43 protein-coding genes, 8 tRNA genes, 9 pseudogenes and 1 riboswitch are annotated in these 57,671 nt (G+C 61.1%); of the genes and pseudogenes, 22 read left to right on the forward strand and 38 right to left on the reverse strand.

Going from position 1 to position 57,671, the window contains the following annotated elements; genetic code table 11:
• Positions 1–62: 62 nt before the first annotated feature.
• The 3 genes from ACFQDL_RS02920 to ACFQDL_RS02930 are packed head-to-tail and all read right to left on the reverse strand — an operon-like array spanning position 63 to position 1,956.
• Positions 63–494, reverse strand: a complete 432-nt coding sequence (locus tag ACFQDL_RS02920) for a nuclear transport factor 2 family protein (protein WP_379907755.1) — start codon at positions 492–494, stop codon at positions 63–65.
• Positions 491–1,264, reverse strand: a complete 774-nt coding sequence (locus ACFQDL_RS02925; protein ID WP_379907756.1) for an SDR family NAD(P)-dependent oxidoreductase — start codon at positions 1,262–1,264, stop codon at positions 491–493. Before ACFQDL_RS02925 ends, ACFQDL_RS02920 begins: the two co-directional genes overlap by 4 nt.
• Complete coding sequence (locus ACFQDL_RS02930; protein ID WP_379907757.1) at positions 1,231–1,956, reverse strand: DUF6134 family protein; 726 nt, start codon at positions 1,954–1,956, stop codon at positions 1,231–1,233. The genes ACFQDL_RS02925 and ACFQDL_RS02930 overlap by 34 nt, the downstream gene beginning before the upstream one ends.
• Positions 1,957–2,165: 209 nt before the next feature.
• On the opposite strand from ACFQDL_RS02930, the gene ACFQDL_RS02935 reads away from it, so the two are divergent.
• The 12 genes and pseudogenes from ACFQDL_RS02935 to ACFQDL_RS02990 all read left to right on the forward strand — a co-directional run bounded on the left by ACFQDL_RS02935 (position 2,166) and on the right by ACFQDL_RS02990 (position 12,785).
• Positions 2,166–2,750: a peptidylprolyl isomerase gene (locus tag ACFQDL_RS02935; protein ID WP_379907758.1), complete on the forward strand. Its 585-nt coding sequence runs from the start codon at positions 2,166–2,168 to the stop codon at positions 2,748–2,750.
• Positions 2,751–3,063: 313 nt separating this feature from the next.
• A pseudogene (locus ACFQDL_RS02940) lies at positions 3,064–3,189 on the forward strand (transposase family protein); the annotation flags it as partial.
• 230 nt (positions 3,190–3,419) lie between these two features.
• A complete protein-coding gene (locus ACFQDL_RS02945) occupies positions 3,420–5,573 on the forward strand; it encodes a PHA/PHB synthase family protein (RefSeq protein WP_379907759.1) in 2,154 nt (717 codons plus the stop codon).
• Positions 5,458–6,212, forward strand: a pseudogene (locus tag ACFQDL_RS02950) (V-type ATP synthase subunit B); the annotation flags it as partial. The gene ACFQDL_RS02945 and the pseudogene ACFQDL_RS02950, both read left to right, overlap by 116 nt.
• Before the next feature lie 165 nt (positions 6,213–6,377).
• Positions 6,378–6,647: pseudogene (locus ACFQDL_RS02955) on the forward strand (ATP synthase beta subunit C-terminal domain-containing protein); the annotation flags it as partial.
• A complete protein-coding gene (locus tag ACFQDL_RS02960) occupies positions 6,648–7,265 on the forward strand; it encodes a V-type ATP synthase subunit D (protein ID WP_379907760.1) in 618 nt (205 codons plus the stop codon). It begins immediately after the preceding pseudogene.
• On the forward strand, positions 7,262–8,698 hold the full coding sequence (locus tag ACFQDL_RS02965; protein ID WP_379907761.1) for a V-type ATP synthase subunit I: 1,437 nt from the start codon (positions 7,262–7,264) through the stop codon (positions 8,696–8,698). The genes ACFQDL_RS02960 and ACFQDL_RS02965 overlap by 4 nt, the downstream gene beginning before the upstream one ends.
• Positions 8,602–9,105, forward strand: a complete 504-nt coding sequence (locus ACFQDL_RS02970; RefSeq protein WP_379907762.1) for a V-type ATPase 116kDa subunit family protein — start codon at positions 8,602–8,604, stop codon at positions 9,103–9,105. Before ACFQDL_RS02965 ends, ACFQDL_RS02970 begins: the two co-directional genes overlap by 97 nt.
• A gap of 78 nt (positions 9,106–9,183) precedes the next feature.
• Positions 9,184–9,564: an ATP synthase subunit C gene (locus ACFQDL_RS02975; RefSeq protein WP_379912831.1), complete on the forward strand. Its 381-nt coding sequence runs from the start codon at positions 9,184–9,186 to the stop codon at positions 9,562–9,564.
• On the forward strand, positions 9,554–10,270 hold the full coding sequence (locus tag ACFQDL_RS02980; RefSeq protein WP_379907763.1) for an ATPase: 717 nt from the start codon (positions 9,554–9,556) through the stop codon (positions 10,268–10,270). The genes ACFQDL_RS02975 and ACFQDL_RS02980 overlap by 11 nt, the downstream gene beginning before the upstream one ends.
• A gap of 345 nt (positions 10,271–10,615) precedes the next feature.
• A complete protein-coding gene (locus ACFQDL_RS02985) occupies positions 10,616–10,981 on the forward strand; it encodes a hypothetical protein (RefSeq protein ID WP_379907764.1) in 366 nt (121 codons plus the stop codon).
• A gap of 112 nt (positions 10,982–11,093) precedes the next feature.
• A complete protein-coding gene (locus ACFQDL_RS02990) occupies positions 11,094–12,785 on the forward strand; it encodes a V-type ATP synthase subunit A (protein WP_379907765.1) in 1,692 nt (563 codons plus the stop codon).
• A 204-nt stretch (positions 12,786–12,989) separates the two neighbouring features.
• Here the strand turns inward: ACFQDL_RS02990 and ACFQDL_RS02995 are convergent, their stop codons facing one another.
• The 5 genes and pseudogenes from ACFQDL_RS02995 to ACFQDL_RS03015 form a co-directional block, all read right to left on the reverse strand.
• Positions 12,990–13,448, reverse strand: coding sequence for a YiiD C-terminal domain-containing protein (locus ACFQDL_RS02995; RefSeq protein ID WP_379907766.1), 459 nt, complete (start codon positions 13,446–13,448; stop codon positions 12,990–12,992).
• Position 13,449: 1 nt separating this feature from the next.
• On the reverse strand, positions 13,450–14,010 hold the full coding sequence (locus ACFQDL_RS03000) for a nitroreductase family protein (RefSeq protein ID WP_379907767.1): 561 nt from the start codon (positions 14,008–14,010) through the stop codon (positions 13,450–13,452).
• Positions 14,011–14,064: 54 nt separating this feature from the next.
• Positions 14,065–14,891: pseudogene (gene queF / locus ACFQDL_RS03005) on the reverse strand (NADPH-dependent 7-cyano-7-deazaguanine reductase QueF).
• Positions 14,888–15,661 (reverse strand): ABC transporter permease, encoded by a 774-nt coding sequence (locus tag ACFQDL_RS03010; RefSeq protein WP_379907769.1) that lies wholly within the window; start codon positions 15,659–15,661, stop codon positions 14,888–14,890. The pseudogene queF and the gene ACFQDL_RS03010 overlap by 4 nt, the downstream one beginning before the upstream one ends.
• Before the next feature lie 76 nt (positions 15,662–15,737).
• Positions 15,738–16,689, reverse strand: a pseudogene (locus ACFQDL_RS03015) (ABC transporter ATP-binding protein).
• Positions 16,690–16,946: 257 nt separating this feature from the next.
• Between ACFQDL_RS03015 and ACFQDL_RS03020 the strand changes: the two are divergent.
• Positions 16,947–17,345, forward strand: a complete 399-nt coding sequence (locus tag ACFQDL_RS03020; RefSeq protein ID WP_379907770.1) for a PA2817 family protein — start codon at positions 16,947–16,949, stop codon at positions 17,343–17,345.
• Positions 17,346–17,466: 121 nt separating this feature from the next.
• Here the strand turns inward: ACFQDL_RS03020 and ACFQDL_RS03025 are convergent, their stop codons facing one another.
• The 10 genes from ACFQDL_RS03025 to ACFQDL_RS03070 form a co-directional block, all read right to left on the reverse strand.
• Positions 17,467–20,268 carry a bifunctional diguanylate cyclase/phosphodiesterase gene (locus ACFQDL_RS03025; protein WP_379907771.1) on the reverse strand — a complete coding sequence of 934 codons (2,802 nt, stop codon included), beginning with the start codon at positions 20,266–20,268 and terminating at the stop codon, positions 17,467–17,469.
• 51 nt (positions 20,269–20,319) lie between these two features.
• Positions 20,320–21,537 carry a porin family protein gene (locus tag ACFQDL_RS03030; RefSeq protein WP_379907772.1) on the reverse strand — a complete coding sequence of 406 codons (1,218 nt, stop codon included), beginning with the start codon at positions 21,535–21,537 and terminating at the stop codon, positions 20,320–20,322.
• A complete protein-coding gene (locus ACFQDL_RS03035; RefSeq protein WP_379907773.1) occupies positions 21,518–21,946 on the reverse strand; it encodes a hypothetical protein in 429 nt (142 codons plus the stop codon). The genes ACFQDL_RS03030 and ACFQDL_RS03035 overlap by 20 nt, the downstream gene beginning before the upstream one ends.
• Before the next feature lie 90 nt (positions 21,947–22,036).
• Positions 22,037–22,112: transfer RNA gene (locus ACFQDL_RS03040), tRNA-Glu, on the reverse strand.
• 128 nt (positions 22,113–22,240) lie between these two features.
• Positions 22,241–22,316 (reverse strand) — tRNA-Gly (locus ACFQDL_RS03045).
• A gap of 3 nt (positions 22,317–22,319) precedes the next feature.
• A tRNA-Glu gene (locus tag ACFQDL_RS03050) sits at positions 22,320–22,395 on the reverse strand.
• Between the two features lie 618 nt (positions 22,396–23,013).
• Positions 23,014–23,089: transfer RNA gene (locus ACFQDL_RS03055), tRNA-Gly, on the reverse strand.
• Positions 23,090–23,125: 36 nt separating this feature from the next.
• A tRNA-Glu gene (locus tag ACFQDL_RS03060) sits at positions 23,126–23,201 on the reverse strand.
• Positions 23,202–23,240: 39 nt separating this feature from the next.
• Positions 23,241–23,316: transfer RNA gene (locus ACFQDL_RS03065), tRNA-Gly, on the reverse strand.
• A 3-nt stretch (positions 23,317–23,319) separates the two neighbouring features.
• Positions 23,320–23,395 (reverse strand) — tRNA-Glu (locus ACFQDL_RS03070).
• A gap of 135 nt (positions 23,396–23,530) precedes the next feature.
• Between ACFQDL_RS03070 and ACFQDL_RS03075 the strand changes: the two genes are divergently transcribed.
• Positions 23,531–24,226 (forward strand): hypothetical protein, encoded by a 696-nt coding sequence (locus ACFQDL_RS03075; protein WP_379907774.1) that lies wholly within the window; start codon positions 23,531–23,533, stop codon positions 24,224–24,226.
• Positions 24,227–24,238: 12 nt separating this feature from the next.
• Here ACFQDL_RS03075 and ACFQDL_RS03080 read toward each other — a convergent pair whose 3' ends face one another.
• The 7 genes and pseudogenes from ACFQDL_RS03080 to ACFQDL_RS03110 all read right to left on the reverse strand — a co-directional run bounded on the left by ACFQDL_RS03080 (position 24,239) and on the right by ACFQDL_RS03110 (position 31,653).
• Positions 24,239–24,796 carry an acyl-CoA thioesterase gene (locus tag ACFQDL_RS03080; RefSeq protein ID WP_379907775.1) on the reverse strand — a complete coding sequence of 186 codons (558 nt, stop codon included), beginning with the start codon at positions 24,794–24,796 and terminating at the stop codon, positions 24,239–24,241.
• Between the two features lie 359 nt (positions 24,797–25,155).
• Positions 25,156–26,785: pseudogene (locus tag ACFQDL_RS03085) on the reverse strand (acyl-CoA synthetase).
• A gap of 104 nt (positions 26,786–26,889) precedes the next feature.
• Positions 26,890–27,816, reverse strand: a complete 927-nt coding sequence (locus tag ACFQDL_RS03090; protein ID WP_379907776.1) for a branched-chain amino acid ABC transporter permease — start codon at positions 27,814–27,816, stop codon at positions 26,890–26,892.
• 21 nt (positions 27,817–27,837) lie between these two features.
• Positions 27,838–28,725, reverse strand: a complete 888-nt coding sequence (locus ACFQDL_RS03095) for a branched-chain amino acid ABC transporter permease (protein ID WP_379907777.1) — start codon at positions 28,723–28,725, stop codon at positions 27,838–27,840.
• Positions 28,726–28,779: 54 nt separating this feature from the next.
• Positions 28,780–29,994: an ABC transporter substrate-binding protein gene (locus ACFQDL_RS03100; protein WP_379907778.1), complete on the reverse strand. Its 1,215-nt coding sequence runs from the start codon at positions 29,992–29,994 to the stop codon at positions 28,780–28,782.
• Between the two features lie 118 nt (positions 29,995–30,112).
• Entirely contained in the window at positions 30,113–30,832 is a 720-nt protein-coding gene (locus tag ACFQDL_RS03105; RefSeq protein WP_379907779.1) for an ABC transporter ATP-binding protein, read from the reverse strand.
• The gene (locus ACFQDL_RS03110) at positions 30,829–31,653 is read right to left on the reverse strand and encodes an ABC transporter ATP-binding protein (RefSeq protein ID WP_379907780.1); all 825 of its coding nucleotides are present in this window, start codon (positions 31,651–31,653) and stop codon (positions 30,829–30,831) included. Before ACFQDL_RS03110 ends, ACFQDL_RS03105 begins: the two co-directional genes overlap by 4 nt.
• A gap of 201 nt (positions 31,654–31,854) precedes the next feature.
• Between ACFQDL_RS03110 and ACFQDL_RS03115 the strand changes: the two genes are divergently transcribed.
• The 3 genes from ACFQDL_RS03115 to ACFQDL_RS03125 all read left to right on the forward strand — a co-directional run bounded on the left by ACFQDL_RS03115 (position 31,855) and on the right by ACFQDL_RS03125 (position 35,877).
• A complete protein-coding gene (locus ACFQDL_RS03115) occupies positions 31,855–34,704 on the forward strand; it encodes a cache domain-containing protein (RefSeq protein WP_379907781.1) in 2,850 nt (949 codons plus the stop codon).
• Positions 34,705–34,778: 74 nt separating this feature from the next.
• Positions 34,779–35,489, forward strand: a complete 711-nt coding sequence (locus tag ACFQDL_RS03120) for a response regulator transcription factor (protein ID WP_379907782.1) — start codon at positions 34,779–34,781, stop codon at positions 35,487–35,489.
• A gap of 67 nt (positions 35,490–35,556) precedes the next feature.
• Positions 35,557–35,877, forward strand: a complete 321-nt coding sequence (locus tag ACFQDL_RS03125) for a hypothetical protein (RefSeq protein WP_379907783.1) — start codon at positions 35,557–35,559, stop codon at positions 35,875–35,877.
• Between the two features lie 7 nt (positions 35,878–35,884).
• On the opposite strand, the gene ACFQDL_RS03130 is transcribed toward ACFQDL_RS03125, so the two are convergent.
• The 3 genes and pseudogenes from ACFQDL_RS03130 to ACFQDL_RS03140 all read right to left on the reverse strand — a co-directional run bounded on the left by ACFQDL_RS03130 (position 35,885) and on the right by ACFQDL_RS03140 (position 38,009).
• Complete coding sequence (locus tag ACFQDL_RS03130; RefSeq protein ID WP_379907784.1) at positions 35,885–36,319, reverse strand: DUF3775 domain-containing protein; 435 nt, start codon at positions 36,317–36,319, stop codon at positions 35,885–35,887.
• A 264-nt stretch (positions 36,320–36,583) separates the two neighbouring features.
• Positions 36,584–37,240 (reverse strand): CoA transferase subunit B, encoded by a 657-nt coding sequence (locus tag ACFQDL_RS03135; RefSeq protein WP_379907785.1) that lies wholly within the window; start codon positions 37,238–37,240, stop codon positions 36,584–36,586.
• 68 nt (positions 37,241–37,308) lie between these two features.
• Positions 37,309–38,009: pseudogene (locus ACFQDL_RS03140) on the reverse strand (CoA transferase subunit A).
• A 197-nt stretch (positions 38,010–38,206) separates the two neighbouring features.
• Here ACFQDL_RS03140 and ACFQDL_RS03145 point away from each other — a divergent pair.
• Positions 38,207–39,091 (forward strand): LysR family transcriptional regulator, encoded by an 885-nt coding sequence (locus ACFQDL_RS03145; protein ID WP_379907786.1) that lies wholly within the window; start codon positions 38,207–38,209, stop codon positions 39,089–39,091.
• A gap of 169 nt (positions 39,092–39,260) precedes the next feature.
• Here the strand turns inward: ACFQDL_RS03145 and ACFQDL_RS03150 are convergent.
• From ACFQDL_RS03150 to ACFQDL_RS03160, 3 genes are all read right to left on the reverse strand, one after another.
• A tRNA-Thr gene (locus ACFQDL_RS03150) sits at positions 39,261–39,336 on the reverse strand.
• Positions 39,337–39,407: 71 nt separating this feature from the next.
• The gene (locus tag ACFQDL_RS03155; protein ID WP_379907787.1) at positions 39,408–39,635 is read right to left on the reverse strand and encodes a general secretion pathway protein GspB; all 228 of its coding nucleotides are present in this window, start codon (positions 39,633–39,635) and stop codon (positions 39,408–39,410) included.
• Between the two features lie 685 nt (positions 39,636–40,320).
• Positions 40,321–42,174 (reverse strand): ExeA family protein, encoded by a 1,854-nt coding sequence (locus ACFQDL_RS03160; protein ID WP_379907788.1) that lies wholly within the window; start codon positions 42,172–42,174, stop codon positions 40,321–40,323.
• A 433-nt stretch (positions 42,175–42,607) separates the two neighbouring features.
• Between ACFQDL_RS03160 and ACFQDL_RS03165 the strand changes: the two genes are divergently transcribed.
• Together ACFQDL_RS03165 and ACFQDL_RS03170 are read left to right on the forward strand one after the other, a co-directional pair.
• The gene (locus ACFQDL_RS03165; RefSeq protein ID WP_379907789.1) at positions 42,608–43,948 is read left to right on the forward strand and encodes a sigma-54 dependent transcriptional regulator; all 1,341 of its coding nucleotides are present in this window, start codon (positions 42,608–42,610) and stop codon (positions 43,946–43,948) included.
• A gap of 394 nt (positions 43,949–44,342) precedes the next feature.
• Positions 44,343–44,630 carry a hypothetical protein gene (locus ACFQDL_RS03170; RefSeq protein WP_379907790.1) on the forward strand — a complete coding sequence of 96 codons (288 nt, stop codon included), beginning with the start codon at positions 44,343–44,345 and terminating at the stop codon, positions 44,628–44,630.
• Between the two features lie 320 nt (positions 44,631–44,950).
• Here the strand turns inward: ACFQDL_RS03170 and ACFQDL_RS03175 are convergent.
• From ACFQDL_RS03175 to ACFQDL_RS03190, 4 genes and pseudogenes are all read right to left on the reverse strand, one after another.
• Positions 44,951–45,750 (reverse strand): annotated as a pseudogene (locus tag ACFQDL_RS03175) (IS30 family transposase); the annotation flags it as partial.
• A gap of 332 nt (positions 45,751–46,082) precedes the next feature.
• Complete coding sequence (locus tag ACFQDL_RS03180) at positions 46,083–47,393, reverse strand: MSCRAMM family protein (protein WP_379907791.1); 1,311 nt, start codon at positions 47,391–47,393, stop codon at positions 46,083–46,085.
• 44 nt (positions 47,394–47,437) lie between these two features.
• Positions 47,438–48,112, reverse strand: coding sequence for a prealbumin-like fold domain-containing protein (locus tag ACFQDL_RS03185; RefSeq protein WP_379907792.1), 675 nt, complete (start codon positions 48,110–48,112; stop codon positions 47,438–47,440).
• A 343-nt stretch (positions 48,113–48,455) separates the two neighbouring features.
• Positions 48,456–48,758 carry a hypothetical protein gene (locus ACFQDL_RS03190; RefSeq protein ID WP_379907793.1) on the reverse strand — a complete coding sequence of 101 codons (303 nt, stop codon included), beginning with the start codon at positions 48,756–48,758 and terminating at the stop codon, positions 48,456–48,458.
• 875 nt (positions 48,759–49,633) lie between these two features.
• Positions 49,634–49,729: riboswitch (cyclic di-GMP riboswitch) on the forward strand.
• Between the two features lie 70 nt (positions 49,730–49,799).
• On the opposite strand from ACFQDL_RS03190, the gene ACFQDL_RS03195 reads away from it, so the two are divergent.
• Positions 49,800–51,161 carry a dockerin type I domain-containing protein gene (locus tag ACFQDL_RS03195; protein WP_379907794.1) on the forward strand — a complete coding sequence of 454 codons (1,362 nt, stop codon included), beginning with the start codon at positions 49,800–49,802 and terminating at the stop codon, positions 51,159–51,161.
• 152 nt (positions 51,162–51,313) lie between these two features.
• Here ACFQDL_RS03195 and ACFQDL_RS03200 read toward each other — a convergent pair whose 3' ends face one another.
• A complete protein-coding gene (locus ACFQDL_RS03200) occupies positions 51,314–53,275 on the reverse strand; it encodes an MSCRAMM family protein (protein WP_379907795.1) in 1,962 nt (653 codons plus the stop codon).
• 210 nt (positions 53,276–53,485) lie between these two features.
• The gene (locus ACFQDL_RS03205; protein WP_379907796.1) at positions 53,486–54,859 is read right to left on the reverse strand and encodes a hypothetical protein; all 1,374 of its coding nucleotides are present in this window, start codon (positions 54,857–54,859) and stop codon (positions 53,486–53,488) included.
• Positions 54,860–55,359: 500 nt separating this feature from the next.
• On the opposite strand from ACFQDL_RS03205, the pseudogene ACFQDL_RS03210 reads away from it, so the two are divergent.
• Positions 55,360–56,273, forward strand: a pseudogene (locus ACFQDL_RS03210) (transposase).
• A 26-nt stretch (positions 56,274–56,299) separates the two neighbouring features.
• On the opposite strand, the gene ACFQDL_RS03215 reads toward ACFQDL_RS03210, so the two are convergent.
• A complete protein-coding gene (locus ACFQDL_RS03215) occupies positions 56,300–56,650 on the reverse strand; it encodes a hypothetical protein (RefSeq protein ID WP_379907797.1) in 351 nt (116 codons plus the stop codon).
• Positions 56,651–57,671 lie beyond the last annotated feature (1,021 nt).

Below are 57,671 nucleotides of genomic sequence, written 5' to 3' on the forward strand. Positions count from 1 at the left end.
CCGCCCAGGTGCTGTTGCCTACAACCATAGCCGCTTTTGATCACCGGGTCGCGAATGGGCGCTCATCCGCCGGCAGCGAGCCGCCGGCGGATGAGCCGGATCAAACGCCCGAACAGCGGCACGCGTTCGTACAGAGGCCCGGAATCCCAGTAGTCGAGATGTTCGGTGATGCGCCCGTCCGGGGCGAACAGCAGCCGTGACAGACCCTCGACGTCCCAGTCGCCGAGCAGCGGCACCCGGGCGCTGAAGCGCCAGCGGATATAGCCCTGGCGCTCGTCCACGCACCAGTGCAGCACCCGGAAACGGGGCGACTCGGTGCGTTCGAACATGTCCGCCATCACCGCCCTCATGGCCGCGATACCCCGGACATCGTTGAACGGATCGCGAAAGTGCACGGTCTCGGTGAGCAGCGGCGCCAGCTCGTCGAGCCGCTGCGGCGTCAGGTTTTCGAACAGCTCGACATAGCGGGCGCAGTTTTGCTGCTGTGGCGTCATGGGCGCGTGATCCGTCGTACCAGCGGGAAGTAGAGCCGATAGGGTAACAGACGCAGCAGCTTGAGCCAGATGACGAAGCGCCGGGGAAAGGCGATTTCGAAGCCTCCCCGCTCGAGGCCCCGGAGAATGCGGCGCGCGGCATCGTCCGGCTCCAGCAGAAATGGCATCGGAAAGGGGTTGCGATCGGTCAGCGGCGTGCGCACGAAGCCGGGATTGATCAGATTGAGCACGATGCCGCTGCCCTCGAGATCCAGCCTCAGGGCTTCGGCGAAATTGATCAGCGCCGCCTTGCTGGCGCCGTAGGCGGTCGCGGTCGGCAGGCCACGGTAGCCGGCCACCGAGGCGACGATAGCCAGTTGGCCACAGCGGCGCCTGCGCCAGACCGGCAGCACCGCCGCAACGCCATTCACGACACCCAGGACATTGAGCCGCAGCAGCGACTCGAACGGCAGGGGCGAAAAGTCGTCGAGTTCGACCGGCTGATGGCTGCCGGCATTGAGAATGCACAGATCGATAGGGCCGAGCTCGGCCTCGATACGTCTGAATGCCGCTTCGCAGGCATCGCTGTCGGTCACGTCCAGCGGATAGGGCTGCAGGCGCCCCGGCAACGGGCCGCTACGCACCGTCTGTGCCAGGCGTTCGAGATCCTCGACGCTGCGGGCACTGATGGCCACGGTGCAGCCACGCCGGGCCAGCTCCAGCGCCAGGGCTTCGCCGATGCCGCGCGAAGCGCCCGTTATCCAGACTGTCGACCATCTGGGTCTTGGCATAGCGGATTCCTGTTCCAGGGTTCGGCGGAGGCATCGATGACGGCCTCCGGACTGAGGGGGTGGAGGCGTATGCGGGAGCCGCCGCGGGCACTGAACTCGAGCCCGCGCCAGTGACCTTCGCTGTCGTACCAGACCCGGGTGTCCTCCAGATCGCCGCCCAGCCGGTAGCGCTCGACCTCCAGGGTCCGGGCGCCGAACTGCAGCGCTTCGGAACCCTCGTGCTCGATATCCAGATCACTGGCTCTGCCGGTCAGGGTGTTGAGCAACCGGGACCGGCCCAGCACCGACGGGTTCCAGTGATTGCTGGTCACCAGATCCCCCTGCAGGCGCCAATGCCCGCCCTGCGCCTCGACCTCCAGCGCATCCCTGTCACGGCGAGCCCGGATCTGTTCCTGCCGGGAACCATCCTCGATGGTCACGTACAGCGAATCGAGGCGGCCGGACCGCCACCACTCCGTGGCGCGGTAGCGATAGCGGTAGTCGAACCAGAGCGGCAGCGGCACCTGCAGATCCATCGACACCTCGACCCTGAGCCGCTCTCCGGACTCGGTGAACCGCAGGCAATGGGAACCGACCGGGCGGCCTTCCAGGCGCACCTCGAAAATCATTTTTTCCGGCAGTTCCGGCATTGCCGCCGTTCCCGGAGACAGGAGCGCAAGGCTGCACAGCGGAAGAAATTTCAGCCCGTTCATCGTTTCACCTCTGAAGATCCTGTACGCAGCGACGGCGCCGATGGATCTCGTTGCGGTGACGGCCCGGCGACTGCCGGAGCACCTGGCCTTCCGCCTGGCGCGTCTTGCAGGAGGCTGGATAAATGCCTGTAATACATCTATCGTTCAATCACTTAGCGAACTCCCGGAGGGCGGGAGATCGCCACTTCGAGAGACCCAAGGACACCAAGATGATCAAGCCTTTTCTGAAACGCGCGACCCTGGGCGTCGCCCTGACCCTCGCCACGACGCTGCCGCTGCAGGCCGGCACCCTGGTGGAGATGGAAACCAGCGCCGGTACCCTCGAGCTCGAGCTGTTCGACGACCAGGCGCCGAAAACGGTTGCCAACTTCCTCGATTACGTGGACAGCGGCTTTTACCGGGGCACCATCTTCCACCGGGTGATTCCCGGGTTCATGATTCAGGGCGGCGGTTTTACCGAAGCGCTCGAACGCAAGGAGACTCAGGCGCCGGTCGAAAACGAGTCGATCAACGGCGCCAGCAACCTGCGCGGCACCCTCTCGATGGCGCGGACCCGGGATCCGCACAGCGCCACCGCCCAGTTCTTCATCAACAGTGTCGACAATCCGCGGCTCGATGCCCAGGGCAGCCAGTTCGGCTATACCGTGTTCGGCCGTGTCACCCGGGGCATGGATGTGGTGAACGCCATATCCGCGACCCCGACCCGAATACTGGGACCGCACCGCAATGTGCCGGAGACCGCGGTGGTGATACGCGATATCCGCCGAGTCGAATCCGAACCGACGACACCCTGACCACAGTCTCTCTTGTAAGAGCCCATTCTGTGGGCGAATGACCTTTGCATCGAAAGATTCGCCCGGGGACCGGGGTCCAACCTGTCTAGAGCCCGGTCCCGGGGGCAGGGCAATCCCACTATCACGAGGCGATGACAAGATCGTCAGGGTCGATGTGGTCGGGCCTGTCTGACACGCCGTGAACTCGTCCCTGAGGGCTCGGCTGCCGCCGTCCTGGCGGCAGACGGTCAGCCAGACCCGACCACATCAGCCTCGGCGAGCCCGGTGCCGGTGCGAAAACGGCTTAATTCCGGCATTTGCAGCAACCGTTGCCATGCTGCCGAACCCCAAGCCTTTCTTCGAATCCCTCCCCGATCCGCGCCGGACCAGGCAAAACAAGCTGCATGGGCTGTCGGACATCCTCGGTATCGCCCTTTGTGCAACACTCTCCGCCGGCGACCGTCTGCCGCCAGGGAGGGCGGCAGCCGAGCGGTCAGGGACGACGTAAAGCGTGTCGCACGGAAACGGTACCGCCGGCCCGGACTGGCACTCACAGTCGTCAGGTAGTGCGATTGCCCTGATCCCGGGGGCGAATTGACCGGGTCTTTTGATGCCCGTCACTGTTGCACCGCAACAAAGCGGCTAGACTGTAGCCCGGACTCGAAGATCGACCCAGACCCGGGAGGCGTCATGGAAACCGAACTGCAGGCTGAAGTCACAACGCGACAGACACCCGGACGGGGGCACTGCAAGCGCCCGTCCCCGTTGCCGGGTCCCTTTACCCGGCTCGACGACGAGGGACCGCTGTCATACCGCTCCTTCGGTACCCGGGCGCTGGACCACGCCTTCAGGGCCAACCTGGCACGCTTCAGTTTCGGGCTCAGCCCGGCCGGACTGACGGCACTCTGGGTCGACTGGATGGCCCACCTGGCGACCTCGCCGGGTAAACAGCTGGCGCTGATGGAAAAGGCGGGGCGCAAGGCGACCCGGCTGATGAACTACATGCTGCAGCAGGCCACCGATCCGGACTGCGCCTGCTGTATCGAACCCCTGCCCCAGGACCGGCGTTTTACCGGCCCGGCCTGGCAGCAGTGGCCGCACAACCTGATCTACCAGGCCTTCCTGCTGCATCAGCAGTGGTGGCACAACGCCACCACCGAAATCGACGGACTGTCGCCGCAGCGCCAGCGGGTGCTGTCGTTCGTCCTGCGCCAGATGCTCGATCACTATTCACCGTCGAACTTCCCCTGGAGCAACCCCGAGATCATGCAGGCCACCCTGAGCCAGGGCGGCATGAACCTGGTCAGGGGCATTCAGAACCTGAGCGAAGACTGGCAGCGCGCCGCCGCAGGCCACAGACCGGTCGGCGCCGAGGCCTTCGCGGTCGGCGAGAATGTCGCCGTGACGCCGGGCAAGGTGGTGTTCAGAAACCACCTGATCGAGCTGATCCAGTACCAGCCGACGACCACCGAAGTCCATCCCGAACCGATCCTGATCGTGCCGGCCTGGATCATGAAGTACTACATCCTCGATCTGTCGCCGGAGAATTCGCTGGTGAAGTACCTGGTCGATCAGGGGCACACGGTCTTCATGATCTCCTGGCGCAACCCGACTTCCGACGACCGCGAGCTGGGCATGGACGAATATCGCCGCCTCGGCGTGATGGCGGCAATCGATGCGGTCTCGGCCATCGTGCCGGAGCAGCGCATTCATGGCATGGGCTACTGCCTGGGCGGCACCCTGCTGAGCATCGCCGCCGCCGCCATGGCGCGTGACCGCGACCCGCGTCTGGCCACCCTGAGCACCCTCGCCACCCAGCTCGATTTTTCCGAGGCCGGCGAGCTGATGCTCTTTATCGGCGAAAGCGAGGTGTCCTTCCTCGAAAGCATGATGTGGGACCAGGGCTATCTCGACGGTTACCAGATGGCCGGCGCCTTCCAGCTGCTGCGCTCCAACGACCTGATCTGGTCCCGCATGGTGCACGACTACTTCCTCGGCGAGCGCAAGCCGCTGAACGACCTGATGGCCTGGAACGCGGACCTGACGCGGATGCCGTATCGCATGCACTCCGAATACCTGCGCGGACTCTTCCTCAACAACGACCTGTCCGGCGGACGCTATATCGTCGACGACCACCCGATCAACCTCGCCGACCTGCGCACGCCGATATTCGCCGTCGGCACCACCAGCGACCATGTCGCGCCCTGGCGGTCGGCATACAAGATCACCACCCATCCGGCGATCGACGTCACCTTTCTGCTGACCAACGGCGGTCACAATGCCGGCATCGTCAGTCCGCCGGGCCACGATCACCGCCGTTACCAGGTCTCGACCAACAGGGCCGGCGACCGTTACGTCGACCCTGAAACCTGGCAGAGCATCACGCCGGTTCAGGAGGGCTCTGGTGGCCCGAATGGCTGCGGTGGCTCAAGGTGGAGTCCGGCGCGCCCGTCAGCCCGCCGGCGATGGGCGCACCGGCCAGGGCTACGTCCCGCTGCTCGATGCACCGGGCAGCTATGTGTTGCAGCGGTAGCCCGTAACCCATTATGGATACAACACTGCTGCGCTACACCGAGGTCGTCGAGATCGTCGGCGATATTGTCAAGGTACGGGTGGCCGGCACCGCCGGCCATCAGGCGGTGCGCTTCGGCGACCTGGCACGGGTCGAAAGCCAGGGCGGCGAAAGCTCCTGGCCCAGGTGATATCGATCCGGGGAGATATCGTCGCGCTGCAGCTGTTCGCCGGCACCCGCGGTGTCTCGACCGGCGCCAGCATCCGCTTTCTCGGCCACCCGCTGCAGGTACCCTACTCGGCCAATATCCTCGGACGGCTGTTCCGCGGTGATGGCACACCGCGGGATGCCGGCCCCGCGCTGGATCAGGAGCCGCAGGTGCCGATCGGCAGCGCTACGGTCAACCCGGTGCGACGTCAGCTGGCTTCGCGCATGATCCGCACCGATGTGCCGATGATCGACGTCTTCAACTGTCTGGTCGAGAGCCAGAAGATACCGATCTTCTCGATCGCCGGCGAACCCTTCAACCCGCTACTGGCACGGATCGGTATCCAGGCCGATGCCGATATCGTGGTGTTTGGCGGCATGGGGCTGATTTTCGACGATTTTCATGCCTTTCGTAGCGCCTTCGAGGACGCCGGCGTACTGGCCCGCACCGTCATGTTCGTCAACCTGGCGTCGGATTCGGTGGTCGAGCGTATCCTGGTGCCCGACCTCGCGCTGGCCGTGGCCGAACGCTTCGCGGTCGAGGAGGGCAAAGGGTGCTGGTGCTGCTCACCGACATGACCGCCTTCGCCGACGCGCTCAAGGAGGTCGGCATCGCCATGGATCAGGTGCCCTCCAACCGCGGTTACCCGGGGGATCTCTATTCGCAGCTTGCACGCCGCTATGAGAAAGCCTGCAACTTCCAGGGCGGCGGCTCCGTCACCATCCTCTCGGTCACCACCATGCCCGGGGACGACGTCACCCACCCGGTCCCGGACAACACCGGCTACATCACCGAAGGCCAGTTCTACCTCCATGACGGTCTGATCGACCCCTTCGGCTCGCTGTCGCGACTGAAGCAGCATGTGATCGGCAAGGTGACGCGCGAGGATCACGGCCAGGTCATGAACACCATGATCCGCCTCTACTCCGCGGCCCGGGACGCCGAGCAGAAACAGGCCATGGCGTTCGAACTGTCCGCCTACGACAGGCGCCTGCTGCAGTTCGGCCAGCTGTTTCGCGAACGCTTCATGGACGTGCGCATCTCGCTGGAGCTGGAGCGGGCACTGGATCAGTGCTGGCAGACCCTGGCCGAATGCTTCGAGCCGGCGGAGCTGTTGATGAAGCAGTCGCTGATCGACAAGTATTTCCCGCAACCGGATCGCGCAGCCGACCCGGTTGACACCGGAGCGGAGCCCTAGATGGCCAGGCTGGCCCTGAACAAGAGCGCCCTGAGCCGGGAGCGGGAGCAGCTGCGCAATTTCGAGCGTTTTCTGCCGTCGTTGGACCTGAAGCGGCGCCAGCTGATTGCCGAACGCGAACAGGCGCGCGCGCAACTCGCCAGGACAGGCCAGGCGCTGCAGACGCTGCAACGCGAAACCGCCGAAACGCTGCCGATGCTGGCCAGCGGGCAGCTCGAACTGGACGGGCTGGTGCGCGTCGATGCGGTCGACCTGGGCCGTGAAAACCGCCTCGGAACCCTGCTGCCCACCCTGCGACAGGTCAGGGTCAAAACCCGCGCCTACAGTCTTTTGGCCCGGCCCCACTGGGTCGACCGCCTCGCCGAACGCCTCGCCGAGCGCCTCGAGCTGCAGATCCGGCTGCAGGTCGAGGCACGGCGTGTCGAGCTGCTGGAACGGGCGGTTCAGCTGATCACCCAGCGGGTCAACCTGTTCGACAAGGTGCTGATCCCGCGCGCGCGCAACAACATCCGCCGTCTGCAGGTGCACCTCGCCGATGCCGAGCGCGCCGCCGTGATCCGCGCCAAGCTGGCCAAGAAAAGCCGCGCATCCGCTGACCGGACGGGGGCGCTGCAATGAGCGTGGTCGAGCTGAAAAAGGTCACGCTCTGCGGTCCGGCAAGCGAGAAAAGCGCCCTGCTCGAAGGCCTGCAGGCGCTCGGCTGTCTGCATCTCCATTCGCTGCGCCCGCCACCGCGGGAGCCGGAAAGCGCGCCGCCGGAGCATGCCAAAGCGGTACGCCAGGCCCTCGTCTGGCTGATGGCGGCACCGGTGAAGCGACGCCAGGTCAGTGCCGGCCTGTTCGACGACGATGACGAAACGAACGGATTCGACGTCCAGTCCCTGGTCTCCCGCGTCCAGGCGCTGCGGCAGCGGGAGCGGGATCTCAACGACCGGCGCGACTTTCTTCTCCAGCGAATCCGCCAGCTCGAGCCCTGGGGCGATTTCAGGCTGCCGGACGAGGCGGATCTGGCCGGCTACCGGCTCTGGTTCTACCGACTGCCGCTGCACCAGCTCCGGCAGCTGCCGCGCCGGGACCTCGCCTGGCAACTGGTGCATCGGGACCACCGCGAGGCCTACCTGGTCCTGATCTCGCGCGACGAGCCCCCGGCCGATGCCCTGCCGGTGCCCCGGGTCCATACCGGCCCGCTGTCACTGGGGGCACTGCGCAGACGGTTGCACCGTATCGAGATCGACTGTGAAACGCTCGCCGCCGAGCGTCAGGCACTGACCCGCTGGATCCTGCTGCTGAGCCGCAATCTCGCCCGCAGCGAGGACAGCGCCGCCCTCGCCCATGCCGCCGGCCTGACACTGGACGCCGGCGCGGTGTTCGCGGTTCAGGGCTGGATTCCGGCATCGCAGCTGGCGCGCCTGCAGCGTTTCGCCGAAGGCCACCACCTCGCCTGGCTGATCGAAACGGCGCGGCCGGACGACAAGCCGCCGACCCTGCTGCAGAACCCGGACATGCTGGCCGGCGGCGAAGAACTGGTGCGCTTCTACCAGACCCCGGCCTACGGCAGCTGGGACCCGTCGGTGATCCTGTTCGGCTCTTTCGTGCTCTTCTTCGCGATGATTCTGTCCGATGCCGGCTATGGACTGGTGCTGGGTGCGCTGTTGCTGCTGGGCTGGAACCGGCTCGGACGGAGCACGTTGCGCCGGCGCCTGCGCGTGCTGAGCGCGATGCTGGTCGGCGCCACCCTGATCTGGGGGCTGCTGGCCGGCAGCTATTTCGGGGCCGCGCCCGCACCCGGCTCCTGGCTCGCCGGCCTCAAACAGCTGGACCTGCACGACTTCGACAGCATGATGCGGCTGTCGATCCTGATCGGCGCCGCTCATATCGCCCTGGCCAATGGCGCCCTGGCCGGCATTGCCGCCGGCGCCCCGAGGCCCTGGCCCGGCTGGGCTGGATCGCCACGGTGCTGGGCGGTCTGGCGCTGGGCTTCGGCCATTTCGCCGCAGCCTCCGCCTGGTGGCACCCGGCCGGCCCCTGGCTGCTGGGCGCCGGCCTGCTGATGGTGCTGACCGGCAGCGCTGCCGGGGCGCGCGGCAGGGGCCCGTTGCAGCTGCTGCGCGGGCTGGTCGCCCTGAGCGGCATCAGCCGGCTGTTCGGCGATGTCCTGAGCTATCTGCGACTGTTCGCCCTGGGGCTGGCCAGCGCCTCGCTGGCGCTGACCCTCAATCAACTGGCCGACCAGGTCAGCCAGTCGGTACCGGGCATCGGCTTTCTGCTGAGCCTGGTGATTCTGCTGCTCGGCCACGGCCTGAACCTGGCCCTGGCGGTGATGAGCGGCGTGGTGCACGGCCTGCGACTGAATTTCATCGAGTTCTACAACTGGGGACAGACCGGCGAAGGCTACCCCTTCCGAGCCTTCCGAAGGACCGCCGCAGAAACGGAAAAGGAGAAACAGACAGGTGAATGAACTGATCCTATTGTTCGGCTGGATCGGGCTTTTTGCGCCCTGGCCCTCGGGGCGGCCGGTTCCATCATCGGCTGCGCCATTGCCGGTCAGGCGGCAATCGGCGCCATGCTCGATACCGAAAGCGGTTATGGCCGCTATGTCGGCGTCTCGGCGATGCCCTCGTCCCAGGTGATCTACGGCATCGTGGTGATGTTCACGCTGAACCGCGACGTCACCGTCGAATCGGCGGCCGGGCTGTTCGGCATCGGCAGCCTGACCGGCGCGGCCCTGATGGTCAGCGCCATCCGCCAGGGTCACTGCTGCGCCTCGGCGATCCATGCCGCCAAGGCGAAACCGGAAATCTTCGGCCTGTCGCTGGCCCCGGCGGCGATTGTCGAAGGCTTCGCGGTGTTCGCCTTCGTCTTCGCGCTGGTGATCAGCGCCGGAATACCGGGGGAGGCCTGCTGCCGTGACGGATGACCGGAAACGCCAGGCACCGCTGGCCGCCAATGGTGTCGAGCGACTGATAGAACGGCTTCGGGATGAGGGCGTCGCCGAGGGACGGGCCAGCGCCCGCAGGATCGTCGAAGAGGCCGAAGCCCGGGCCCGCTGGCTGCTGCAGCAGGCCGAGGAAGAGGCCGAGCTGGTCCGACGCAAGGCCCGTGACGAGGCCGGGCGTTACCGCGAGGCCGCAGACCAGGCCCTGAAAGTCGCCGCCCGCGATGCCGTGCTCGGTCTCAAGGCCACCCTGAGTCAGCAGTTCAATCGCGAGCTCGATCGTCAGGTCGCGGCCCAGATGCGCAGCGACGGCCTGCTGCGCGAGCTGATCCTGGCGGTCGCCGGCCGTACCCGTGACTATTGCGAGCCGGCCGAACGCATCGAGATCCTGCTGCCCCGCCGGGCCTTCGGCTTCGAGGAGATGCGCCGCGACCCGGAAAGCGTCGCCCGGGGCGAACTGACCGCACTGGTGCGGGAGCTGATCGGCGAGAGTCTGCGCGACGGCGTCAGCTTCAGCCAGGACGACGACGATACCCCGGGGCTGCGCATCCGGCTGAGCGAGCGCGGCATCACCATCGACCTGACCGCCGCCAGCGTCGCCGAGCTGTTGAGGCGCAGCTGCAGCCGCGGTTCCGGGTCCTGCTGGAGGGGGTCGTCAAATAGATGTCGACCCGCTATGCGCTGCTGATCACCAGTCTGCCGTACCCGGGCCCGCTGTTCGCGGCCCGGCAGACACCGCTGTCGCGACTGCGGCTGGAGCAGCGACTCGCACTGCTGACGGCGGATGACCGCGAACGGCTGGATCGCATCGAGGCGCTGCTGCACTGGGACCGGCTGCCGCTCGACACCAACGATACCGAGATTCTGAACCAGGCCCGGGCGCTGATTCCGACCCTCGGCGACCCGCAGCTCGAGGCGATCGTCGGGCAACGGCTGGAGATGCGGACCCTGGTCGCCGCGCTACGCCGGCGTCAGCGCGGCGAACCGGCACCGGCCGCCGCGGCACCGGCCGCCGCCCGGATCAGCTGGGGCTATGGCCGCTGGACCGGGGTCATCGCCCGCCACTGGCAGGAACCGGGATTCCGCCTGCTGGGCCTCTTCCTGGCTGCGCCAGGCGGAACAGCTGCTCGCCGACGACGATCCCGTCGGCCTGGAGCGTCTGCTGCTGCAGCAGGTCTGGCAGCAGCTCGATCGCGCCGGCCAGGATCACTGGTTCGATTTTGTTGCCGTGGTCGTCTATGTGCTGCGCTGGAACCTGATCGACCGCTGGGTCGGCTACAGCGCAGAGATCGCCGCCCGGCGCTTCGACAGCCTGGTCGACAGCGGCCTGGGCCGCTTCGCCGACATTTTCCCGAACCCGGTGCCCACCCCGCCTTCAGCCATCCGGAGAGATGCCTGACCATGAATATGCCCGATCGCACCACCGCCCGTGTCGCGGCCGTCCAGGAGGACATCATCCGGATAGAGGCCCTCGAGGGCGCCCGGCTGATGAAAAACGAAGTGGTGCTGGTGTGCCCCGGCGGCGATGCCGACGGACAGGAAAAACTCAAGGCGGAAGTGCTGCGCGTGCGCGGCCGCAGCGCCGACATCCGGTATTCGAAAGCACCCGGGGCGTCGCCGTCGGCGACCCCGTCGAGCAGACAGGCCGGCTGCTCTCGGCCAGCCTCGGCCCGGGACTGCTCGGCAACATCTACGACGGTCTGCTCAATCCGCTGGAATCCCTGGCCACCGATCATGGCGTTTTCCTGCCCCGCGGCGTGGAAGCCCAGACCCTCAACCCCGGCCGCAGGTGGTCCTTCGACCCGAAGGTGACGACCGGTACCCGGCTGCGCGCCGGTGACGTGCTGGGCACGGTCCAGGAGGGCGCCATCTGTCACAAGATCATGGTGCCCTTCGGGCTGCAGGGCGAGGTGGAGCTGAGCTGGATACAGGCCGGCAACCACAGTGTCGAGACGCCGATCGCCCGCATCCGTGACGCCAACGGCCACGAACAGAGCCTGAGCCTGGCCCAGCGCTGGCCGGTGCGCCGGCCGCTGCCGGACCCTTTGCTGCGCCAGGGCTCCAGCGAACGGCTCTACCCCTGCGAGCCGCTGATCACGAGCCTGCGGCTGATCGACACCTTCTTCCCCGTCGCACGCGGCGGCACCGCCTGCATACCCGGCCCGTTCGGTGCCGGCAAGACGGTGCTGCAGAACCTGATCTCGCGCTACTCGGCGGTGGATATTGTCGTTATCGTCGCCTGCGGCGAGCGGGCCGGCGAAGTGGTCGAGACCCTGACCGAGTTTCCGCAGCTGCCGGATCCGCGCGGCAGCGGCTCGCTGATGGACCGCACCATCATCATCTGCAATACCTCGTCGATGCCGGTGGCCGCCCGCGAAGCCTCGATCTACACCGGCATCACCGTCGGCGAGTACTACCGCCAGATGGGGCTCGACGTGCTGATCATCGCCGACTCCACTACCCGCTGGGCCCAGGCGATGCGCGAGACGTCGGGACGGATGGAGGAGATCCCCGGCGAAGAGGCCTACCCGGCCTACCTCGATTCGGCGATCCGCGGCGTGTACGAACGCGCGGGACTGCTGCGCACCAACGACGACAGCACCGGCAGTCTGACCCTGATCGGCACCGTGTCCCCGGCCGGCGGCAACTTCGAAGAGCCCGTGACCCAGTCGACGCTGGGCACCGTCAAGACCTTCCTGGGCCTCAGTGCCGAGCGGGCCTACAAACGCTTCTATCCATCGGTCGACCCGCTGATCTCCTGGTCTCGCTACCTGGAGCAGCTGCATCCCTGGTTCGACGCCCGCCTGGGCAGCGACTGGAACGAGCGGGTGCAACAGACACTGCGGCTGCTGCAGCGCGGCGACGAGGTGCTGCAGATGATGCAGGTGACCGGCGAAGAGGGCGTGACGCTGGAGGACTTCGTGCTCTATCAGCAGGCGCTGTTCGTGGACAGTGTGTACCTGCAACAGGATGCCTTCGATCCGGTCGACGTCTCGGTACCGCTGGAGCGCCAGCAGCGGCAGTTCCGGCAGGTCTGGCGCCTGATCGCCCGGGAATACCGTTTCGACGACAAGGACGCCGCCCGGCGCTACTTCACCGAACTGACAGGCCTGGTGAAGAATCTAAACTACGCCCGCGACGATTCGCCGGAATATCGCCGCTTCCAGCAGCGCATCGAGACACTCGAAGCCGAACAGGCCTGAATGGGCTCTTCGCCGGCTCCTACAAGAAACTGTAGGGTGGAATGAGCCTGCGAATTCCACCGGTGAATCGCATTCCGCAGATGTCGGGCACCGTCAATGCCGGATAGTATCGGTGGAGCGCCACCCGGTGGAACGCCACCCGGTGGAACGCCACCCGGTGGAACGCCACCCGGTGGAATTCGCGCCTTCGGCGCTCATTCCACCCTACGGTGACCGAATGATCGCCACATAGCGCCCCTGCATCCGCATCGCGACCCTGTCGCCCTGGCGGATGTCGATGCCGAGCGCCAGGGCCGCGCGGCCGCGCTCACGGACCTTTTTCAGGAAAGCCGCGACGGTCTCGGTGTCCGGAAGCTCGCAGCGGGCACTGAAATCGCCGTCGACCGGCGCCCGGTACTCGAGCTGACTGTCGGCGATCACCAGATCGCAGTCCAGCCCCCGCTCGTGCAGCAGCAGGGTGATCAGCGACCAGCCGCAGATGGTCGCCAGCGTGGCCTGGGAACCGCCGAACCCCGTGCCCTTGTCGTTGACGTTGGGCGCAAGGCGGGCGGGAATCTCGAGTTGCCGGCCGTCGAAATCGAATTCGCCGAGCCCCATATGACCGAGCAGCGGAATCTGTCCCAGCAGCCAGCGGCGGAATTCGGCGATATCGGGCCGGCTCATCTCAGTCACCGTCCCAGCGGCTGACGAAATCCTCGACCTTCAGCTCCGGTGCGGCGCGGCCGCGGCTCGGCGTGCCGAGATAGACATAGCCGACGATCTCCTCGCCTTCGGCCAGCCCCAGCCCCTGTTTCACGCCACGGTCGTAGGCCGGATCGCCGGTGCGCCACATGGCGCCCAGGCCCTGGGCATGGGCGGCAATGACGATGCCATGGGCGGCGCAGCCGGCGGAGATCAACTGCTCGATCTTCGGTACCTTCGGATGCTCGCGGGTCGAGGCGATCACCACCACCAGCGTCGGCGCCCGCCGCGGCGCCTTCAGCAGCTTCTGCTGCTTTTCCTCGGGCAGGTCCGGATCGGCCGCCAGGGCCGAACGCATGAACAGTTCGCCGAGCCGGTCCAGCCCCTCGCCCTCGACCACCAGGAAGCGCCAGGGGCGAATGCCGCCGTGGTCCGGCGCGCGCAGCGCCGCACGGAACATCAGTTCGAGCTCGTCTTCGCTTGGTCCCGGCGCTTCCAGCAGCGGAATCGAGACGCGGTTGATCAATGCATTGAGTGCATCCATGAATGCGGTACTCCTTGGCGGATCCCGCCCGGAACGGGGCGGACCCGGTAATGTTTACTGGCGATTGAGGCGCAGATTGGGCGCCTGTTCCGTCAGACTGCTGCGCCAGGGATTGATATCCAGGCCGCCGCGTCGCAGGTAGCGGGCATAGACCGTCAGCGCCTCGGCCCGCAGCGCTGCCAGATATCCATGAAGATGTTCTCGACGCACTGCTCGTGGAAGTCGCCGTGCTCGCGGTAGGAGATCAGGTAGCGCAGCAGTCCCTCATCGTCGATCTTCGGCCCGCGATAGACGATCTGGATGCTGGCCCAGTCCGGCTGCCCGGTCACCGGGCAGTTGGACTTGAGCAGATGACTGTAGAGCCTCTCCTCGACCGTCTCGCCCCGGGCACTCAGCAGCGCCGGCTCCGGCAGGTAGTGACTGATCTCGACATCGAGATCGTCGAGACAGCGGCCGTCGAAGCGTTCGATCGGCAGCGCGCTGTCGGGATCGATCAGCCGCACCCTCACCTCGCCACCGGCGGCAGCCGAGAGATCCCGCGCCATCAGTTCGGCCACCTTCGCCTCGCTGTCGAAACGGCTGAGGTTGAAGGAGTTCAGGTAGAGCTTGAACGACTTCGATTCGATGATATGGCTGGAACTGGCCGGAATGCGGAACTCCGCCAGCCGCACCACCGGCTTGCCACGGGCATTGAGCCAGGAGACCTCGTAGGCGTTCCAGATATCCTCGCCGGTGAACGGCAGGCTGTCCCGCTCGATGCCGCGTTTGGCCCAGTTCAGCCGGCGCTCGATCGGATAGAGCTGGCCCGGATCGTAGGTATTGACGTATTGGGTGTCCTGCCCCAGCGGTGACTGGTGCAGAATCGGATCTTCATGACTCAAGCGCGAATCCCCTTGCCCTTTTGCAACAGGTAGAGTGAATAACTGAACAGCACGGCGATAAACACCAGCAGCATGGCGAATGCGAAAACGATGCTGATATCACTGACCCCGAGGATACCGTATCGGAAGGTGTTGACCATATAGAGAATCGGATTGAGCATCGAAACGCCCTGCCAGAACTCCGGCAGCAGCTCGATCGAATAAAAGACACCGCCCAGATAGGTCAGCGGCGTCAGGATAAAGGTCGGCACGATCGAGATATCGTCGAAGGAGTTGGCGAAAACGGCATTGATGAAGCCGCCGAGCGAGAACAGGATCGACGTCAGCAGCACGGTAAAGACCGTGACGAACAGGTGATGCACCTGCAGATCGGTGAAGAACAGCGACAGCAGCGTCACGATCAGCCCCACCCCGAGGCCCCGGGCAACGCCACCGACGACATAGCCGCTGAGAATGATCCAGTTCGGAATCGGCGATACCAGCAGTTCCTCGACATGGCGCTGGAACTTGGTGCCGTAGAAGGACGACACCACGTTGCCGTAGGAGTTGGTGATCACCGACATCATGATCAGGCCCGGCACGATGTACTCCATGTAGTCGAAGCCGCCCATCTCGCCGATGCGGCTGCCGATCAGGTTGCCGAAAATAATGAAGTAGAGCGTCATGGTGATCGCCGGCGGCAGCAGCGTCTGCGGCCAGATCCGCATGAAGCGGCGTACCTCCTTGACGACAATGGTCCAGAAAGCGACAAAGAGTTCCCTCGGGTTCATGCGATCTCCTGATTCGGATGGCGCTCGGCCACCGGACTTTCGTTAAGGGTGCGGTCTGCGATATTCAAATCGGGGCTCAGGCGGTTTGGCCGGTCTTTTCCGCCGGTTCGGTCTTGAGGTTCTTGTCGACCAGGCTGACGAACAGCTCTTCGAGACGGTTGGCCTTGTTGCGCATCGAGCGCACTTCGATGCGCCGGTCGGCCAGTTCCCTGAACAGCCGGCTGAGTCCTGGACTTCTCCACCTCGACCACCAGCGTGTGGTCGTCATCGAGCTGGGCCCTGTAGCCGTTGAGCTCGGGCACGCCCGGCTGCGGCGGGTCGATGTCGAGAATGAAGGTCTCGGTATTGAGCTGCTGCAGCAGCGCGCGCACGCTGGTGTTCTGGATGATGCGGCCGTGATCGATGATGGCGATGTTGCGGCACAGGCTCTCGGCCTCTTCCAGATAGTGCGTGGTGAGGATGATGGTGGTGCCGGCGGCGTTGATCTCGCGCAGAAAACTCCACATCGAGCGGCGCAGCTCTATATCGACGCCTGCGGTCGGCTCGTCGAGAATCAGCACCCGGGGTTCGTGCACCAGCGCCCGGGCGATCATCAGGCGGCGTTTCATGCCGCCCGAGAGCATGCGCGAGACCTGATCGCGCTTGTCCCAGAGGCCGAGCTTTTTCAGATAGAACTCGGTGCGCTGACGCGCCAGCCCCGGCGGGATGCCGTAGTAACCGGCCTGGGTGGTGACGATGTCGGCCACCTTCTCGAACTGGTTGAAGTTGAACTCCTGGGGCACGACGCCAAGACACATCTTGGCCCTGGCCTTGTCGCTGTCGAGGTTGTGGCCGAACACCTCGACCTCGCCGGCGGACTTGTTGACCAGCGACGACACGATGCCGAGGGTGGTCGACTTGCCGGCACCGTTGGGCCCGAGCAGCGCGAAGAAGTCGCCTTGCTTCACCTCGAGCGAAATCCCCTTCAGGGCCTCGAAGCCGTTGTCGTAGGTTTTGCGAAGGTTGCGTATCGAAAGCGCAGCGGTCATCTGTCCATCCTGTCTGTTCAGCCCGTACCGGCCGGTAGGTATCTTATCCTAGATGGGGGGTGAATCAGGAAAATTCAATCGTCCCTCGGACGCGGCTCAGGGTTTTGCCAGGCAGACAATTGCTCCTGCATTGTCTGCACAAAAGCGGGGCGGCCTTCCGCCGTCCATGGCTTAGACAGACAATTGCTCCTGCATTGTCTGCACAAAAGCCGTCCATGGCTTAGAATGGCCACCAATGCCCACAAGGACCGCACAAGATGATCAGCGACTATCACCCCTTCCATCTCAATCTGCTCAAGGTGGCCTATAACAACCTGCTGCGACAGGAACCGTTCTGTCACGAGGAGTTGTCGGAAAACGATGCCCAGTTCCAGCGACAATTGACCGATCTGGTCCAGGCCGTCGAGCAGCAGAGCGGGGATTATATCGAATCCGGCCAGCAAATTCTGTCCCGGCTGGTACGCCACTACCCCGAACTGGTACCGCTGCTGCCACGGGACCTGTTCTGGTACTTCGGCGGCGAGTGCCTTCACTTCATGCCGGACGACGAAATCGAGATTTTCCAGCGCCTGGACGAGCAGCGCTACGAGGCCGAGTCGGCCGGCGAGCCGTTCCACTACGAGGAGGCGCGGGCGCACATCCTGGGACTGCATTGAGTTCGGTGCGGTGCGCTTACCAGCACCCTACGGCAGCCGGATAGATTGTAGGGTGCCGGTGACGCGAAGCGAACCGCACCGATTTGTGATGCCCTCGCTGATCCCCGAATGATGGCGCCGGCTATTGATGCTCCATAACGTAGTCGAAGAGTTCATCGGGTGGCAGCGGTTTGCTGAAGTAATAGCCCTGAATGGTCGAACAGCCGTTGCGCAACAGGAACTGCAACTGCTCGTCCGTTTCCACGCCCTCGGCCAGCACCTTGATGCCGAGGCTCTGGCACAGCACGATGATGGCCCGGACAATGGCCTCGTCGTCGCTGTCGCGACCGATATCGCGCACGAAGCTCTGATCGATCTTGAGGGTGTCGATGGGAAAGCGCTTGAGGTAGCTCAGTGACGAGTAGCCGGTACCGAAATCGTCCATCGACAGCGTAATGCCACGTTCGCGCAGCTGATTCAGCTTGCCTATGGTCAGCTCGGGCTGGCGGATCGCGAAGGATTCGGTGATTTCCAGATCCAGCAGTTGCGGCGACAGGCCGGCTGCGTCCAGCGCCTGGTCGACATGCTCGAGCAGGCTTTCATGGGCGATCTGGGGCCCCGCCAGATTGACACCGACACGTATCGGCGCCATGCCGGCGGCCTGCCACTCGGCCATCTGCCGGCAGGCCTCCTGCAGCACCCAGCGCCCGATCGGCACGATCAGTCCCATCTCCTCGGCCAGCGGAATGAAACGCCCCGGTGATACCATTCCGTATTCAGCGTGCTGCCAGCGGATCAGCGACTCCAGGCCGCAGACCTGACCGGTATGGGCATCGATCTTGGGCTGATAATGCAGGCTGAACTCGCCCTGCTCGAGGGCCCGGCGCAGATCGTTCGCCAGGGTGAAACGCTCGACCCGCGAGCTGCCCTGGGCTTCATGGTAGAAGCGATAACGCCCCTGCCCCTGCCCCTTGGCTTCGATCATCGCCAGATCCGCATGTCTGACAAGATCGGACGCCTCGGCACCCTGCTCCGGGAAAAGACTGATGCCAATGCTGATGCTGCTGTAAAGTTCGTAACCTTCGATATGGAAGGGTTCGATGAATACGCGAATCAGTCGCTCGGCCATCTGCGCCGCTGCATCATGGGCGTCATCGCTCTCCAGCATCAGCACGAACTCGTCGGCACCGAGCCGGGAAACACAGCAGTCCTCACCGGCAAGCTCGAAGATACGGCGGGCAACCGCCTGCAGCAGTTTGTCACCAATGCGATGGCCCAGGGTATCGTTGACATCCTTGAAGTCATCGACGTCACAGCACAGTACCGCCAGCTGACCACGGCGCGTACCGACATCGGCCATGCGCTGCGACAGATCGTCGAAGAACAGCAGCCTGTTGGGCAGCCGGGTCAGGGCATCATGGTTGGCCAGCCAGTATAGACGGCTTTCGGCATCGCGCCGCTCGGTCATGTCGATCGCGATCGACAGGATACTGGCCTCGCCCGGCAGGCTGTCGTCGAGGCAGGAATGCTGCCAGGACAGCTGAATGTCGCGCCCGGCCGTGGTGTGGTAACGGCTATCCATCGCCAGCCGGCTGTCCAGCCCCAGATAAAGACGCTGCATCCGCGCTTTGCCGGTCTCGTCGTGCTCATCCAGCACGGTTTCGACGAACAGGCAGCCAGGCTGCCGGGCAGGATCGAGACCGAGCAGGCGAATACCATATCGATTCAGCGTCAGAATCCGCCCGTCCGCATCCTGCGTCAGGATCACCGCGTCGGCGGTATCGAACAGACGATTGACGAAGTCGCGCTCACGCAGCAGCGCTGCACTGCGCTGCTCCAGTCTCAGCGTCCGGTCGGCCACCGAGTCCTCGAGCTGCTCGAGCCGGCTCGAGAGTTCCGCGGCACTGCCTGAAAGCACCTCGAGTTCATCGGGAAAGTGCCAGCGATGCAGTGGTTCGGGGAGCTGGCGCAACTTGCGCTGGCGCAGCTCGGGACTGCTGGCCAGCAAGGGGAGTCGCTGCGACAGACTGCGTATATAGTTCAGGGGCCGGCGCAGCAGCAGCACCTGCAGCAACAGCGCCAGCAGGGTCCCCAGACTGGCCAGAGCCAGGCTCGAAAAGAAGCGCTGCTGCAGCGCAGCCAGCTCCGGACCGATATCGATGATCAGCACCCAGTAGGCGCCATCGGGTGCTCCGGCCACGACCGGCGCCAGCATCAGTTCGAGATGGCGCCGGCCCCGCTCCAGATCGAGAACCTTGTCCTGGGGCCGCCCAGGCATGAGGCTGAGCCCCTCCAGCAATGGCTCATTGTAACTGCGGTTCGTTAGCGACAAGATCTGCCATCCATCCGCCACACCGGACTCCGTGACCAGTCCGAGGTCGGCGCCCGACTGGCGGTGAAAATTGACCACCAGATCGTACATCAGGCGACCGACCAGCAGCACGGCGCTGTCACCATCCGCCAGCATGACCGGAATGGCGACATACTGCATGCAGCCGCGGTTGCAGTGAATATCCTGTACCGGCTGCTCCCGCACCCTGACCTGGCGCACCCAGTCGGTCCGGACCTCCATTGCCTCACCCCAGCTGCGTACCAGGCTGCCGTCCGAGCGGTATAGCTGAACCAGGTCGAGGATCGATTGCCTGACCAGCGCGCCCGCACGGTCACCGACCGCACGCAGCAGCCCTTCCGGGGTTCTCTGGGCCGGCACGCCGGTCGGCGCAACCGTCTGGGCGATATCCAGCAGGCGGCCGTAGCCCTCGGCAACCATGCCGTCGAGCATCCTGAACTGATTCTGACGCAGCTGCTGTCGATCCTCGGAATATTCGTGCAGGCGCTGATAGTAGAAGATGCCGACGGCCAGTCCATGTACCAGACTGAGCGTCAGCAGCAGGACCAGTGTCACCTTCCACTTCAGACTGACGAAGGGACGAGGCAGGGTCACGACGGCCTCCCGGTGGCGTTGATGGTCCGGTGCAGAATCATCTCGTGCCGCCTAAAACCGGTAGGTTGCCTGGAGGGCATGGAGATTCCAGTTTTTCTCGAGTCCGGACGGCTCGGGGTTGTCTTGACGCGGCAGCCAGAGCGTGCCGCGCACAAGGTGCCATTCGGCCCGCAACAGCCAGTTCGCGGACGGCTGCCAGCCGACGCCCAGCGTCAAGTCCTTTGCATAGCGGGTGTACGCCGGAACATCCACCCCGATACCGCCCAGAAGCTGTTGATAACCCCGGCCACTGCGATCGTCACGGTCGATATAACCTTCGCCGTATCGCGCAATCAGATCCCAGCCGGTGGCGAAGCGATACTGCGCCTGCAGATACCAGGCCTCGAGGTCCGTTTCCGGCTGCAGCGAAAACAGGCCGCCGAGCTCGCCCCTGTCGATATGCTGCCACATGTATTCCGACGCGAAGGTCCAGCGCTCGCGACTGTACTGTGCCGAGAGCACGGCGATATCCACCCGCAGCGTACCTTCATCGGGCGCGAGCGGCGTAACGGGGGGCAGATCATCCTCGTAGTCCAGCTCGAAAGACAGCAGCGACAGACCCGCCTTCCAGCGCTGTGCCGGATCGCTCATGAGCAGCCGGCCGATCAGCGCCGAACCGCTGTCGAAGCGGCCGGGATGGTCATCGTGCAGATAGCTGTATTCGACGCCTCGATCCCGTTTCGGCAGGCCCGCGACAAGGTCGAAATCGAACTGGTAGCCGGTGGCCATCGACTGATAGTAGACGCCGGCGCCATCGACCGAAAGCGCCAGGTCCCGCGCCATGTCGTAGTAGATCTCTTGCGGCAGCAGGATCGAGGGCCGGGTGAAGGCAACGTCACGGGTATCGTTGTATAAACCCAGCGGCACCTTCAGTCGGCCGAGCCGCAAGCCGGTCTGGCGCAGCGCCAGATCCTGAATCCGCCAGTCCAGCAGCAGATAATCCGTCTGCAGCGAGCCGTCATCGACCTCGCCGGCGCGACGGGACATCAGCTGTCCGGCCAGCCTCAGCGAGGACTGTACACGCCAGGACGCATTGACTCCGACCTCGCGAAAGTCAAAACTGCCGTCTTCGCTCGGGCCGTAAATGTTGTTGTGGTCGGAATGGAAATAGCCCTGCGTCAGAAAACCGCTGATACGCAGCTCGTCCGACGATCCGGACGCCTGCAGGGCGGCGCTTGCGAGCGGCAGGACAAGCGCCTGGCAGTAACGTCTATTGAATCGCAATGACATCTACCCCTTCTGGCTGTCTGACCGACTCCTCGAGATAGCCGATCGCACCCTCGGTGCGCCGCACCCGCTCGAGCATCTGTGCCGCACTCTCCACCACGACCGGCGCCTGGGCGGTTCCGGAAAAGATATAGCGGTCCCAGATACTGCGCAGCTGGTAAGGGTAGATCTGCAGGGTCCGTTTAACGAAGCGGGCATGGGCCGGGTGCTGGTCGGGATAAACGATCAACGTAACGGGCTCGCCACCCGGCCACCGACTGACGCGCATGGAAAACAGCGCGAACAGGTGATCGCGGCTGAGCGAACCCGGCGCTACGCCGGCATTGGCTATGACGGTTCCGGCACTGGCCGGCTGTAAAGACGACAGGACTATCGCCAGCAGAAGTGCGCAGTACTGCAGAAGCTTGGTCACAGTCCCTTGCGAACTCCCAACCATTGATTGACCGGAGGCAGAGTACAAATTATCGCTAGAGCTGGCAAGCAGGATTGGGCATATGAAAGGTGGCGTCCCATAGGGGGTTCGAACCCCTGTTACCGCCGTGAAAGGGCGGTGTCCTAGGCCACTAGACGAATGGGACGCAACGATTTGAAGCTTGTAGCAGAAAACTAACAGCTTTACGTTTTGGAGCGGAAAACGATATTCGAAAGGGGGCGCCCAGCTCTCGCGGCCGGTGCTCTCTTCTTGCGCTTTTCCAACACCAAATTTTGGAGCGGGAAACGAGACTCGAACTCGCGACCCCGACCTTGGCAAGGTCGTGCTCTACCAACTGAGCTATTCCCGCTGATGGCGTCCCATAGGGGGTTCGAACCCCTGTTACCGCCGTGAAAGGGCGGTGTCCTAGGCCACTAGACGAATGGGACGCTGTAGCTCCCCAACTGAGGAGGCGCGTATTCTATGCAGCTTGCCGGGAGCTGTAAAGCCCTTTTTTTGAAAAGATTTTTAGCCGTGAGGCATGAGGCATGAGGCGTGAGGCGTGAGGCGTGAGGCGTGAAAGAAAGCATCGCTGGAATTGTAGGTTGGGTAGAGCGCCGCAGGCGCGAAACCCAACAATGGCCGGGACCTCGTGTCACGAGAACGGCAACAATCGATCCAGGCATCGCGCAATGCAACAGGCACAGCGGAAAATGCACAACAATGGAGGGCGTTTCAATGGATGGATGCTGGGTTTCGCTCCGCTCTACCCAGCCGATGTGATGCTTGTCGCTTGTCGCTTGGCGCTTGGAGCTGAATGCTTGCGGCTTTCTTTAGAAATCGGCGCGGGAAACGAGGCTGGAACCGGCCGGCGCCCCGGTCGCGGGCTCGACAAATAAAAAGCGGGTCGCCTGTCAGGTCGGCACTGGCTTTGAAGCAATAAGACAAGGAGTGTTCGAGCGGGAAACGAGGCTGGAACCGGCCGCCCCCCGTCGCGGGCTCGACAAATAAAAATTGGGTCGCCTGTCAGGTTGGCACTGACTTTGAAGTCAAAAGATAAGGAGTGTTGGAGCGGGAAACGAGGCTCGAACTCGCGACCTCAACCTTGGCAAGGTTGCGCTCTACCAACTGAGCTATTCCCGCTGATATCCGAATTGTAGACCAATCCGAACCGTTGGATGGCGTCCCATAGGGGGTTCGAACCCCTGTTACCGCCGTGAAAGGGCGGTGTCCTAGGCCACTAGACGAATGGGACGCAACTTTTGAGTTATGCGTTACGCGTAATCTTCAAATTTGGAGCGGGAAACGAGACTCGAACTCGCGACCCCGACCTTGGCAAGGTCGTGCTCTACCAACTGAGCTATTCCCGCTGATGGCGTCCCATAGGGGGTTCGAACCCCTGTTACCGCCGTGAAAGGGCGGTGTCCTAGGCCACTAGACGAATGGGACGCAGCCTGCATCGGCTCAGCGCCGAATGCGGGGCGTATATTATTGTTCCCCCGCGGCAAGGTCAAGGGTTTTTTTAGGTTTTTTTCCTATAAAATCAACACCTTCATTTTCAGCCAGCCGATACTTGCGGACCCCATGAGCCCCACCGAAACCGGATTACTGATTCTTGCCGGCGTTCTGGCACTTGCCATCGCGGCTTATGTTGCACAGATGGTGGAAAACCAGCGCCAGGCACGGCGCCTTCGCCTGATGGCGCTGAAGGAAAGCATAAGACGCGCCGCCTATCTGCTGGATAGCCTGCCGGTGCAGTTCCAGACGGCGGAGATCCGCCAGGTCCTGGGGGCGACCCTGAATCACTTCTGGGACGAGCTGCTGAAACTGGAGCGCAAGGCCGAGTATCTTCAGCAAAAGGAGGCGCTGCAGCAACAACTCGCGCAGTCCCCGGAGCCCGTTCCCTACTCCGCCGATTCACTGACCCTGATGCCGGACAAGGACAGCGCCCGCCGCGCCCGCGCGATCCTTCGGGAACTCGCCCAGTTCATCAAGCAGCAACATGAAAAGGGGCAGCTCTCGGTGCAGACTGCCAGCCTGACGCTGAGGCAGGTGAAGAGCGGCTATCACCGCGTCAGCTGCGATCTGTCGATCATGGACGCCCGGGATATCGAAAGCGGCCGCGGCCCCCAAGTCGCGGTGCATCAGTACCGCAGCTGTCTGAGCAAGCTGCGGGCACTGCGCGGCCAGCCCCATATCGAACGCCAGCAACAGAATCTTCAGGCCCATCTCGCGCAGGTCGAACAGCTGCTCGACCAGACGGCTAAAGACGGGGACTGAGTTTCGGTCCGCTCAGCGGACGAGGCGGCAGTTTTCGCCCTGAAGGCGCTCCAGATCCTGGTCGACATCCAGTGCCCGGCGCGCCTCGCGCAGTTCGTCCTTGTAGGCGCGCTTGAAGCGACGCCGCATCATGCCTTCGAGAAAACGCTTGATCTCGGCATCGTCCTCCAGCACCAGGCCCGGTACCGGTACCGGCTTGCGGCTCTCCTCGTCGACCGCGACCATGGTGAAATAGGAGGTGTTGGTCGGCTTGACGATACCGTTGTGAAAATCCTCCGAGACCACCTTGATACCGATCTCCATCGACGACTTGCCGACATAGTTCACCGACGCGTAGAGGGTCAGCAGCTCCCCCACTTCCACCGGATTGAGAAAGTCCACCGAATCGATCGACGCGGTCACACAGTAGCAGCGCGCATGGGTCGCCGCACAGGTATAGGCGATCTTGTCCATCAACGAGAGGATCTGGCCGCCATGGACCTTGCCGCCGAAATTCGCATAGGACGGTACCATCAGTTCCTTGAGCACCTGCTGTGACGCCTTGACCGTTCTGAACTCTTTTTCTGCCATCTGCCGTTCCTGTCGCTGTCTTAGGGGTTATGCGCGGCGGGTGACGCCTGATGCCTGAAGACCCTGCCCGCGAAACCAGAAGGTAGCACGTAATGGGGCTTCGACGAAAAGAGTATGGACATCCGGGTTCAGCAGCCTGGGCCGCTTTCTCGCTGAAGAAAGGCGCTACATAGGCGGCTGCGCTTCGATCTCACAACCGCATCTGCGGTCGCAGGGTGCGCACCGCACCTGTGAACTGGTCCCGTGGTGCGGTTCTTTGCACTCACCAGCCCCCTGCCGGAGCTTTACCGTCACTCCAAAGAAAGGCCTCCGCGAGGGAGGCCAAAAGGGCACCGGAGTGCTATGCGGGCTAAAGCTGATCAGGATAATGTTTTCGCCTGCTCGCGCAGCACGAATTTCTGGATCTTGCCGGTCGAGGTCTTCGGCAGGTCGCCGAAAACCACGGTTTTCGGCACCTTGAAACGCGCCATGTTGTCGCGGCAGAAGTCGATGATCTCCTGCGCATCCAGGGTCGCGCCGGTCTTCAGGGTGACGAAGGCGCAGGGGTTTCGCCCCACTTCTCGTCGGGGCGCGCGACCACCGCCGCCTCCTGGATCGCCGGATGGCGGTAGAGCACGTCCTCGACCTCGATACTGGAGATGTTTTCGCCGCCGGAGATGATCACGTCCTTGGAGCGGTCGCGGATCTCGATATAGCCGTCCGGATGCCAGACTGCCAGGTCCCCGGAGTGAAACCAGCCACCGGCGAAGCTCTCGTCGGTGGTGCGGGGATTTTTCAGATAGCCCTTCATCACCAGGTTGCCGCGCATCATGATCTCGCCGATGGTGACGCCATCCTGCGGTACCGGCTGCATCGTTTCGGGATCGGCCACCATCAGGCCGTCGAGCATCGGCGCCCGCACGCCCTGGCGTGACTTCAGCCTTGCCTGCTCGGTCGCCGTCCTGTCGTTCCACTCGTCGTGCCAGGCACAGACGACCGAGGGGCCGTAGGTTTCGGTCAGGCCATAGACATGGGTGACCCTGAAACCCAGTTCCTCCATGCCCTGGATCACCGCCGCCGGCGGCGCTGCACCGGCGGTCATCACCTTGACCTGATGCCCGATCCCCTGCTTCAGTTCGGCGGGCGCATTGTTGAGCATGTTCAGCACGATCGGCGCGCCGCAGAAGTGGTTGACCTTCTCGCTGCGGATCGCTTCGAAGATCGGCTCGGCACGCACATGGCGCAGGCAGACCGCCGTGCCGACCGCCGCCGCCAGCGTCCAGGGAAGCACCAGCCGTTGCAGTGGAACATCGGCAAGGTCCAGAGATAGACCGGCTGTTCGCCCATGTTCCAGGACACCAGATTGCTGATCGCATTGAGGTAGGCGCCGCGATGGTGATAGACCACGCCCTTGGGGTCGCCGGTGGTACCGGAGGTATAGTTCAGCGAGATCGCCTGCCATTCGTCCGCCGGCCCCCGCCACTCGGCGTCCCCTTCGCCTTCGGCCAGCAACTGCTCGTAGCTCAGGCTGCCGATCAGTTCGCCACCGGACCAGGCCGGATCGTCGATATCGACCACCAGCGGCGGGTGCGGCACCATCTTCAGCGCCCGGGAAACCACCTCGGAGAACTCCCGTTCGGTGATCAGGATCTTCGTTTCGGCGTGCTGCAGGATAAAGGCGATCGCTTCGGCATCGAGCCGGGTATTGATGGAGTTCAGCACCGCACCGCTCATCGGTACGCCGAAATGGGCCTCGAAGTGCTCCGGCAGATTCGGCGCGATGATCGAGACGGTATCGCCCGGCACGATGCCGCGCTTTCGCAGCGCGCCGGCAAGCTGGCAGCAGCGGCGGTAGGTCTCGGCCCAGCTGCGACGCAGGTCGCCATGGACCACCGCGGTGCGATCCGGATAGACGAAGGCGGCACGCTCGATAAAGCTCAATGGCGTCAGCGGCGTGAAGTTGGCTGGCGTCCGGTCGAGGAACTGCTCATAGGGATTGTGACGAGGCATTGGGCTGCCCTCCTCTGGTATGGAGCATAAACATGTAGGTTGGAATGAGCGCAGCGAATTCCGACGCCACTTCCCGGAATTCGCAGGCTCATTCCAGGCTACGTTCAAAAGTTCTGCTTCAGCACCTTGCGGAACTGGCCGACGATACCGTTGCGAAACGCCAGTACGCAGATCACGAAGATGGCGCCCAGGATGATATGAATGTAGTTGCCCAGCTCGCCGCCGGACAGGTAATTCTGGATGGTGACGATGGCGCCGGCGCCCACCAGCGGTCCGAACAGGGTTCCCATGCCGCCGACCAGCGTCATCAGCACCACTTCGCCGGACATGTGCCAGTGCACGTCGTTGAGGGATGCCAGCTGGAACACCAGGGTCTTGGTGGAGCCGGCCAGTCCCGCCAGGGCCGACGAGATGATAAAGGCGACCCACTTGTAGTCGTTGACGTTGTAGCCCAGCGAGATCGCCCGCGGCTCGTTCTCGCGGATCGCCTTGAGCACCTGGCCGAACGGCGAATGCACGGTGCGCTGGATCAGCCAGAACCCGAACACGAAGATCCCCAGCACGAAGTAATACATCGCCAGGTTGTCGGACAGGTCGATCAGCCCGAACAGCGCGCCGCGCGGCACGCCCTGCAGACCGTCTTCGCCGCCGGTAAAGGGCGCCTGCAGATAGAAGAAGAACGCCAGCTGGGCCAGTGCCAGGGTCACCATCGCGAAGTAGATCCCCTCGCGCCGTACCGCCAGCTTGCCGTAAACGGCGCCGAGCAGCCCGGCCGCCAGGGTGCCGGCAAGAATGCCGAGCTCCGGCGTCAGGCCGGCATGGATCATCAGGTAGCCGGTGATATAGCCCCCGGTGCCAAGGAAGGCGGCGTGGCCGAAGGACAGCAGGCCGGCAAAGCCGAGCAGCAGGTTGAAGGCGCAGGCGAAGAGCGCGAAACAGAGCACCTTCATCAGGAACACCGGATAGAGCACCGTCGGTGCGATCAGCGCCAGGAGCAGCAGCGCCAGATTGAGTTTTTTGTTATTCATCATCTTTTTACTCCCGAAGCCGCTTCAGGCTTCCTTGCCGAACAGACCGGCTGGCTTCATCAGCAGCACGATCACCATCACCAGGAAGATCACCGTGGTGGAGGCTTCCGGATAGAAATATTTGGTCAGCCCCTCGACGATCCCCATGCCGAGGCCCGTCAGGATGGCGCCTCCGATCGACCCCATGCCGCCGATGACGACGATGGCGAAGACCACGATCAGCAGGTTCGACCCCATCTCCGGCGATACCGAGTAGACCGGCGCCGCCATGACACCGGCAAAGCCGGCCAGCGCCACGCCGAAACCGAAGGTCAGGGTCACCATCAGCGGCACATTGATGCCGAACGCCTGCATCAGCTGTGGATTTTCGGTGCCGGCCCGCAGGTAGGCGCCAAGACGGGTCTTCTCGATCATCCACCAGGTCGCACCGCAGACCACCACCGACGCGACGATGATCCAGGCCCGGTAATCCGGCAGGTACATGAACGGCAGCCGGGTACCGCCCTTGAGGGCTTCGGGAATCGCATAGGGCATGCCGGAGGAACCGAACAGGTGGGTGAAGAGGCCCTGCAGCATCAGCGCGATGCCGAACGTCAGCAGCAGGCTGTAGAGGTGATCCTCATGGGCGATGGGGCGCACCAGAAACCGCTCCATCAGGATACCGATGCCGCCGACCGCCAGCGGCACCAGAATCAGCGCCAGCCAGTAATCGATGCCCAGATGGTTCAGCGCCAGCCAGGCGGCAAAGGCGCCCAGCATGTACATCGCGCCCTGGGCGAAATTGATGATCTTCAGCAGGCCGAAGATGATCGCAAGACCGAGGCTCAGCAGCGCATAGAAGGAGCCGTTGATCAGCCCGACCAGCAGCTGGCCGAACAGGCCGAACAGATTGATGCCTAGAAAAGTTGCCATAGCGTTCCCCGGAAACTCAGATCCGCTCCGGGCGTGCCCGGAGCGGGTTTCTTCTTATGATTTGGCGAAGTTGCACTCCGGCAGCACCGGTCCGTAGACCTCGTCACCGGAGATCACGTCGACCACCTTGAAGATGTCGTCCGCATCCCGACGCTCCTCGGCCTTCTTGATCTGCACGTTGTACATGTCGTGCACCATGCGCCCGTCGGCACGCAGGGTGGCATTGCGGGCGAAGAAATCGTCCGGCTTCATCTCCTTCATTTTCGCGATCACGGCATCGGAATCGTCGGTACCGGCCGCCTCGATCGCCTTCAGATAGTGCATGGTCATCGAGTAGGCGCCGGCATGGCCCATCGCCGGAATGGCGCCGTGACGTTCCTTGAAGCGCTTGCTCCAGGCGCGGGTGGCGTCATCGAAGTCCCAGTAGAATCCGGTGGTCAGCGTCATGCCGCCGGCGGTCGACGGATCCATGGCACGGGCATTCGGAGTGAACACCAGCAGCCCCGCGACATCGGTGGTCTGGTTCAGGCCGAATTCGGCGGCCGTTTTCAGGGCATTGACGGTATCGGTGCCGGCATTCGCCAACGCCACCACGTCGGCGCCGGAGGACTGCGCCTGCAGGATGTAGGAGGAGAAGTCGGTGGTGCCGAGCGGCGCCCTGACCGTGCCGACCACCTCGCCGTAGTTCTGCTTGATCACCTCGGTGGCGACCCCTTCCAGGGCATGACCGAAGGCATAGTCGGCGGTGATGAAGAACCACTTTTTCTTGCCGGCCTGCACCATTGGCTTGACGGTACCGTTGGCCAGGGCGGTGACGTTGTAGGTCCAGTGCACGTTGTAGGGCGAGCAGGACGAGGTGGTGAAGGCGTTGGAGGCGGCGGTCGAGATCAGCGCGATCTTCTTGTTGTCGGTCAATACCTTGGTCGCGGCACCGACCACGGCGGAGGACACCAGCCCACCGACCGCATCGACCTGCTCGTTCTCGACCCACTCGCGCACCTTGGCCGAACCGACATCGGGCTTGAGCTGGTCATCGGCGCTGACGATCTCGATCGGTTTGCCGAGCACGGTGCCGCCGAAATCCTCGACCGCCATCTCGACGGCGGTGACGCAGCCGGCACCGCAGATGTCGGCATAGACACCGCCCATATCGGCGAGCACGCCGATCTTGACCTTGTCGTCACTGACGGTGCCGGCCTGGGCCACCCCGGCCAGGGCGGTAGCGGCGGCGACAGCGGCGGTCAGCAGAGTTTTTTGCATCGCTTTCATTTCGTTCACTCCAGGTTTGTTTTTGTTGTGTCGTGTTGTGTTGTGGGAGCGGCGCCCCGCCGCGAATTGCCTCCGTGCAGGATTGATTCGCCGCGAGGCGCGGCTCCCACATGAGACGCTAAACCCCCAGATACGTATTGAGCATCTCGGTCTTGGCCTCGAGCTCGTGGGCCGCGACCTCCTCGACGATATGGCCGTGTTCCATCACGTAATGGCGGTCGGCGATGGGGGCGGCGAAACGGAAATTCTGTTCCACCAGCAGGATCGTGAGGCCGCGCTCCTTGAGCCTGACCAGCACCTCGCCGAGCTTCTGCACGATCACCGGTGCCAGGCCCTCGGTGATCTCGTCGAGCAGCAGGATATTGGCGCCGGTGCGCAGGATCCGGGCCAGCGCCAGCATCTGCTGTTCGCCGCCGGACAGCCGGGTGCCCTGGCTGTAGCGACGCTCGTAGAGGTTCGGGAACATCTCGTAGAGCTCCTCGACGCTCATGCCGTCGGAGCGCACGGCCGGCGGCAGCATCAGGTTCTCCTCGACATTGAGGCTCGAGAAGATGCCGCGCTCTTCCGGGCAGTAGCCCAGGCCCAGATGGGCAATGCGATGCGACGGCATCCCCAGGGTCTCGTTGCCGTTGATCACGATGCTGCCGGTGCGACGCCCGACCAGACTCATGATGGCCCGCAGCGTCGTGGAGCGACCCGAGCCGTTGCGCCCGAGCAGTGTCACGAGCTCACCCTGGTTCACCTTCAGGTCGATGCCGTGGAGGATATGGGACTCGCCATAGAAGGCATGCAGATCGCTTATCCGGATTTTTTCTCGATGGGATTTCAGAGTGCTCATGCGCCCGCCTCCGCCGTGATCGGTGTGACGGCGGCGGCAACCGGACGGCTCACCGGCTGCGCCAGTTCGTCGGCGGCCACGCCGAGGTAGGCTTCCCGTACCCGCGGGTCCGCCGATACGGTCTCGTAATCGCCTTCGGTCAGCACCGCGCCGCGCTGCAGCACGGTGATGCGATCGGCCAGCTTGGAGACCACATGAAGGTTGTGCTCGACCATCAGGATGGTGCGCCCTTCCGACACCCGCTTGATCAGATTCGCGACCACCTCGACATCCTCGTGGCCCATGCCCTGGGTCGGCTCGTCGAGCAGCATCAGCTCCGGCTCCAGCGCCAGGGTCGTGGCGATCTCCAGCGCCCGCTTGCGGCCATAGGGCAAGTCCACGGTGGCACTCTGGGCAAAATCGGCCAATCCCACCGCGTCGAGCAGTTCCAGCGCCCGATCGTTGAGCCTGTCCAGCACGCGCACCGGCTTCCAGAAATGGAAGCTGTTGCCTTCCTTTCGCTGCAGCGCGACGCGGACATTTTCCAGCACGCTGAGATGGGGAAAGACCGCCGAGATCTGGAACGAGCGGACGATACCGGCACGGGAAATCGCGGCGGGCTTCAGAGCGGTGATATCGCGACCGTTGTAGAGCAGTGTGCCGCTGGTCGGGGTGAGATATTTGGTCAGCAGGTTGAAGACCGTGGTCTTGCCGGCGCCGTTGGGGCCGATCAGCGCATGAATGGCGCCCCGCTCGATCCTGAGATTGACGTCGTCAACGGCGGTAAAGCCCTTGAACGCCTTGACGAGATTGTTCGTCTCGAGAATGTAGTCCTGGCTCATGCCTCGAATTCCCGCTTATTGTTGTTCTGGGACAGGGCCGCCCATGAGCGCCCTTGCATGGGAATCAAACTACGCCAGGAGTTTTGCGCGACTTTGTCGCAAATCTAACGAATTGTAACGGCGGAGAGTTTTTTCGCCGCGGATGAGGTATAAAGGCCACTACGGGATAACCCCAATAACAACCAAGGTCCTCCCCCGACGATGCTGCCCGGCTCCAAGCTCACACGCCGCTTCTTCACGGTGATCGCACTGATCATCGCGGCGATCTTCGTTGCCTTCTACAGCTATTCGGTGCCGCTGATCCAGCAGAAGGTGTTCGAGATCGAGCGCAACAACAGCCGCATCACGCTGAACAATGTATTCGAACTCGCCCGGCAGATGCACTTCAACGTCGAGGACTACCGCGCCCGGGCGCTGGACTCCCACAAGCAGCGGCTGCAGGCCGTGGTGGAGCTGGCGGCGATGCATGTCGAGGAGCACTTCCGCGAGGCCCGGATCCGGGGCCTGAGCGAAGCCGGGGCACGTAGCGGGCTCTTCGAGCGTCTGCGCCACTTCACCTACGGTGAAAACGACTATATCTGGATCGCCGATCACAACGCCGTGCTGCTGTCACATCCCGACCCGGCGCTGCACGGCCGGGATGCCTCCGACGTGCGCGACAGCGACGGCAACGTCATCATTCCGCCGATCGTCGAGATGGCGGCGCAGGAAGGCGAAGGCTTCTATCGCTACAAATGGCACCGTCTGGGTCAGCAACGGACAATCGACAAGTTTTCCTATGTGAAGAACTTCCCCCAATGGGGCTTCGTGATCGGTTCCGGCGTCTACCTCGACGATATCGACACCGAAGTGAAGCAGCAGACCGCCGGCGCCATTCAGGAATTGCGCGACGGCCTGCTGGAGCTGCGCATCGCCGAAACCGGCTACATGTACATCTTCGACGGTGACGGCAACATGCTGGTGCACCCGAACCCGAATCTCGACGGCACCAACTTTATCGACCTGCTGGACCCCGTGACCCGCAGGTCGATCGCCGCCGAGCTGATGGAGGTCGCCGATACCGGCCAGGAGCTCTACTACAAGTGGGACAAGCCGTCGGACCCGGGCAACTATGTCTACGACAAGCTGGCGCTGGTGCGCTACCTGCCCGGCTTCGACTGGTATATCGGCTCGTCGGTCTATGTCGACGAGCTCAAGAGCAGCTCCAAGGTGCTGACCGACCGCATCCTGACGATGGCGACGATCGCACTGCTCGCCGCCATCGTGCTGACCTTCATCTTCGTGAACTGGATCACCCGCCCGGTTCGGCGCCTGTCCGAAACCGCCGAACGGGTCAGCCGCGGCGAGCTCAGTGCCCAGAGCGGCATCCGCCGTGACGACGAACTGGGGGTGCTGGCCCGCGCCTTCGACCAGATGCTCGAGCAGCTGCGCGGCAATATCCACACCCTCGATGCCAAAGTCCAGGCCCGCACCGTCGCGCTGGAGCAGACCAACGACCAGCTGCGCCATGCGGTCGATTCGCTGCAACAGGCCCAGCAGGACCTGCGCCTGCACGAAGAGCGCCAGCGCCTGATTCTCGATGCGCTGCCTGCCCAGGTCGCCTATATCGACAGCCAGATGCGCTACGTCTTCGTCAACCAGGGCTATGCCGACGCCTTCGATCGCAGCAAGGATGAGATCGTCGGCCGTCAGCCGCTCGAAGTGCTGGGCGAGCGCATGTATGCCGATATCCGCCAGCAGATCGAGCGCACCCTGGCCGGCGAGGAGTCGGTCTATGAATACCGCTTACAGCGCGGCGACCGGGAGGTCATCACCAAGCGGATCCTGATCCCCTTCCACTCCTCCGACGAGGAGGTCAACGGGCTGCTGAACCTGTCCCTCGACATCACCGCCGAGAAGGAGGCGGAACGCCGCCTCAACGAGGCCCAGCGCATGAGCGCCGTCGGACAGCTGGCCGGCGGGCTGGCCCACGACTTCAACAATCTGCTGTCGATCCTGCTCGGCAACCTGGTCTCGATGCGCGACAGCCCGGCGCTGAACGCGTCGCTGCTGCGCTATCTGAATCCGGCGATCCGGGCGACCCGGCGCGGCGCCGATATCACCAGCCGCCTGCTCGCATTCTCGCGACGCCAGCCACTGAAACCGACCACGGTGGATCTCGATCGCCTGCTCGCCGATGTCGTCGAGCTGCTGGCCGGCCCCCTGCCCAACAGCATCCGCATCGAGTACCACTGCGAAAAGCGGGCTCCGCGTCCCTTCGTCGACGCCGGCCAGCTGGAGGATGCACTGGTGAACCTGGCACTCAATGCCCGCGACGCCATGCCCGATGGCGGCACCCTGAGTTTTCTGGTGGCGCGGCGCGTAGTCGAGGAAGCACCAGGCTACGATGAAAAGGTGCAGCCCGGCACCTATGTCGAAATCCGCGTCTGCGACAGCGGCAGCGGCTTTTCACCCGAGTCCGCCCGCCAGGCATTCGAACCCTTTTACACCACCAAGTCCGGCGGCGCAGGTTCGGGCCTCGGCCTGAGCATGGTGTACGGCTTTATCAAACAGTCGAAGGGCTATATCCGCATCGACAGCGAAACGGGACAAGGCTCGACGGTATCGCTGCTGCTGCCCGCCTCCTCCGCGCCCGAACCGCTGCCGCCGCCGGACAGGCAGTTGCGCGAAGAGGACTACAGCAACCAGCTTATCCTGCTGGTCGATGACGACCCCGATGTGCGCCAGGTGGTGCGCGAACAGCTGGTCGACCTCGGCTTCAGCGTTATCGAGGCCAGCGACGCCGACGAGGCGGCCCAGCTGGTCGAGGTACTGGACAACCTCTATGGCATGGTGTCGGATATCGTGATGCCGGGCCGCTTCAATGGATTCGAACTCGGCAGGCGGCTGTACGACAAACAGCCGCAAAGCCGCATCGTGCTGATCAGCGGCTACAGCTATGACCAGGACCCGGGCGACGAGGCCGACGGTTTCTTCACCATGCTGCAGAAACCGTTCGAGAAGGAGGACCTGCAGGCCGCGCTAAGGCAGGAGGCGGTCAGCAAGATGTAACCGGAGCCCGGGTTGTGGTTGTGGGCTCCTACAAAAGTTGATTCAAAACAATAACAAAGGGAAGTCGTTAAAACGTGAAACAGAACCGTCTGATCTATGTCGTCGACGACGAAGCCGATATCTGCACCCTGGTCTGTGACGAGCTGAATCGCTTCGGCTACGAAACCCGCTCCTTCAATACCGGCGGCCGGGCCGCCCAGGCGATCCGCAGGCGTTTGCCGGATCTGTGTATCGTCGATCTGGGGCTGCCCGATATGGACGGCCTCGGACTGGTGCGTGAACTTTGCGCCCATCAGGGCATCGGCATCATGATCCTGTCGGGCCGCGACAGCACACCCGACCGGGTACTGGGGCTGGAACTCGGTGCCGACGACTACATCACCAAGCCGTTCGAGCCCCGCGAACTGGTCGCCCGCGCCAACAGCCTGCTGCGACGGCTCGAACAGATCGACAACCAGGATGGCGAAAGCGCCCGTCGCCGGGCCTCCTTCGCCGACTGGACCTTCGATCCCGGCACCCTGACCCTGACCCGCAGCAGCGGCGAATCCGAGGTGCTGAGCACCGCCGAGGCGGAACTGCTGGACAGCCTGCTGCGCGCGCCCCGGCAGATACTGTCCCGCGACCAGCTGCTGGGCGAACGGGCCGATCCGTTCGACCGCAGCATCGACGTGCGCATGTCGCGCATCCGCAAGAAGATCGAGACGGACCCTAAAAACCCCAGCATCATCAAAACCATCTACGGTGCCGGCTACATGCTCGCCGCCGAAGTCAGATGGAGCCAGTGACGGATGATGCGTTACCGCTTGCCGTTCACCGGTTACTTTTTGCTCAAAGATGTTGCACAATGGGGCAATGATCAAACGCCCCACTAAAGCCGAACAGCACCGCGAACTGGAGAAACTGACCGCCGAATACCTGAAAAAAGGCGGCCAGATTACCGAGGTCGAACAGGGAGCCAGCGGTCTGGTCAACGGCGCTTATACAAAGCAGGCATTCACGCTCGGAGAACCGAAGCAGTCACGCACCGCGGTACCGGAAGTTCTGGCCGCCATCGATGCGCGGCGCCAGGCCAAGTCCAGACGTGAGGCCGGCGTGCGCCGGCGCCGGCCCAGAAAGCAGATCATCTACGACGATTTCGGCGAACCGCTGCGTGTGGTCTGGGTCGATAAATAGGGACCGGTCATCGCTCGCGCTTGTGCTCGTTGATGCCGTATCCGCGCAGATCTTCGGGCTCTTCGCAGCTGTAGCCGTGAATACTCAGCCCCTCTTCGAGATAATCGGCCACCAGCGGAGTCGCCAGCAGATAGTCGGCCGTATGGCGTGAATGCTCCTCCAGCGCCGTCTTCAGAGCTTCCCGCCAGTCTTCCTTGTCAAAGTCGCCACGCCCCAGCCACATCAGCGCCACCAGGCTGACCTGCTGGTCGGTTTCCAGCTCACCGATAAGGTCCTGGGCAAACTGATAGGTCATATCCCCCATATGATCGGCCAGTACCTGGCGTCCCCAGTCCTCGGCCGGGCTGTCCGGCAGCTCCGGAATCACCACCCCTTCCTTGGCCTGGAACTCACGCGCCAGCTGAATCACCTGGCACACCGTTTCGGGATTGATATTCAACATGAGCGATCACCTCCGGATCAGTTTGCGAGCTGATCACAGTATAGGCAGACATTGGATTCTGTTGAGACTGCAGGGGCTCGCCCGACTGTGGGAGCTCGCTCTGCGAGCGAATGACCGGATACAAGGTGGATTTCGCCCGGAGGACCGGCCTCCCACAAAAGGCAAAAAAACCCAGCCGGCGGAATCACTCCGGCTGGGTGTCGACAATGGACAAGATTACGAGTGAAGAAAACATCTCTGCAACGCGTAACGCGTAACCCCAGCTTAAAACTGCATTTCCGGCACATGATCGGGCACGATCAGCTTGCCGGCGGTCTTGGCAACGATCTCGTCGACCGATACGCCCGGGGCGCGCTCCCTGAGAATGAAGGCACCATCCTCGATCTCGAGCCAGGCCAGGTCCGTCAGGACCTTTTTGATGCAGCCGGCACCGGTCAGCGGCAGCGAGCACTGCTCCAGCAGCTTGGATTCGCCATTCTTGGAGGCGTGGGTCATAGTGACGATGATGTTGTCCGCGCCGGCCACCAGGTCCATGGCACCGCCCATGCCCTTGATGAGCTTGCCCGGAATCATCCAGGAGGCAATATTGCCCTGGACGTCCACTTCGAAGGCACCGAGGACCGTCAGGTCGACGTGACCGCCACGGATCATTGCGAAGGATTCGGCCGACGAGAAGATGGACGCGCCCTTGATGGTCGTCACGGTCTGCTTGCCGGCATTGATCATGTCGGCGTCGAGTTCCTCTTCCGTCGGAAAAGCGCCCATGCCCAGCAGGCCGTTTTCGGACTGCAGCATGACCTCCATGCCTTGCGGTACATAGTTGGCAACCAGGGTCGGGATGCCGATGCCGAGGTTAACGTAGTAGCCGTCTTTGAGTTCGCGGGCCACACGCATTGCGATCTGTTCGCGGGAAAGTGCCATTGTTCTGCCTCTCTTCCGTTCGGAACGCCCACCGGGTGGACATTCGCTGAATAGGGTTTCAACCTCGATTAAGCCTGGCGGACGGTGCGCTGCTCGATCCGCTTTTCGAAGGTGCCGAGGATGACACGGTCGACATAGATGCCAGGGTTTGGATCTGGCTGGGTTCCAGCTCGCCCGGCTCGACGATCTCCTCGACTTCCACCACGGTGATCTTGCCTGCGGTGGCGGCCATCGGGTTGAAATTCTGGGCAGTGTGGCGGTAGACGACATTGCCGTAACGGTCGGCTTTCCAGCCCTTTACGATGGCAAAGTCGCCGGTAATCGATTCTTCCAGAATGTAGGAGCGGCCGTTGAATTCGCGTACTTCCTTGCCCTCGGCAACCGGGGTACCGAAACCGGTGGCCGTATAGAAAGCCGGAATGCCGGCGCCACCGGCGCGCATCTTCTCGGCCAGGGTGCCCTGGGGCGTCAGTTCGACTTCCAGCTCGCCCTCGAGCAGCTGTTTTTCGAACAGGGCATTTTCGCCGACGTAGGACGAAACCATCTTGCGGATCTGCCTGTCTTCGAGCAGGATGCCGAGACCAAAACCGTCGACGCCGCAGTTGTTGGACACGATGGTCAGATCCTTGACCCGCATGCGCTTGATCTGGGCAATCAGATTCTCGGGAATGCCGCAGAGACCGAAGCCCCCGGCGATTACCGTCATACCGCTCTCGAGGCCCGCCATCGCCTCTTCATAACTGTTTACGACTTTATCGAAACCGGCCATCTCGCCACTCCTGATTATTGTCTTATCTGGTCAACCCTGTGGGAACCCACTCTGTGGGCGAACGCTCTCGCCCCCTATTCGCCCGGAAGCCGGGCTCCTACGGCTCTCGCTAACCCCCAACCTGTTGGCAAGTGTGCAACAGATCGATATATTTATTAAGTTTGATTTTTTTATCTATTGATTGGTTTTATAAAACTATGACCGTCAAGCAGCTGCGCGCCTTCCTCGCCGTCGCCCGTACCCTCAGCTTTGCCGAGGCCAGTGTGATGATTCACCTGTCACAGCCCGCGCTGAGCCTGGCGATCAAGAAGCTCGAGGAATCCCTCGGTGGCCGGTTGTTCACCCGCACCACCCGCACCATTGCACTGACGCCCGAGGGCGAAGCGCTGTTGCCGATCGCCCAGCGCCTGCTGGCCGAATGGGAAAATGCCGAAGAGGAGCTGCAGCAGCGCTTTGCATTGCAGCTGGGCCGAATCGCCGTCGCCGCCATGCCCTCCTTCGCCGGCTCGCTGCTGCCCGAGGGATTGCTGCAGTACCGCAATCGCTACCCGCGCATCAACATCGAGGTGCACGACGTGATCGCCGAAAGGGTGGTGGACATGGTGCGTCAGAGCCGCGTGGAGGTGGGGGTGACCTTCGATCCCGGCAGCAGCGACGACCTGAGGTTTCTGCCGCTTTTCGAGGACGAATTCATCGCCGTGCTGCCGCCGGACCACCCGGCCTGCAATGCAGAGCAGCTGGAATGGCAAACCCTGCTGAACGAGGACTTCATCACCCTGCAGCGGCCTTCGCGGCTGCGCCTGATGCTGGAAAACCACCTGGCTGAACGGGGCCTGGTGCCCAGGGTCGCCTTCGATGCCCACCAGTTGGCCACTGTCGGTCGCATGGTGGCCACGGGCCTCGGGGTCAGCGTCGTACCGGGACTGTGCCGGCAGCAGATGCAGGAACTGGGCGCCTGCTGCGTGCCGCTGGCGGAACCGAGAATTTCCAGGAGCGTCGGCATTCTCACCCGCCGCCGGCACGAACTCTCGGTCGCCGCCCAGGCGATGGTCGAGGTGCTCGAAGAAACCTTCAGACGGTAGGAGGTATTCGCCCAGCGGCCTACTGAATATCGACTATGGCACTTACCCGTGGGAGCGGCTTCAGCCGCGAAGGGGGCCCCATGGCAGCGATTCGCGGCTAAAGCCGCTCCTACATCCGAATCGGCACCTGTGGGAGCTTACTCTGTGAGCGAACATCGCTGAAGGGAAATGGTGCCGCAGAGAGGAATCGAACCTCCGGCTTGCTGATTACGAATCAGCTACTCTACCGACTGAGTTACTGCGGCACTGGAGTGAATCGGATATCGATAATAGCAGTATAAAAATCGGCACGACAAGCCCGTGATATCAGTCCCTGTCAAAGCGCGTTCATGCGGAAACGGTACTCCTGGTAGGACAGGATCACGCCCTTGGGTATGATCTCCTCGAGGCGCACCTGGGGCGTGATCCGCTGCCCTTCGCGCATCATGCGCTCGCCGATCTTGACCCGCCGCGAAGCCGGATCCTCGGAGTAGATATGAACCGAGAATTTCAGCTCCGGCAGGCTGCGCTGCACATCGACCGGCAATTGGCGCCAGTAAGGCACATTGGCCCAGGGTTCGCTTTCGCCGCCATCTCGGGTTCCGGAGATGGCGTGCCCTCCACTTCGCTACGCCCTGCTTTCCTGTCGCTGTCGGCGACAACAGGGGGCTTTTCAGTGGTCGGCACGGGGGCCACCGGTTCTACAACCCTGTCCTCCAGCTGAATGCGCACCCCCTTGAGATCTTCGCTGCTGAGCGTCGGTCGCACCTCCTTGCTCGCCTCGATTTGAGCCACCACGGATGCCTGACCGGCCGGCACTGCCGGCTGGCCCGAAGCGTTAGCGGAGGGGGCTGTTGACTGTAAACTGTCTTTACTTCCCCACTGCCACCATGCAAGCCCGCCCGCAACGGCCACCAGTGCCAGCAGGGGCAGGCGCCACTTTCGCCCGGCACCTCCGCTCTGTCTGGGACGGGCCATCACCGCGGCCATGGCCCGGTCCGGTGCCGGGTCCCGCTTGCGCTGACGGTCGGATTGCTTCAGAGCATCAAGAATATACGACATTATCTATAGCCCCTGGCTGATACTCGTGGCACCTACAACTGCGCCTTCTTTCCGTAGGGTGTCGGTGACCGTCATGGATGACGGGAGGCCGCCCCACGGGAATCCTGGACATTGCAGGAGCAAATTCCAGGAAGCGAAGCGCACCGGACCGGAACCACTACCGCGCGACCGCCCAATACCACCATTGTCTAGCGTCCCTCCGCAACCAGCAACGGCAGATCCGTGCGTGTCAGGGTATTCAGGTGTATCGCGGTCTTCGGCCCCACCACGCCATCGATGGTCAGCCCCTGGCGCATCTGGAACAGCCGGACCTGCTCAACCAGTCGGGTATCGTAGCTGTTGCCGGCCACCAGCTGAACACCGCCGTTCAGACGCGCCATCTGCTGACTCAGCCAGTCGACGCCGCTGCCCGAAGCCCCCGGCCAGATCGGCGAACTGTAGCCCGGCGGCAGACGCCAGAAAATCGTATAGGTGCCGGGCCAGCCTTTTTCCAGTTCCGCATAGGGCACCTCGACAAGTTCGCCATCCACCATCAGGCGTCCCTGGTCGTCATCAAGTGCCAGTATCGCCGCATGCAGCGTCTTGCCGGATCCTGTCTTGATACTGGCCACTGCCGGACGGTTCAGCTGCTGCAGCGAATCGAGATCGCCGCTGTAAAACAGGCAGCCGAGCCCCTGGGCTTCGGCAAAACGGCAGACCACCGGATTCAGACGCGGGTCGTAGTCGATGCGCCAGGCGCCGAACAGCGCGCGGTAGGCCTGTACCATACCCAGATCACCGTCTGGTTGCTCCGGCCAACTGAAAGGCTCAAGCCTGTCGAGGGCGCGCTGGTGAATCACCTCTGCCGGCGTCTTTGCCGGCGCCTCCGGCGGCATGAGTGCCGCCGTGACCGTTTCGAGTGCTTCCGGCTGTGCCTCCCCGTCCATTTCGGGCAAAGCCGACAGTGCCGGGGACACCGGCACCTCAGGTTCGGGCTCGAATCTGTCAGGCTGCGTAACAGGCACCGAAACAGGTACAACTGCCGCCGGTTCTATCGCCTCAGGCGGGGCGGGCGCAATCACGGAGGCATCCGAACTGCTGAAGAACGCCAGCAGCGGCAATTCGAACCGCCCGTCATCCGCCACCCAGGCGGCAATGCCGAATCCCAGTACCCAGGCGGCCAGGCCCGCCGCCACCGCCAGGCCGATGACCCAGCGCACGCTGCCCGATGCAGACTGCTTCTGGACGGCTTCGTCACCGAACACCTCACGCGCAGCCTTGATCATCGTTGCCTCCTCGACGCGGTTGTCCCGCTGCACGAAAGTACCGAGCAGCGCGCGGTCACAGAGGATATTGATCACACGCGGAATGCCGCCGGAAAGACGATAAAGCCGCTTCAGGGTCGCCGCCGGGAAGATCGGCCTGTCCAGCCCCGCGACCGACAGCCGGTGCACGATATAGGCTTCGAGATCCCCCTTTGGCAGCGCACCGAGATGAAAGCGCGCCGTAATGCGCTGCGAAAGCTGGCGCAGCTCGGGCCGTGCCAGCAGCTCCAGCAGCTCCGGCTGTCCGACCAGCACCATCTGCAGCAGCTTGCTTTCATTGGTTTCGAGATTGGTCAGCAGACGAATATGTTCCAGCAGGGGTACACCCAGGTTCTGCGCCTCGTCGATGATCAGAACCGTGTTTCGACCCTCGGCATGGGTTTTCAGCAAATGCCGGTTGATCAGGTCGATATAGGTCTTGCTGCGAACCTGCTCTCCCTGTGGATAGGAGATCCCGAGCTCGTCGCACAGCGCCGCCAGCAGTTCCTCGACACTGGCCTTGGGGTTCAGAATGACCGCCACGTCGGTATTTTCCGGCAACTGCTCGAGCAGGCAGCGGCAGACCGTCGTCTTGCCCGTCCCCACCTCTCCGGTCAGGAGCACAAAGCCGCCGTTACTGTTGATCCCGTACAGCAGATGCGCCAACGCTTCCTGGTGCTGCTCGCTGAGATAGAGATAGCGAGGATTGGGTGCGATCGAAAACGGTGACTCGGTCAGTCCGAAGTAACTGTTGTACATCTGTGCTACCACTCGAGGATCCATTCATTACTGGGTAACTATAGATGGTGCCAGGCTCCTTTACCGCCTGCTGTCAGGGCTCCTGTCGCCGAGAAATACTGTAGCAATATGAATACACAACATGATCAGCCGATGACTGTTGCATCATTATCCGGTTGCGTTGTGCACGCCCAACTATACTTGTTACAAAAACAGAACAAATACAAGCCGCGTACTCCAGCAACCTACCCGGCCATTGTATGAAGGAACTGGACAAAAACTGCTCGCCGGCATACACATTGCCCGGTACGTTCACTCTCAGGTGAACACCGGCAGTGCTTTCATGCTGCCCGGTTTTTGAGTCCTCCTTGAGTTGCAATCCGGTACAACTTGTACGACCGATACCATGCAAATAGCCAACAGGGAGCATGGACGAACAGCTGACTCATCGGGCATGGCTGCCCGCAAGGCGCTTTTTATCGATGTATCCGATAACAAGCGACCACCCTCTTTCGAGCTAGACCTCAAGGGCTGGCAACTGGACCGGGTGACAGATCTCGACAAGGCACGGGAACTGCTGCGTGAACACGATTATTATGTCGGTCTGGTGAAACTCGACTGGCCCTCGATCAACGACCGCGACGAGATCGAGGATTTTTTCCACCAGGACCAGTTCACGGCCTGGATCGCCCTGACCACCCCGGAAGTCATGCGCGACCATGCCTTTCGGCGCATGCTATATGAAAACTTTTACGACTACTTCACGCTGCCGCTGGATCAGAATGAAAGCTACCTGACCGCCACCATGGGCCATGCCTACGGCATTGCCCGGCTGCGCAAGCTGGAGGACAAGCAGCTCTCCCATCTGGACGAGTTCCATATGGTCGGCGCAAGCCCCTGCATCCTGGAAATTTTCAAGCAGATCCGCAAGGTCGCGACCGCCGAGGCGCCGGTGCTGATCACCGGCGAGAGCGGCACCGGCAAGGAGCTGATCGCACGCGCCATTCATCAGCGTTCGTCCCGACACAAGGGTCCCTTCATCGCCGTCAACTGCGGTTCGCTGCCCGATACCCTGGTGGCCTCCGAGCTGTTCGGCTATGAAAAAGGCGCCTTTACCGGTGCCTACAAACGCAAGATCGGTCGGCTGGAAGCCGCCAACGAAGGCACCATCTTCCTCGACGAGATCGGCGACCTGCCGCTGGACATGCAGGTCCACCTGCTGCGATTCCTGCAGGAACAGACCCTGGAGCGACTCGGCAGCAACGACAGCATCCGGGTCAATACGCGGGTGATCGCCGCCACCAATATCGATCTCGACAAGGCGGTCGAGGTCGGCGATTTCCGTGAAGACCTCTTCTACCGCCTCAATGTGCTGACCATCAAGGTGCCGGCGCTGCGCGAGCGGGACGGCGATATCGAACTGCTGGCACGCTTCTTCTTCCAGAAGTTTCGAGGCGAGCAGGGTTGTCATGTCCGGGGCTTCACCCAGCAGGCCCTCGCGGCCATGTCTGCCTACGAGTGGCCCGGCAATGTCCGCGAGCTGATCAACCGGGTGCGCCGGGCCATGGTGATGAGCGACAACCGCCTGATTACCCCTGTGGACCTGGGACTCGACGACAACCTCTACAGCGGCGGTCAGCAGATCACGCTCGAGGACGCCCGCAACAGCGCCGAGAAACAGGCGATTCGCCAGGGGCTTGAACTCGCCCACGACAATGTCTCCAAGGCCGCCCGTATGCTCGGTGTCTCCCGCGTGACCCTGTACCGGTTGATGGACAAGTACCAGATCCGCTGAAACCGAACCTGATTGGGGGTCGGCCCTGTGGGGGCCCACTCTGTGGGCGAATGGCCTCGCTGCTAGACCTTGTTCGCCCACAGGACCGGGCGCCTCCAATTCTTTTTCCAGGACACCTATCGTCTCTCAGACATCGCTTGAAACTGCGACCACCCACTGCCACGTAAACGAAACAGCAAAATAGCCTACCTGTTTCTTTTACTTGACAGATTTATCATTCCATTTGAGTCCTGACATAAAAAACCAATAAAGATCATACTGTTAGCCATATGGCGTAAACCTTGCTGCATATTTAATCAGACGGTTTTGTCCGAATCGCATGCTGCCATGGGTGCAGACTGACAGGAAAGGAGTTTTTGCCACTGAGACGAATCCAATATCAGGTAGATCCTGAGTGGATGCCGCAAAACCCGAAGGCAAGGCGCCGAAGCCGAATCAAGTGGCTGTAGTGGAAGCGCCTTGCGGCAGCCTGAAGAGAGCGGGCAACAAGATGACGATCTCCAAGAGTCACTACCATCGCAACCGACTTCTTCGCGACCGAATACGCAAGGACGAAGCCGGGCACCATGCCGGCTCGTCTGAAGCGATGGATGCGGATGATGCCGACTTCCTGCCCGACTACTTCAAGGAGATCATCGAAGCCATCAAACAGGAGGAGATCGAGCCCCTCCCCCTCAGGTGATCCTCTGGGACGAGGTTGCCTGACCCGATACTGCTACCGGCCGACCAGACGCCCAACGCCTTTGCCTTTAACGTCTGCGCAGCGCTATCCGCTTCGAACAACTGACACTCCTTCAGCCCGGTCACAAAACGTCGCCAAAAAACAACGACACCCCGCCTTTGATGCACCGGTAACGGATATTGGGGCTTGATTATTACGTATTCGTATAAGCTAAACGGATTCCGGCATGATAATGTTAAGGCTCTTGAGTGAAGCCCGCTGCAGCTGTTTTCAGTTCCCCTTGAATGCTGTAGTCGGGCTCTCCCTCATTCGCTCGCTTTGTACTGGCGAAGCAGGCCGTTAAAGTTCTCATTCAGCCCTCGCTCCCATGAGGAGTACGAATGGGCAAAGTAGACGTCCGTATCCAGCGCCTTGGCAATGCCCCGATGCTCAACGAACTCGGCGCCATTATCCGCCGTGATCGTATGCACATGGGCCGCATAGGGCTTGAGCATGTCGATAATGGCATCCCGCACATCAGCGGCCCGTTTAATCTCGACCTTACGCACCAGATACATTCGGCTTTTACGCTCCACCAGGGTGACCAGCGCGCCAGTACCGGGTTTGCCCAATTCCGTATCGACTTCCCAGTCGCCGAAGCGCTCCCGCGTATCCACGATGGCCGGGCGCTCGTCGATCGAGCGGGGCTCCGGGATGACCGAGCGTTTGCTGTTCTTACCTCGGCGATACCGCTTATGCCCCTGACGCAGCGCCTTGTAGAGTTTGCCGCCACGCGCTTTGTCGGCCGCCACATGGCGGTAGATCCACTCATGGCTGACCGGCATCCCAATACGGCTGCCAATGCCGCTGATCTGTTCCGGGCTCCACTGCCAGGACAGAGCCAACTCTACGTACGTTACTGTCTGCTCCGGTACTTCGGCGCACTGACGCGGCGTGCGGTCGCTGTAGCATGAGCTTGCTTCGGCTCGTAAGTCCCGTCACGCCCGTTCCGCTTAAGCTCCCGGTAGACCGTAGAGCGGTGAACCTCTACTACTTTGGCGATCGCTGCTGGCGAACATCCTTGCGCAAGGGGAGCCGATATCTGGTATCGATTCCCCTCAGTCAACTGCTGATAGCTCATGGTGATACTGCATCGACTTTGGCGAGCTGAAGCGTATCATTGTCAGCAGTTGGCTACCTCTTGCCGTTCAACCATGAGTGTCGCACTTATTATCTGAATTCCCGCCCTGCCTATTTGTCAGCGACGCCACAAAAGCGGGCGCAGGTGCGCGGACATGCTGGCTTTTGTGGCGTTCGCATTGGCCTGCGGCCAATGATGAAGCATCCCTGCCTCATGTATTAACCCGCCGGGTTAATAACTAAAAATCATCCTTTGAGAAAACCATCTCCTAGCAAATAGAATAAAAAAAGAGCGGGCAATACCCGCTCTTTGCATAATCAGATGCAATAGACCTAAGGATCGATTACGATCGTGCAATTATAAGTAGCCTGGCTTTCAAAGTTCAGACTGTTGAACGTGCTGACGTCGCCGTCGAACAAGTCAACAGGCCCAATACCGGCATCCGTACAGGTCACCGTTGCTTTGGTAGCGCCATGACCGTCCGTTGGCAAGGAGTCATAGCTGATGGTGAACTTGCCCAGCGGGGTATTATGGAAACTTACCGCATCCTCATTGCCTTCACCACAAACGGCATCGTCGTCCACCAGCACGGTTTTCGCAGTTTCTCCCGCGTAGCCCTCCGGCGCGGTCTCGACAACCTTGTAGGTTTCACCGACATCCAGGTCACCGAGACAGGCGATACCGTCGCTATCCGTCACAATGGAATCGATTAACACATCCGAACTGTCGTAGATACTGAAGGCCACGTCAGGATGTGCCACGGTGGCGGGATCACTGGAAACATCCTTGGTGGTTTTGGTGATTTTAATCGCCCCGGGCTTGCGTTCGTTTTCAAACGTCAAGTCCGGAGCACCGGTGCTGCGTTCGTCGCAGGACTGGAACAGCGGCTTCGTGGTCTGATCGGCGGCGCCGTTGTAACCGTCCGGCACACCGGTTTCACTGACCGTATAGCTGATATCGCCCAAAGAGGCATCCTTCAGCGGCAAGCCGTCGACGCAGTGGTAACCATCCGGGCCTTCGGTCAACGCAATGTTCAGCGGCGGAATATTCGCATCCGCGACACTGGTGGCCGTGATTTCCATGGTAGCGCCGGCCAGCACCGCACCGTTTTCATCGGTCTTCTTGACCAGGATGGAGCCCAGACGCCAGTTCCTGAAGGTATAGGTCAGGTCCGGATCCGCGCCCGGCACGAAACTGAAGCACTGCGGGCCCGCGGCGATGTAGTTGTCCAGCACCGTGGTTTCCACCAGACAGTAATTGCCTGCATGCACGGTTTCGAAGGTACATTCGCCGTTGGCGTCCGTGACGCAGCTGGCATCGAAAACCGTGGTATCGACAAGCGGATCGTACTGAAGATCCCCGTCGTCCCGGAACAGCGTGAAGGCTATCCCGCTGTGCGCCGCGCCGGTATCGTCCAGTTTGATCAGCTTGAAATTGGCAGAGGTGTTCTCGAACGTCAGGTCGGGTGAGCCGGTACTGCGTTCAGCACAGGTTTCGAATACCGCAGATGTCAATGCGTCGGAAGCGCCGATATAGCCATCAGGAACCGTGGTTTCACTGACCGTATAGCTGATCTCGGCCAGCGACGCATCTTTCAGCGGCAAGTCATCCGCACAGTGATATCCACTGGTCCCCTCGATCATCGTAACAGGCTGCGTGGGCACGTCGGCATCATCGGGATCGGCATCTATGATCTTGAATACTGCACCGGACAGCGCCGCTCCGTCCTGATCGACTTTTTCACCAGGACAGACCCAAGCCGACGGTCGATAAAGTCCACCGTCAGTATGGGAATCGCGGGGCCGACCGTGAAGCACTCGGGATCGGCCGGAAGATAGTGATCCGGATGGTCCGTTTCAACCGCACAGTAATCACCCTCGAATATCAAGGTAAAGGAGCATTCACCGTTTGCAGCCGTCGTACAGGTCAATGGCGCATTATCACTGTCCAGAACGGCAGTGTCTCCAGCGTCAAACTCGCCTTTAGGCGCATTGTCCTTGTAAAGCGTAAACTCGGCTCCCGGCAGCAGCTCACCCGCATCATCCTTTTTCCTGATCTTTACCCCGGCACAATTACTGACAGTCATAGCCAATGGCGGGATAAAGTCCTTGAGGGCGGCATTGAAGGAATCGGATGAACGGCTTTTCAAATAGGCGCTGCCAAAAGTGACGCATTCCCCGGCCCCCACCACCTTGGTCAGGTTAATCGAAGCCTCCCCGAAGGTACGGGCACTTAGCCCCATTCCCTCATCGAGGCCATCTGCCTCTCCGTGTGGAATTGCAACCTTGTTGATGGATCCGGTGGCAAGGCCTTCGCTGGAAAGATTGGTGCGAGCCCCCCAACAGGGGTAACTTTTCAGCACCTCGCACACCTGACTGGCTGGAACACCACCGGAGCTTTCCTCGGTTTCCCAAAAAGAGATGAACAGTTCCGGTCGGGTTCCCCGTTTGCCAGGTCGTACTGGATCAGCATGTCCTTCGCCGTGCGTACCGGTGTTACGCCGTTAGCCGAAAGCACATCCGACTGGTTGAATTCGAAATCCATATTCGTGGTGCCCGAAGGGTCCTGTACCCGTGTCCAGAACATATGGATAAAGGTGTCCGTAAGGCCTTCTTCGGTAAAGATACCGAACTTCTTCAGATCGCTTTTGTTGGGCGGAACGCCCCCGCAACGACGGTCGGTATCGGGTCGTCTTCATCGGTACCCTATCCAAAAGCGGTATCGTCATTTTTATTCCCGATAATGATATTCTCGTCAGGCTTCCAGTCCACACCACTGGTAAGCGCTCCGCTGGCATCAGCCCAGTCGATCATGTCCAGGTCATCCAGTCTGATATTCGCGCCGGGCTCTTCGTCACCGGGCATGCCCGGATCCTCGATCTCGAAATCGCTACCATCAAGGCTGACCAGAGGGTGGGTCGCCCACGCAGGCAGCGCGAATAACCCAAGGCTCAGGAAAGCACCGCACAGGTACGCTCTCAGTGCTTGCCGATTGTTGTGCAAATGCATCGTATTCCCCTCCCGAATTCACCTGAAAAATCTATGTATGTGCCATCAAAAAAAGGCCTGGGTACCTGGCTCCTGTAGTGCACTCTCCTGCCTGTCATCGCGATTCCCCTCGTTGTCCAGCCCGTAGTCACCTCAACCGTTTGTCTCAGGACCTGCTCGATGTCTCCAGCAATACAAACTGTCGGAGGTCCCTGTCGGGGACTGAATGCTGGATCTCGACAGAACGCCTGAGGTTGACAGGCATGCAAGCAACGCCTGGACCAACTCCATAAGCGACTGACCCATAAGGAATTTATTTGAAAAAAAGGAAGCCGGGAAGAAACTGTTAACCTATTGATACAGGCTGATTCTGAAGTGACACTAAATAGATGATTTACATAAAGGAAACACTAGGGGGGTAAACTGTCACTAATTTGATACAGTTATCTGAATGTATCGGCTTGACATTGCCAGGATACTGTCCATATTCCTTGCACAGTCGATAATCCGGCTCCCGCGTCCAGATCATCAACAGAAAACGGACTGGCTTCTGTTCAAGAACTGTATCGTAAAGTTAACGATATATTTGTAATAAACTATAGCCGTCTCCTTTTGGCAACAACTTGTTAGCGCTCTGTTCACATAAGTAACAGAAGCCTCTTGCCATATTCCACTTCTGTATAAATGACATCCAGATTGACATGTTATAGTTCGTTTACAGTCAACAGGACATAGCGTTTGTGTTGAACAGAAACTGGTCCAATTATGAAACAGTGACCAGCGGACCTCCGAATACGGAGCCGAACAGGGAAATTGGTGACAGCCGTCGCTAAAGCATCTGGATGCAATACGCGGATTACGGTCCGCTACACAGATTGTTAACAGACAAGATCCTCTCCCGACAAAGGCAAAGCCCGAGCAACTGGGTGGCGCAAAGTTACGGGTCCTCGAGCACGCTCACGGGCGTATCCGAGGATCGCCGGACCGCCGAAGGAGAGTTACCCTCATCACGGACAGGCCGCTAGAGGATCTTTGCTGAATTTTAATTTCAGGAGAGACCCAATGCGCCTATCCAGGCTTCTGCTCGCGCAGCCAAGGGCTACCAGACCCGATGCTTCCCGTCACTGCTTCAACACCACTTCAGGCTGCAACGATGCGAACCTGAAAAGCCGTTTCGTCAATGTCAAGCGCGACCGTCAGCGCCCGCTCGGCACGGCCTTGGCCATAGCGGCCGCCACACTGATGCTCGGCAACCCGGCACTCGCGGGCAAACCCACCACCAAGGGCGGGGGTTCCGGTAAAGACAGTACGGCAACATCGACCTATTCGCCGCTCGCACTGACGGTCGAAGACTACTACTTCCGCTACGGCCCCCGGGAGGACAACTGCCTGGGCGAGGACGACGAACTGGCCTGGAAAGCGATCGGCGGATTAAAGCCAGGTGAAAGCTTTACTTTTACACCGCAATATCCCGGCTGTGTGAATCATGCGGCTGCCGTCACCGTTAATCTGTCATGGGACGGATCTGAACTCGCACTTTCAAGCGTGGTGCCCGATCAGGACATGTATAGCGCAGACCCGAGCCAGAAAGGAAAAGAGATCATTGCCGCCTCAAATGCCGGCATGGCGCAGCTATGCATGTTTCCGAGATACAACTCCGGCGACGCGCTCTATACAGTTAAGGTAACAAACGTTGGCAGTACCACTGCGACCAATATCGTACTTGACGGTCGTAGCGATAACGACTGGGCAATCAATTTCTACAATCGCTGCATGAATGCCGATGCCGACAGCGATGGCTGGAATGACAGCCTGGAACACTCCATGGCTACGCTGCTGTATTCGGTCGGCTATGTTGATGGCGTTTACCAGCCCTACATCCTGTGGGGCAGCAACTACCTCAAAGCAAGGGTCGACAACAGTGCTGCCGACGACGAAATCGACAGCTCTCCGGTTGACTTCAACGACGACGGAGTTGTAAACAATCTCGATGTCGAAGAGATCGGCTGGTATATCGGTGAAGGCAACGGCATCCCCCAGAGTCAGATCAGCCCGAACCCCAGCGATCCCGGCTATCTCTGGACCAACTCCCGGGAATGGCGTCGGTATGACGTGGATGGCGATGGTTATGTCGGCCAGTCCGATATCGATATCGTCTCGTCGCTGGTTGGGCGCGCTTTGCCAATGACCGAGGATATCATTGCGCCAACAGGACGGGTAATGGAACCGGAAGGCGGCAGCATAGCCAAAGGCTCCTACTATCAGATAAAGGGCCATGTCTGGGACAACGCCGCTGTGACAAAGGTCGAGTACCTTGTGGATGGCCGGATTCAGTGCACTGCCACCGATCCGGTTCCCAGCTTCGGCTTTACATCACCCTTTCATTACTGCTGGTGGGATGTCCCCAAGCGGGGGGCTCTATGAACTTGCGATCAGAGTCTATGATGCGGCGGGAAATATGACAACCAGTGAGGGCCTCCTCGTCTCGGCCAACTGAGAAGTAACTGATATACAGATAGGAAAGGGCGGGATCATGATCCCGCCCTTTTCATTACAGACGACCGGTAAGAATGCGCTTACGGGTCAACTACAATGGTGCAGGTATAGGTCGCCTGCGTCTCGAAGTTGAGCTCGCTGGAAGCCTGGCTGTCACCATCGAACAGATCGACTTCAGCGATAACAGTACCGACACCCTCGCCAGTACAGGTCACAGTCGCTTTGGTTGCACCATGGCCATCCATCGGCAAGGATTCATAGCTGATGGTGAATTTTCCGAGCGGAGTATTGTGGAAGCTTACTGTCTCCTCATTCCCACTTCCACAAACCGCATCGTTATCAATCTCGACGTTCTTCGCAGACTCACCTTCGTAGCCCACTGGCGTCACTTCGTCAACGCTAAAGATTTCGCCGAACTCCAGTTCATCCAAACAGGCTTCGCCATTGGCATCGGTCACTACAGAGCCGACAACACCCTCCGCATTAGAGATGTTAAAGGTCACACCCGGGTGCGGTACCGGGTTCAATTCGGAATTGATATCCTTGGTCGTTTTGGTGATTTTGATCGCCCCGGGCTTGCGCTCGTTCACGAAAATCAGATCGACATCGGCGTCGTCAATCGGTTCGACAGTGCGGTTAGCACAGGTATCGAATTCCGCAGAAGTCTCTGCGTCCGATGCACCGAAGTAACCTGGGGGTATCATAGTTTCACTCACCGTGTAGCTGATTACAGTACCTAATGCGTCTCTGATTGGCAGACCATCGACACAGTGGAAACCTGTCGGAGCTTCCGTCAGCGTTACCGGCAACGTTGGAACATCGTCATCAGCAGGATTGGCGGCGATAACCTTGAACTCAGCGCCGTCAAGTGCAGCCCCATCCTCATCTGCTTTTTTCACCAAAATGGAGCCCAGTTGCCTGTCCGTGAACATTAAGGTCAGCACCGGCACCGATGGATCGACCTCGAAACATTGGGGATCAGCCGGAATATGGTTGGCTGGTACCCCTGTTTCGTCCAGGCAATAGAGGCCGGCGAGAATATCATTGATTTGGCACTCGCCATCCAAGGGTATACCCGTAGTACAGGCCACAGGATCACCGCCCCCGTCCAGAACCACGGAGTCTTCTTCACCAAAGGTTCCGACCGGTTCGTTATCCTGATACAACGTAAAGGTTGCACCGTTCAACAAACTACCATTATCGTCTTTCTTGACGACTTTGACGGCTGCACAGTTTGTAATACTGGTCGCTACAGGTGGTATAAAGTCCTTCAACGCCGCGGTAAAGGAGTCGGACGAGCGGCTTTTCAGATAGACACTACCGAAGGTAATACATTCTTCAGCGCCGACAATTCCGGTCAGGTTGAACTGTGCTTCACCAAAGGTACGTTCATCAAATCCCATTCCTTCATCAAGACCACCTGCATCGGCATTCGAGATCGGGTCGTTATTGATAGAACCTGCAGCCAAGTTCGCATCTGACAAGTTTTGCTTGATCCCCCAGCACGGAAACTTGTTGGTCGCTTCACAAACACTCGCTGCCGAAGCGCCGCCGGCACTGGCCTGAGTTATCCACTCGGACAAGAACAGTTCAGGATTGGTCCCCCCGTTTGCCAAGTCGTACTGAAGCAGTAGATCGCCCGCAGTGCGTATCGGCGTCACATTGTTGGCTGAAGGTGAACTGGACTGGTTGAACTCGAAGTCCATGTTCGTGGTACCGCTCGGATCTTGCACTCGGGTCCAGAAGACATTGACAAAGGTGTCGCCATCCTCTTCAACATAAACCCCGAATTTTTTCAGATCGCTCTTGTTCGGGGGAACGCCCCCTGCGACAACAGAAGGCGGTTCGGTATCTTCAGAAGTCCCCTGACCGAAGGCGCTGTCGTCGGTCTTGTTGCCGATGGTGATATCCATGTCATCGACGACGATACGGCCAGGGGTGGGATCACCATCCATCTCGGCCCAGTCAATATTCCCGGCATCATCTGTGACTATATTCGCGCCAGGATCTGCTGGATTAGTAGAGTCTTCAATCTCGAACATACTGCCTGGCAACGTAGCCAAAGGGTGCGCCGCCCAGACGGCCATCGATACCGTGCAGAGGCCAATCAGGACTCCGAACAGATATCGCGTCAATATACTCGCGCTTCTATGTTGGTTCATTTTGAGTGCCCTCCCTAAGTTCATTTGGGCAATAACGGTTAGCCTCGCTACAATTAGCTGTGGCATCAACAGATGTATTACTAAAATTTCCTACCATTGCTCCCCCTCGTTATAAGAAGACCAGACCGTATCGAAGGCCTGTTCTAGGGCCTGTCGAGCTGCCGGGCTTTCCGTTTCCGACAGCAACGTATCAATTAACTCCAAACGCGGCACCATCTGTTCATCACTCAACTGCGGCCTTGCGTAGCGCACGCCGAACAAGACCTGGTCACCACCGGGCCCGAAAGAGATAAATTTGTTAACTGAATGAATGGCGGTTGGGGTTGAGCTTTGGTATCTATTCGGCATATCCGCATTTGGATTGTTAAGTTGAACCTGATAGGTTCCGGCGATCATCCAGGCGATCTCGCGCCAGAGCGCATCGGGAACCTGGTTCTGACGCACAGTATCCAGCAATGCAGCCTGGGCCTCGGGCTGATCAGCGGACTGTGCCAGCATCTGCAGCGCGAATCGGGCGCCCAGATTTGTCCGGGGAGAGTCTTGGGCCAGACGATACCTCAGACTGGAAAGGCCTGTGCCGCCGGGCAGGCTAGCTAGAGTGACAGCCGCATACTGCCCCCACCACATCTCCGGCAGCTGTTCGAGCTCCGGTACCAGGCTGGCATCCCCATACTCCTGTAGGATTTTAAATAAAGGTGCAATATCGCGCCCCTTGGCCCCTTGCGTAGCTGCCTGCGAAAGCGCTTCCCGAGCCGACAAGACGATATCCCGTTGGTACAGCCCGGGCGCGTGATCCTCCAGATAACGGCCAAGCGTCTCGATTTCGACAGGGCTGTGGATGGCCCGCAGCTCTTCGAACCAGATAGCCTCCGCAGCGGAGTCGTCGATTCGGCTCAGAATATCGAAAAGAGCCAAACGCAACGTGGCATAACCAAGCTCCTCGTCCAGCCCATTGGAAGTGAAATCGATATCAGAGGCAGTTCTCAGAAAATGACGGATAGCCGGTATGGCACCATGGCCCTGCTCGAAAAGAGCGCTAAAATCGCGCTGAATATTGGCAATATCAGACGGCAGGATGCTCCAGTCCGGCCTTTGCCGAAATTGCTCCAGCCGCTCGATCGCATTCTCTGCCTCTGAACTGCCATACTCGGAGCGGGTGCCAGGTTTGGCAGGGTCCGATGGCGATCTGTTTTCGTTACCTTCCCTAAGTGCAATCTTGGCGGCCATGCGTGCTCTCAGGTCCGAGCGGGTACTCTGCACTCGCGACTCCAGCTGAGACTCCACGACCTGGCCCCGCTCGATTTCGCGCTCGATTTCGGGTGACGCTTCCTGTGCAGGCCAAAGATAAAAAGCCAGTGCAATCACCGCCGCGTAACCGAGCAGATCCCAGATATCCCTTATATATCCGTCTCGCGCTGAAGACCGGCGTTTTCTGGCGGAGCCAGTGACAAGATCGATATACATCGTTTCCCCCAGTCCCAAGTGAGCAGGGATTAACCAAGCGCACCCATTTATGCAAAAGAGAAGGTCGGCACCCTCCACATAATCAGGCGAACACTAAACGGAGTGCGATCAAGCAGTTAAAAGCAATTGCCGTGCCATACACTTATCTATCTGATATGGAAAGAGTTTTAGGAAAGGCTAGCTCCAGCGTCAGCCGGAAACTGTTAAGCGACTGACACAGTGAAACGATGGCATGATGTTAAGATATTGATTCGTATGGGAATATTTTTCAGCTGGCTGTTATCCAACTGTGACACTATCAGGCAAGCCGGTCGCGGCAGGATACCCGAGATCAGGTCCAGCCTTTGGAATACCCTCGTAACTACCTCTGGAAACTGAGTTCGCAGTTCTCATCCGGATCTGGAGTTATGGTGATTTCTGGTGTACGGGGAGATAGGAAGGGTGGCGTATCCTGTTGATTGATCACGACCAAGATCTCAATCAACAGAAGGTGATACGCCATGGCCGATTTTACCCTGAAGGCTCTTTCACAACCAGAAGAACAGGTTCCCTATCCGCTGACCGAGCTGTTGCGTGCAGGGGGCGCGCGAGCTGATCGCACAAGCCGTCGAGGCAGAGCTTCAGGTATACTCCTGGACCAGCATGCCGAGCACCGGCTCCCGGATGGTCGTCAGGCCGTGGTGCGCAATGGCTATTTGCCTGAGCGTACCGTCCAGACCGGCATCGGCGATGTCGAGATCAAGGTGCCGAAGGTGCGGGATCGGAGCGGTTCCGGGATTCGCTTCAACAGCACCTTGTTGCCGCCGTACCTGAAGCGGGCCCGGAGTGCCGGGGAGCTGCTGCCCTGGCTGTATCTGAAGGGCGTATCCACCGGCGATTACCAGGAGGCGCTGGCCAAGTGCTATCCGGATACCCGCCATCAGCGCTGCTGGGTGCACAAGACAGCGAACATCCTGTCAGCGCTGCCCAAGTCGGTGCAGCCGAAGGTGAAGGCGGCGTTGCATGAGATCTGGATAGCAGGGACGCGGGACGAGGCGTACAAGGCGTTTGACCGGGCGCTGGTGCGCTTTGAGTCGAAGTATCCCGGCGCCATGGAACGTCTGCGCAAAGACCGGGAAGAACTGCTGGCATTCTATGACTTCCCGGCGGAACACTGGGTCCATATCCGGACGACCAACCCGATCGAGGCGACGGGGACGCCGAGTCGTTTTCGACCGTCCGGCTGCGGACCAAGAGAGCCCGGAACTGCGGTTCACGAGAGACCACGCTGGCGATGGTCTACAAGCTGCTGGAATCGGCACAGAAGAACTGGAAGCGGATCAAGGGATTTAATCTGCTGACCCTCGTGGTCAACAACGTGAAGTTCAAGGACGGCGAGCAAGTACAGGGTCAGTTAGACAGGAACGCCGCCTGATCCCGTACACCAGAATTGACAATGACTCAGGGACTTTCATCGGTGGGGTTAAGATACTGGATAGCGTAGGCATTTATAATCTGGTCCTTGTCCGGTGTAGAGCCTACTTTATACTTCCACTCGGTTACATCCTGAATATCCTTTGACCCACCTTGAAAAAGTATATTTTGATCAGCAACCCCAGTATCAGGATTCTCGTCATTGACGATCCCAGTATATACCGAGGCTCCCGTTGGCGGACAGGTGCCCCCAATATCATATTCCAGGTACACGGTCTCCCAATCCACGGGAAAACCAGCGGCAGAGTCCTCCACCGCGTTGCCATCCAGCTCGAATATTCCCAGAGAGTCTACCGCTTGTACGGCGACCGTCGTCATCAGGCCGCCGCAAAGATGCAGTCAGTCAAGAAGGACATCACCTTGCCAAACGGTGTCTTCAGAAATGAGATAAGGACGTTTTCATGTCCCACCTTCCGTGATCCAGCTCCATCACGCACGGGAGCATCGATCACTCAAAGTTTCGCCATCGGTTGCGGCCCGTATGCTGATCGAGCGGCCTTGGCTCGGTTAAGGGTCTCCTGTCTTGCAATCAGCACCGGGCGGGAACAACTGCATGAAACTGCTGGGTGGGCACATCCGGTGCCCGACCGCATCTGTTCCGCAACGCAAACGAATGACGGAATGCATACAGCTTTGCCAGATCCTGAGAGCCTCTACGCCTCCCGGATTTCCGGTAGTTTCCACCACCGGATTTCGGCCAGCCGATGCGTGTGCCAAAGCCGTTTGGTGCCTTGTTTAATACAAGGACCGTGCCGTTTTTTTAATCGATTGAAAGTAAAGGCTTTTTTTCGGAGGCGAAATAAAAACAGACAGGATTCTGTAAGGTTAGGATTACAGTGAAACCCGGGGTTGATAGGTAACTTTATGATTTTCAAGAAAATTCATCCCTGTACAACATTGTTTCGGGTGATTTACGTTCTTATTAGTTTGGGACAGTAGACTCGCAGGGCTTCCCATAGCCTTGTTGATGGCAGCGGGTTCCGTGCCTGCGTCCAGGTCTGTGAGAGTGGTCCTGACTCGTAGGGGCTTCTGCAGGTTTCACGGGCAATCGAGAGGCTTTACACCCGCTTCGCTGTGGGCAGGCAGCTTGCGCAAGGGCCCTGCTGGAGATGATGGCTGTCGTCCCGAATAACACCTATGGAACTTCTCCACCGGCTTAAGCAGGACGTTTATCGGCATAGGGGCGGTCAGCACTGCTGACCGTTCCCCTGCCACACCACCCGGCATGCGGGTCCGCACCGGGCGGTTCGAGAAGTTGAGGTCATGAGAGACGCGGCACCCCCAGCCGGTCAAAGTAGGCAATCGTCAGCACATGGTGCCCCGCCGAGAGGCTGTTATG

The organism is Marinobacterium aestuariivivens (genome assembly GCF_042661465.1).
GTDB classification, from domain to species: Bacteria; Pseudomonadota; Gammaproteobacteria; order Pseudomonadales; family Balneatricaceae; genus Marinobacterium_A; species Marinobacterium_A aestuariivivens.

Bases quoted from the DNA above. Each gene is read 5' to 3' on its own strand.
- ACFQDL_RS02920 (WP_379907755.1), bottom strand. From the start codon at position 494: ATGACGCCACAGCAGCAAAACTGCGCCCGCTATGTCGAGCTGTTCGAA.
- ACFQDL_RS02925 (WP_379907756.1), bottom strand. From the start codon at position 1,264: ATGCCAAGACCCAGATGGTCGACAGTCTGGATAACGGGCGCTTCGCGC.
- ACFQDL_RS02930 (WP_379907757.1), bottom strand. From the start codon at position 1,956: ATGAACGGGCTGAAATTTCTTCCGCTGTGCAGCCTTGCGCTCCTGTCT.
- ACFQDL_RS02935 (WP_379907758.1), top strand. From the start codon at position 2,166: ATGATCAAGCCTTTTCTGAAACGCGCGACCCTGGGCGTCGCCCTGACC.
- ACFQDL_RS02945 (WP_379907759.1), top strand. From the start codon at position 3,420: ATGGAAACCGAACTGCAGGCTGAAGTCACAACGCGACAGACACCCGGA.
- ACFQDL_RS02960 (WP_379907760.1), top strand. From the start codon at position 6,648: ATGGCCAGGCTGGCCCTGAACAAGAGCGCCCTGAGCCGGGAGCGGGAG.
- ACFQDL_RS02965 (WP_379907761.1), top strand. From the start codon at position 7,262: ATGAGCGTGGTCGAGCTGAAAAAGGTCACGCTCTGCGGTCCGGCAAGC.
- ACFQDL_RS02985 (WP_379907764.1), top strand. From the start codon at position 10,616: ATGGCCGCTGGACCGGGGTCATCGCCCGCCACTGGCAGGAACCGGGAT.
- ACFQDL_RS02995 (WP_379907766.1), bottom strand. From the start codon at position 13,448: ATGAGCCGGCCCGATATCGCCGAATTCCGCCGCTGGCTGCTGGGACAG.
- ACFQDL_RS03000 (WP_379907767.1), bottom strand. From the start codon at position 14,010: ATGGATGCACTCAATGCATTGATCAACCGCGTCTCGATTCCGCTGCTG.
- ACFQDL_RS03010 (WP_379907769.1), bottom strand. From the start codon at position 15,661: ATGAACCCGAGGGAACTCTTTGTCGCTTTCTGGACCATTGTCGTCAAG.
- ACFQDL_RS03020 (WP_379907770.1), top strand. From the start codon at position 16,947: ATGATCAGCGACTATCACCCCTTCCATCTCAATCTGCTCAAGGTGGCC.
- ACFQDL_RS03030 (WP_379907772.1), bottom strand. From the start codon at position 21,537: ATGTCATTGCGATTCAATAGACGTTACTGCCAGGCGCTTGTCCTGCCG.
- ACFQDL_RS03075 (WP_379907774.1), top strand. From the start codon at position 23,531: ATGAGCCCCACCGAAACCGGATTACTGATTCTTGCCGGCGTTCTGGCA.
- ACFQDL_RS03080 (WP_379907775.1), bottom strand. From the start codon at position 24,796: ATGGCAGAAAAAGAGTTCAGAACGGTCAAGGCGTCACAGCAGGTGCTC.
- ACFQDL_RS03090 (WP_379907776.1), bottom strand. From the start codon at position 27,816: ATGATGAATAACAAAAAACTCAATCTGGCGCTGCTGCTCCTGGCGCTG.
- ACFQDL_RS03095 (WP_379907777.1), bottom strand. From the start codon at position 28,725: ATGGCAACTTTTCTAGGCATCAATCTGTTCGGCCTGTTCGGCCAGCTG.
- ACFQDL_RS03100 (WP_379907778.1), bottom strand. From the start codon at position 29,994: ATGAAAGCGATGCAAAAAACTCTGCTGACCGCCGCTGTCGCCGCCGCT.
- ACFQDL_RS03105 (WP_379907779.1), bottom strand. From the start codon at position 30,832: ATGAGCACTCTGAAATCCCATCGAGAAAAAATCCGGATAAGCGATCTG.
- ACFQDL_RS03110 (WP_379907780.1), bottom strand. From the start codon at position 31,653: ATGAGCCAGGACTACATTCTCGAGACGAACAATCTCGTCAAGGCGTTC.
- ACFQDL_RS03115 (WP_379907781.1), top strand. From the start codon at position 31,855: ATGCTGCCCGGCTCCAAGCTCACACGCCGCTTCTTCACGGTGATCGCA.
- ACFQDL_RS03125 (WP_379907783.1), top strand. From the start codon at position 35,557: ATGATCAAACGCCCCACTAAAGCCGAACAGCACCGCGAACTGGAGAAA.
- ACFQDL_RS03130 (WP_379907784.1), bottom strand. From the start codon at position 36,319: ATGTTGAATATCAATCCCGAAACGGTGTGCCAGGTGATTCAGCTGGCG.
- ACFQDL_RS03135 (WP_379907785.1), bottom strand. From the start codon at position 37,240: ATGGCACTTTCCCGCGAACAGATCGCAATGCGTGTGGCCCGCGAACTC.
- ACFQDL_RS03145 (WP_379907786.1), top strand. From the start codon at position 38,207: ATGACCGTCAAGCAGCTGCGCGCCTTCCTCGCCGTCGCCCGTACCCTC.
- ACFQDL_RS03160 (WP_379907788.1), bottom strand. From the start codon at position 42,174: ATGTACAACAGTTACTTCGGACTGACCGAGTCACCGTTTTCGATCGCA.
- ACFQDL_RS03165 (WP_379907789.1), top strand. From the start codon at position 42,608: ATGGCTGCCCGCAAGGCGCTTTTTATCGATGTATCCGATAACAAGCGA.
- ACFQDL_RS03180 (WP_379907791.1), bottom strand. From the start codon at position 47,393: ATGATCGAGGGGACCAGTGGATATCACTGTGCGGATGACTTGCCGCTG.
- ACFQDL_RS03190 (WP_379907793.1), bottom strand. From the start codon at position 48,758: ATGCATTTGCACAACAATCGGCAAGCACTGAGAGCGTACCTGTGCGGT.
- ACFQDL_RS03195 (WP_379907794.1), top strand. From the start codon at position 49,800: ATGCGCCTATCCAGGCTTCTGCTCGCGCAGCCAAGGGCTACCAGACCC.
- ACFQDL_RS03200 (WP_379907795.1), bottom strand. From the start codon at position 53,275: ATGTTCGAGATTGAAGACTCTACTAATCCAGCAGATCCTGGCGCGAAT.
- ACFQDL_RS03205 (WP_379907796.1), bottom strand. From the start codon at position 54,859: ATGTATATCGATCTTGTCACTGGCTCCGCCAGAAAACGCCGGTCTTCA.
- ACFQDL_RS03215 (WP_379907797.1), bottom strand. From the start codon at position 56,650: ATGACGACGGTCGCCGTACAAGCGGTAGACTCTCTGGGAATATTCGAG.